A 57161-nucleotide genomic window follows, 5' to 3' on the forward strand; every position below is an offset into this window, starting at 1 on the left:
AGCCACCCGCGCCAGTATTGGAACACCGCGAATTCGATGCCATGCTGGAGGCCGCCTTCCGGCCCGCCGCACCGGGCGCGAGCCGGACTTTCATAGTGCACTTTACACTTCCCGGTGCAAATGCGGCGCGCAACGTGAACTGGACGTTGGCGCTGTACCGGCCCGGCGGCGGCCTGGTCCGGCAGTGGCGCGGACGCCACGTCTTGCGTGGAGATAGTGGCCGGGCCACGGTGAACTGGCGCGCGCCGGCCGCCCTCCCCGCCGGCATTTACACGCTGCGACTGCAGGCCGGCCCGATCCGCCAGCAGCGCCCGATCGCAATTGGCCGGCCGGCGCCGTTGCAGGCCGCCACGGCGGCGGCAATGGACAGCGCCGGGCCGCCGCATTTCGACGGCCTGGCCTTCGACATCGTCTATGGAAACCTGCACAGCCAGACCAACCATAGCGACGGCGGCGGCGATCCCGCCAGCTGCCGCGGCGCCCAGGCGCCCCGCACAGGCGCGTTCGGCCCCGAAGACGCCTACCACTTCGCCCGGCAGCACGGCCTGCAATTCCTGCTCACGTCGGAACACAATCATATGTACGATGGCAGCGAAGGCAGCGATCCCGATGCCGACCCGCTGGCCGCCCGCCAGCTGTACCGTATCGGCATCGCCAGCGCCGAACAGTACAGCGCCCGGCACCCGGGATTTGTCGCGATGTACGGCATGGAATGGGGCGTCATCAGCGGCGGCGGCCACCTCAATATCCTGAACAGTCCTGCACTGCTGGGCTGGGAGCGCAGCGCCAGCGGCCAACCCTTTGCCGACGTGGTCACGCCAAAGAACGATTACGCCGCCTTGTACACGCTGATGAAGCAGCAAGGCTGGCTCGGCCAGTTCAACCACCCGGGTGCCGGCCAGTTCCCGATCAAGGGCAAAGCGCTGGCCTTCAGCGAAGATGGCGGCGCCGTCATGGCCCTGTGCGAAGTCATGAACAGCAACGCTTTCTCGAAACGCCTCGACGAAGGAGAACCACGCCACAGCTTCTACGAAGAAGCCTGCGGCAAGTTGCTGGAAGCCGGCTACCGCCTTGCGTTCAGCAGCGACCAGGACAACCATTGCGCCAACTGGGGCGCCTCGTACAGCAATCGCACCGGCATCCTGCTTCCCGCCGGTACGATGCCGAGCGTCGACGCGCTGCTCGAGGCCATCCGCGCCCGCCGTGTGTTCGCGACGATGGACAAGCAGGCCGCCATCGCCCTGACTGCCAACGACAACATGATGGGCAGCCAGATGGACAACAGTGGCCCGCTCGCACTGCAAGTGCGTTACGCCAGCACGGCCGGACGCAGCGTCGCGGCGCTCGAGATCCTGGAGGGCGTGCCGGGCCGTCGTGGCGCGGTCCAGCCCCTGCCCGGCGTGAGCGCCATGCTGCACAACTTTACACCGCTACCCGGCCCACACTTCTACTACGCCCGCATCACGCAGGACGACGGCAAGCAGCTGTGGTCAGCTCCGGTCTGGGTCAATCAACGCTGATACGGACCGGATTGATCTCGCGCGCCAGCATCTGCCGCACCATCTCCGCCTCCTTGCGGGCGGCGGCCGGCACCTGCTGGCGGCGCTCGCACTCAGCCAGCAGGTGCTGCGCCCCCTGCGAATCCAGTGCTGCCCCATCGGGCGACAGGCGCAGCAAACCATAGCGCACCGCTACCTTGCACAAGCCAGCGCCGTCCTGCACCGCCAGCAATTGCGCCGGCTCGATGGCGCGCGCAGCCCCCACATCCGCCGGCGCGCACGCTCCACCGAGACGGAAGTTCAATGCTTCCAGCATCGGCGCCGCCGGCAGCAAAGCCTGCGCCTCCTCGACCGAGTACGGCCCCGCCGCACCGCATGCAGACAGCACCCGCCCGATTGCACGCGGCTCGCCCAGTTTCGCCGCCGCCCGCGTCCAGCGGATTGCTTCAGCCGGCTGGCGCTTGTCGAAATATTCCACCAGGGCCGCCATCGCGGCCCGGTCGCCCTGATCGGCTGCCGCCTGCGACTGCGCCAGGCAATAGTGGCTGAATTGGGACGGCGGCTGCTGCGCACACGGCACGCTGCCGCGCTCCTTTAACCGCAGGTAGTACCAGCCGCCGCCCGCCACAGTTGCCAAGACCATCACAGCGGCCAGCGCCAGGGCCATCGTTTTGCGTTCAATCTTCATTCCCGGCATTCTACGTGCGCCTGCCCCGCGCACCAATGCGTTACACTTAGCGAAAATAAACAAGGAGTTAAAAAATGCGTTGGGAAGGTAACCGGGAAAGCGATAACGTCGAAGATCACCGTGGCGATGGCGGCGGAGGCGGCGGCTTCGGTTTCGGCGGCCGATCGATCGGTATCGGCACAATCGTCGTTGCGCTGATAGGCGGCTGGGTGTTGGGCGTCAACCCCATGACCATCCTTGGCCTGTTGAGCGGCGGCGGTGGCCCGGCCCAGGTAAGCCAGCAGCAGCAACATCGCCCGCGTACCGAAGCCAACGACCGCGAATACAAATTGATGAAGGTCGTGCTGGCCGACACGGAAGACGTCTGGACGGACCTGTTCCGCCGCAACGGCGGCACCTACCAGATGCCCAAGATGAAGGTCTTCACCGGCGCGATCCAGACCGCCTGCGGCACCGGACGCTCGGCCACCGGGCCCTTCTACTGCCCGGGCGACCAGGACATCTACATCGACCTCGACTTCTTCCGCCTGCTGGAGCAGCGCTTCCGCGCCCCTGGCGAATTCGCGCAGGCCTACGTCGTGGCACACGAAGTCGGCCACCACGTACAGAACCTGATGGGCCTGAGCGACAAGGTGCATAACGCCCAGCGCAATGCCTCCGAACGCCAGGCCAATGCCCTGTCGGTGCGGCTGGAACTGCAGGCCGACTGCTTCGCCGGCGTCTGGGCCTACCACGCCAACCGCGCGCGCAGCATCATCGAAAAAGGCGACGTGGAAGCAGCGCTGAACGCCGCCACCGCCATCGGCGACGACGCGCTGCAAAAGCAGGCAGGCGGCGAAGTGATGCCTGACTCCTTCACCCACGGCAGCTCGGCACAGCGCGTGCGCTGGTTCAACCGCGGCATCGAATCGGGCGAAATCGCCCAGTGCAATACCTTTGAAGCCCGCCAGCTCTGATTATTGCGCCAGGTTGCCGACCAGGGGCGTCCGGTAATCCAGGTCTTTTTCTTCGAACCGCAGGACGCCCCTCGGCAAGTCGGCATGAATGAAGACTTCGCTGTACTGGGCTTCCGAACCATCGCCCTGGAAGAAGAACTTCATCCTGGTCGGGGCAGTGTGCATCAGCGCCGGGTCGCTGCCCAGGCCCACCACTTCAGCCTCGACGCTCGCTTTTGCCTGCCGGCCGGCTGCATCCAGTCCATACAGCCGCGCCAGCGCAGCAACAAACCGGTCGGTATCGCCGCCCGTGCTTACAAAGCGACCGCTCCCCCAATACACCCACTGCTCCGAGCCATCGAGCTGCCTGGCCTCCCAGTTCGGGTGGAACTCGACGGCAAAGCCGAGCGGCTGCCCATCCAGGCTGCCCAGCACCACTACGCAACGCGTTCCATCCTTGAGCTGTTCAACTTTTTGTACCGGAAACTCAAAGTCGACAAACCCTTCCTCCTGCACGACCTTGACCTCTGGCGCGGCGGCGTGTGACGCAACCGCGGGCACTCCCTGGGCAGCAGTGACAATGGACTTCTTCAATTCGGTCTCCAGAAAAAAACGATTAGTGTAGAGTAATCGGATTCCAAGAAACAGGAGCAGCAATGCCTTCGTATCGAAAAATGGCGTCTGGAGTAGTACTGGGGCTGGCGGCTGCCGGCGGCGCGCACGCGCAGAAAGCAGATCCCTACCTTTGGCTGGAAGACGTCGGCGGCGACAAGGCGCTGGCCTGGGTCAAGGAGCAAAATGCCGTCGCCCTGAACGAACTGCAGGCGCAGCCCGATTATCCCGGCATCCACGAACGCCTGAAGACCATCCTCAATTCCAAAGAGCGCATCCCCTACGTCACCAAACACGGCGGCTACTACTACAACTTCTGGCGCGACGCACAGCACACGCGCGGCATCTGGCGCCGCACCACGCTGGAGCAATATCAGAAGGCCGAGCCGCAATGGGAGACCGTGCTCGACATCGACAAGCTGGCCGCCGATGAAAACGAAAACTGGGTATGGCACGGCGTCTCCTGCCTGTACCCGAAAGGCGAACAATGCCTGGTGCAGCTATCGCGCGGCGGCGGCGATGCACACGTGGTGCGCGAATTCGACGTTGCCACGCGCCGCTTCGTGAGAGAAGGTTTCAACCTGCCCGAAGCGAAAAGCGATATCGGCTGGATCGACGCCGACACCATCTTCGTCTCGACCGACTTCGGCGAAGGCAGCATGACCACTTCCGGCTACCCGCGCATCGTCAAGGAATGGAAGCGCGGCACCCCGCTGGAAACCGCGCTCACGCTGTATGAAGCCAAGACGGAAGACCTTGGCGTTGGCGCCTACAAGGACTTCACCCCCGGCCATAGCTACCAGTTCATCAACCGCCAGATCGGCTTTTACGCCAGCGAACTATATGTGCGCGAGGGCGGCAAACTGGTCAAGATCGACAAGCCGGAAGACGCCAACGCCTACACTGTGCGCGACCAGTTGATCATCGACTTGCGCTCCGACTGGACCGTCAACGGCGCCACCTACAAGCAAGGCTCGCTGCTGGCGGCCGACTTCAAGCGCTTCATGGCCGGCGAACGGCGGTTTGAAGTCCTGTTCACGCCCACGCCAAGCAGCTCGCTCGACGGCGTTTCCGCCACCCGTTCGGCCATGCTGCTCAACGTGCTCGATAACGTAAAAAACCGCCTGATCGAAATGCGCCACGTGGACGGCAAATGGCAACGGCGCGAGGTCGACGCACCAGCTTTTGGCACGCTGGCGGTGCAGGCGCTCGACCCGATCGAATCGGACCAATACTTCCTGACGGTGACGGACTTCCTGACCCCGACCACGATGCACCTGGCCCACGCCGGCAACGACGAACGGACTTCGCTGAAGTCCCTGCCCGCCTACTTCGACGCCAAGCCCTACACAGTGCAGCAGCACATGGCCATATCGAAGGACGGCACCAAGGTGCCGTATTTCGTCCTGATGAACAAGAAGGCCAGGCTGAACGGAAAGAATCCCACGGTCATGTACGGCTACGGCGGCTTTGAAGTATCGATGAAGCCCTTCTACAGCGGCACCACCGGCGAAGCATGGCTCAAGCAAGGCGGTGCTTACGTGCTGGCCAACATCCGCGGCGGCGGTGAATTCGGCCCGCGCTGGCACCAGGCCGCGCTGAAGGAACACCGCCAGCGCGCCTTCGACGACTTCATCGCCGTCGCACAAGACGTCATCAAGCGCAAGATCAGCAGCCCGCGCCACCTCGGCATCATGGGCGGCAGCAATGGCGGCCTGCTGGTCGGCGCCGCGCTGACCCAGCGCCCCGACCTGTTCAACGCCGTCGTCTGCCAGGTGCCGCTGCTGGACATGCAGCGTTACAGCAAGCTGCTGGCCGGCGCCTCCTGGATGGGTGAATATGGCGACCCCGACGACCCGGCGCAGTGGGCCTATATCAGCCAATACTCCCCGTACCAGAACGTATTCAAGGACAAGCACTATCCGCGCGTCCTGTTCACCACCTCCACCCGCGACGACCGTGTCCATCCCGGCCACGCGCGCAAGATGGTGGCCAAGATGAAAGACCAGGGTCACGACGTGCTGTACTGGGAAAACACCGAAGGCGGCCACGCCGGCGCCGCCAACAACGACCAGCAAGCCCAGATGTGGGCATTGACCTATGCCTTCCTCCTCAAGCAGTTGAAATAAATTCGGGGTCAGGTCTGTCATTTGGACAGTCGCTACACACCTTTGATCAATATCAAAACACCCGCCTCGAAATGTCCGCTGGCGGGTGTTCTTCACTCTATTGCGCCATCGCAATTATGGGTAATGGAAAGCGGCATATGCTCTTTCCATGAACCGGCCACTCAGAATCGAACTCAGCGACGCGCTGTACCACGTCACGGCACGCGGAGACCGCAAAGACCGCATTTTTCGGTCTGATAGTGATCGGCTGACCTGGCTTACGCTATTAGGCGAGACCTGTGACCGCTTCAATTTTGGCGTGCTGGCTTACTGCCAAATGGGCAATCACTTTCATCTCCTGCTTGAGACCGTTGACGGGCATCTCTCGCGCGGCATGCGACACCTGAACGGAAGCTACTCGCAGTACTTCAACCGCGCTCACGGGCTTGTCGGGCACGTGTTTCAGGGACGCTTCAAGGCGATCCTCTGCCAACGCGAGCTGTACATGAAGGAAGTGGCGCGGTACATCGAACTCAACCCGGTGCGCGCGAACATGGTGCAATGCCCATCTTATTGGCTTTGGAGCAGCTATAACGCAACTATGGGTGTGGTTGACGGACCGGTTTGGCTGCGCTCCGAAGCTCTGCTCGCACATTTCAATAGCAATAAGCATGATGCGCGGCAAGCCTACAAGGAATTCGTTGCCGCTGGCATTGGGGGACCCAGTCCCCTTGCTACTGTCTCCAATCAGCTCATGCTTGGAGACGAAGAATTCTGCGCCCGCGTTGTGGGTAGTCGCGCGGAAGGCAACTTGATGGAGCTAAAGCGGACCCAACGGCGCGCACTTGCAGGGCCCTTGCAACAATACTTCGCTACATACCGGGATCCCAAGGAAGCGATGGCCCGCGCCTACCGCTCCCTCGCCTATTCAATGCCAGAGATTGCCCGGTATGCACGAGTTTCTGTCAAAACGGTCAGTCGCGCAATCAACGCGTTCGAACGGACGTATTGAGAAAAATCAAAGGTGCGTGCTGGCTGTCCAAATGACAGACCTGACCCCGAATTTTGCCCCCGAATTTCGCCGCCCAATCGTGCGCGTTGGAAAATTGCACGTGGTTATGCTTAGTAAAATGTTTCCCGGCGCGTTGCATAGTTGACAAAGTGAAGCTTTTTGTCACGTTTGTACTTGACTGTCGCCCCCTGCCGGAGTGACATTAAGCCTTCCCCCCGCATTCCACCTTCATACCTGAGGTAGCGTCGAATGAACGACATGACCGAACTGCCGGAAGAGTTGGACCTCAAGCTCATCCTGTCCACCCTGATGGCCCTGAAAAAAGGCGATTTTTCCGCGCGCTTACCCTCCGATTGGACCGGCGTCTCGGGCAAGATCGCCGATACCCTCAACGACATCATCGAAACCAATGAACGAATGGTGAAGTCGGTGACCGAGGTTAGCCGCGTGGTGGGCCGCGAAGGCCGCCTGACGCAGCGGGCAACCGTCCATGTCTCGGGCGGCTGGGCGACCATCATCAGCGCGGTCAATACGCTGATTGATGACCTGGTCCGCCCGACCACTGAAATGGCGCGCGTGATCGGCGCTGTGGCGAAGGGCGACCTGTCGCAAACCATGGCGCTGGAGGTGGACGGCCATCCGCTGAAGGGCCAGTACCTGCGCGCGGCCATGACCGCGAATACCATGGTGGAGCAGTTGACGTCCTTCTCTTCCGAGGTGACCCGCGTGGCGCGGGAGGTCGGTACCGAGGGCAAACTGGGCGGCCAGGCGCAGGTGAAAGGCGTGGCCGGCACCTGGAAGGACTTGACCGACTCCGTGAACTCGATGGCGGGCAACCTGACCTCCCAGGTGCGCAATATCGCGGAGGTGACGACCGCCGTGGCGAACGGCGACCTGTCCAAGAAGATTACGGTGGACGTGCGCGGCGAGATCCTGCAGCTGAAGGACACCATCAACGTGATGGTGGACCAGCTGCGTTCCTTCGCGTCCGAAGTGACCCGCGTGGCGCGTGAGGTGGGTACCGAGGGCAAGCTGGGCGGCCAGGCTTACGTGCCGGGCGTGGGCGGCACCTGGAAGGATTTGACAGATAACGTGAACTTCATGGCGTCCAACCTGACGGGCCAGGTGCGCAACATCGCGGCGGTGACGACCGCGGTGGCGAACGGCGACCTGTCCAAGAAGATTACCGTGGACGTGAAGGGCGAGATCCTGGAACTGAAAAACACCATCAACGTGATGGTGGACCAGCTTTCCTCCTTCGCTTCCGAGGTGACCCGCGTGGCGCGCGAAGTGGGTACCGAGGGCAAGCTGGGCGGCCAGGCGCAAGTGAAAGGCGTGGCCGGCACCTGGAAAGACTTGACCGACTCGGTGAACTCGATGGCGGGTAATCTGACTTCCCAGGTGCGTAATATCGCGGAGGTGACGACCGCCGTGGCGAACGGCGACTTGTCCAAGAAGATTACCGTGGACGTGAAGGGCGAGATCCTGGAACTGAAGAACACCATCAACGTGATGGTGGACCAGTTGAACTCCTTTGCATCGGAAGTGACCCGCGTGGCGCGTGAGGTGGGTACCGAGGGCAAGCTGGGCGGCCAGGCTAACGTGTCCGGTGTCGGCGGCACCTGGAAGGACTTGACCGACAACGTGAACTTCATGGCGTCCAACCTGACGGGCCAGGTGCGTAACATCGCGGAGGTGACGACCGCGGTGGCGAACGGCGACCTGTCCAAGAAGATTACCGTGGACGTGAAGGGAGAGATCCTGGAACTGAAAAACACCATCAACGTGATGGTGGACCAGCTTTCCTCCTTCGCATCCGAAGTGACCCGCGTGGCGCGCGAAGTCGGCACCGAGGGCAAGCTGGGCGGCCAGGCTTATGTGCCGGGCGTGGGCGGCACCTGGAAGGACTTGACCGACAACGTGAACTTCATGGCGTCGAACCTGACGGGCCAGGTGCGTAATATCGCGGCGGTGACCACCGCCGTGGCGCGCGGCGACCTGTCGAAGAAAATTACCGTGGACGTGAAGGGCGAGATCCTTGAGCTGAAAGACACCATCAACGTGATGGTGGACCAGCTGTCTTCCTTCGCGTCGGAAGTGACCCGCGTGGCGCGCGAGGTGGGCACCGAGGGCAAGCTGGGCGGCCAGGCCAACGTGTCCGGCGTGGCCGGTACGTGGAAGGACTTGACCGAGAACGTGAACCAGCTTGCGGCCAACCTGACCAACCAGGTGCGCGCCATTGCGGAAGTGGCAACCGCCGTGACGCGCGGCGACTTGTCCCGTTCCATCCAGGTGGAAGCGCGCGGCGAGGTGTCCTACCTGAAGGACAACATCAACGAGATGATCCGCAACCTGAAGGAAACCACGCAGAAGAATGCGCAGCAGGACTGGCTGAAAACCAACCTGGCGCGCTTCACCCGCCTGCTGCAGGGCCAGCGCGACCTGCAGGCGGTGACAAAGCTGATCCTGTCCGAGCTGGCGCCGCTGGTGTCGGCCCACCACGGCGTGTTCTACATGATGGACTCGCAACTGGCCGACGCCCGCCTGCGCATGATCGCCAGCTACGGCTACCGCTCTTCGCGCAAGCTGCCGACTTCCTTCCTGCCGGGCGAAGGCCTGGTGGGCCAGTGCGCGCTGGAGAAAGTGCGCATCTGGCTGACCGATGTGCCGCGCGATTACATCGTGGTGAGCTCGGGCCTGGGCGCGGCGCCGCCGACCAATATCGTGGTGCTGCCTATCCTGTTCGAGCAGCAGGTGAAGGCGGTGATCGAGATCGCTTCGCTGGACCGCTTCACCGAAACCCACCTGTCCTTCCTCGACCAGCTGATGGAATCGATCGGCGTGGTGCTGAATACCATCGAGGCAAACAGCCGGACCGAATCGCTGCTGACCCAGTCGCAGTCGCTGGCGCAGGAGCTGCAACAGACCAACCAGGAACTCGCGGAAAAGGCCCGCCTGCTGTCCGAACAGAACATCGAGGTGGAGCGCAAGAACCGCGAGGTGGAACAGGCGAAACTGGCGCTGGAGGAAAAGGCGACCCAGCTGGCCCTGTCGTCCAAGTACAAGTCCGAGTTCCTGGCGAATATGTCGCACGAGCTGCGCACGCCTTTGAATTCGCTGCTGATCCTGGCGCAGCAACTGGGCGACAACCCGGAAGGCAACCTGTCCGGCAAGCAGGTGGAGTTCGCAAAGACCATCCACGGCTCCGGCTCCGACTTGCTTACCTTGATTAACGACATCCTGGACCTGTCGAAGATCGAATCCGGTACCGTCACGCTGGACGTGTCGGAATACCGCTTCGCCAACCTGCGCAGCTATGTGGAGCGCACCTTCCGCCACATGGCGGAGGCCAAGCACCTGGGCTTCACCGTGGAACTGGGCGGCAACCTCCCGGCCTCCCTGATGACCGATACCACGCGCCTGCAGCAGGTGCTGAAAAACCTGCTGTCCAACGCCTTCAAGTTCACCAACCACGGCCAGGTATCGCTGGGCATCGCGCTGGTGCAAAGCGGCTGGAGCGCCGACCATCCGAACCTGGGCAATGCCGACGCCGTGCTGGCCTTCTCGGTCAGCGACACCGGCGTCGGCATCGCAGCCGACAAGCTGCAATTGATCTTCGAGGCCTTCCAGCAGGCTGACGGTTCCACCGCCCGCAAATACGGCGGCACGGGCCTGGGCCTGTCGATTTCGCGCGAACTGGCGCGCCTGCTGGGTGGCGAGATCCGGGTGGAATCCACCGTGGGCGCGGGTTCGACTTTCACGCTGTTCCTGCCGTATAACCGCTCCGGTTTCGTGTACTACGAAACGGCACGCCAGCCGGCCATGCCGCGCCTGCCCGCGCCGGCAGCAACCTCCACGCCGATCGTGGCAACGCCGGCCGTTGTGTACGCGCAGCCGCAGCAACAGCAGGAAGTCGAGCCGGACGAGCAAATCTACGGTTCGACCATTGACGACCGGGGCCTGACCACTCCGGGCGATCCATCAGTGCTGATCGTCGAGGATGACGAGCGCTTTGCCAAGGTGGTGCTGGACTTCGCGCGCGAAAAGAACTTCAAGGGCATCGTGACCCACCAGGGCGACTGGGCCCTGAGCCTGGCGCGCGACTACCTGCCTTCCGCCATCCTGCTTGACCTGGACCTGCCGGACATCGATGGCTTCACCGTGCTGGAGCGCCTGAAACGCGACCCGAGCACCCGCCATATCCCGGTGCATGTGATGTCCAGCCTGCGCGAACGCGAGCGTGCGCTGCGCTCCGGCGCCATCTCCTACCTGAACAAGCCGGTCAGCAAGGAGGACCTGAACGAGGAGTTCATGCGTATCCAGCGCTTCCTGATCGGCGGCAAGCGCAACCTGCTGGTGGTGGATGACGAGGAAAACCAGCGCGATGCCATCGTCAAGCTGATCGGCGACACCGACGTCGACATCACGGCCGTCGGCACCGGCCAGGACGCCCTGGCTGCGCTGCATGCCTCGCACTTCGACTGCATGGTGCTGGACCTGACGCTGCCCGACATCAGCGGTTTCGAGCTGCTGGACCTGATCGGCAAGGACCAGCGCCTGCGCGACCTGCCGATCGTGATCAACACCGCCAAGGAATTGAACCGCAAGGAAGTGGCAAAGCTGAAGCGCTACGCCAAGACCATCGTCATCAAGGACGCCCGTTCGCCGGAGCGACTGCTCGACGAAACCGCCCTGTTCCTGCACCGTTCGCAGGCCAACCTGCCGGAAGCCCAGCGCCGCATGCTGGAGGAAGTGCATGCTGCCGATGCCGGCCTGGCGGGGCGCAAGGTGCTGATCGTCGACGACGACCTGCGCAACATCTTTGCCCTGTCGTCGCTGCTGGAGCGCCAGCAGATGCTGGTTTCCTTCGCCGAGAATGGGCGCGACGGCATCGAAGTGCTGGAACGAGATCCAAGCATCGAGATCGTCCTGATGGACATCATGATGCCGGAAATGGACGGCTACGACACCATGCGCGCCATCCGCCGCATCCCCAAATTCCGCTCGCTGCCGATCATCACGCTGACGGCGAAGGCAATGAAGGGGGACCGCGACAAGTGCATTGCTGCCGGCGCTTCGGACTACATCACCAAGCCGGTCGATGTGGCGCAGCTGCTGTCGCTGATGCGGGTCTGGCTGCACTGATGGGCGCCAACGGAGAACTGCGCAGCAACACGGCGCCGGAGCTGGAAGAACTCGAACTGGAGCTGCTGCTGGAAGCGCTGGTGCGCCGCTTCGGTTTCGATTTCCGCTTGCACGAGCGCGCGCCGCTGAAGCAAAAGGTGCTCGCCTTCATGCAGCAGTGCGGCCTGGCTACGCTGTCGCAGGTGCAGGACCAGGTCCTGCACGATCCGGCAACGTCCAGCGCCCTGCTGCGCGCCCTGCACGTGCCGCCCGCGGCGCTGTTCGACAATCCTGCGGAAGCGCTCATGCTGCGCGAGGCCGCCGAGCATTCCCTGCGCGGCGCCGCCCTGCCCCGCGTCTGGCTGGCCGATTGCGCCGGCGCGGGCCAGGCCTGGACGCTGGCCATCATACTGGCCGAAATGGGCCTGCTGTCCCACGCCGAAATTTATGCCACCGTCGCCAGCGACGAGATGCTGGACGAAGCGGCATCGGCCTGGCTGCCGGAAGGTGAGCTCGAAGGGGCGCAGGAAAGCTACCAGCAGGCCGGCGGAAAGGGGCGGCTGGCCAATTACTTCAACGTGCAGGGAGGACGCGCGATGCTGGCGCCATCGCTGCGCAGCCACATCACCTGGGCCCAGTACAACCTTGTCACGGACGCCTCGTTCAACGAATTCAACCTGATCGCCTGCCAGCGCGCCCTGCCCGACTTCGGCCCCCTGCTGCGCCAGCGCGTGCTGCAGCTATTCCACGACAGCCTGGTTCCCTTCGGCACCCTTGGCCTCGACCGGGAGATTGCCCCGGACGAGCCGCTTGCTGGCGCCTACCAGGCCCTGGAACCGGGCCAGCCCTGGTATAAGCGCGTCATGTGGCAAGCGCCAATATCGCCAGCAGGCTGATTGCGGACAACAGGGTTTGCAGCGAGATGATGCCGGCCATGAGATGGCCGTCTCCGCCCATTTGCCGCGTCAGTACATAGGAAGTTGGCGCCGTTGGCAAGGCAAAGAACAGCACCATGATTGCCGTCTCGGTGCCGGTCAGCTTGAGCAAGCGCGCGCTCAGCCAGGCCACCAGCGGAACCAGCAACAGCCGCGCCGCGCTGTTTGAAACCATTGCGGCGAGCTGGCCGCGCAGCTCGCTGGGCTTCAAAGCGGCTCCCACGCACAAGAGGCCGAGGGGCAGGCTGGAACCGGACAGCAATGCCAGCAGGCGATCCGCGCCCCAATCCAGGTGCAATCCGGTGAGATTCAGGCACACTCCGGCCAAGCAGGACAGGATCAATGGATTCTTTGCAAGGGCAACGGCGAGCGACTTGAGGTTCACGCCACTGTCGGCCGACAGGGCCAGGACGGACAACACATTCACGGTAGGCACCAGCAAGGCAAGCAGGACACTCGCCAGCAGCATGCCTTGCTTGCCATACAAGCTGCCGACGGTTGCCAGGCCAAGGTAGGTGTTGAACCTCAGGATACCTTGCAACATGACGCCAAAACGCGCGGCAGGCCAGCCTTTCAGCGCTCGGAAAAACAGCAATCCCGCGCCGCATGCCAACAAGGCCAGCATCGTCGCCGCGAGCAGCCGGGGCAAGGCCGGGTTGTCCAATGGCGCAGCCGCCAGGCTGCCAAACAGCAGGGCGGGAAACAGGATGAAATAGTTGAAGCGTTCTGCGCCCGGCCAGAAGCCCTCACCGGGAAAACCTGCTTGCTTCAAATAGTAGCCAGCCACGATCAGTAAAAACAGCGGCCAAAGCGATACCAGGATAGTGCTCATTGCGAAAACAAGTGTTGTTGCGAACAGTGGCTTATCGTATTCTTCATCAAATTCATCCACAATTGAATTTGATTTCAATACCGGCCAATGCCCTCTCCTACACTTCGTCAACTCGAATTGCTTCTGGCGCTCGTGTCCTCGGACGGCATCGCCGGCGCCGGCGCCAAGCTTGGCATGTCGCCCTCGGCCACCAGCCATGCACTGCGCGCGCTGGAAACTGCGCTCGGCACCGAGCTGGTCGACCGTAATGCGCCTGGCATGGCACTTACCTATACCGGCGAACAAGTCTTGCCCCACGTACGCGACGTCTTCGCTTCACTCCAGCTGGCGCAGGCAACGGCGCTGGCTGGGGCGGAGCTCAGGACAGGGCTGCTGCGCCTGGGTTCCTTCGGGGCCAGCGCAACGATCAGGGTCCTGCCGCCGCTACTGGAGCGCTTCAAGGCGCGCTATCCCGGCGTGGAGGTCGTTGTCACGGAAAAGCCTGACGAGCAAACCTCGCAGGACCTGGTCGAACGTCGCCTGGAGCTGGCCGCGCTCACGCTTCCCAAACGGGACTTCGATACGCAAACCCTGGCCGTCGACGAACTGGTAGCAGTCCTGCCTTCCAGGCATCCCCTGGCGCGGCTGGAAACCGTGCCGCTCAAGGCGATGACGAGCGAGCCATTCATCCTGACGCGCGCAGGTTCGCAAGCCCTGGTCACGAGACTGTTTGAAAAGAACGGCTTGCGCCCGCAAACCAGTTACGAACTGGTTCAGCTCATGTCCATCCTTGAACTGGTCGCAAGCGGGAAAGGCATCTCGATACTGGCAAGGCTGGCGCTTCCGCAATACTATGAAGGCGTGGTCCTGCGCCCCATCGTTCCTGGCGCATCCAGGCGCATTGGGCTGGCCTGCCTCGATGAGAGCCGGCTTTCGCCGGTCGCAAGGGCTTTCTGGCAAGAGGCTCGCCGTTACCAGGCGAGCCTCAAGCGCAGCCCCGCTTAGGACACGGCCTCCAGCACGAACGCAGCAGCCTGGAAATCGCCCTCAAGCGCTACCTTCAATCCATGTCCCATCCAGTAGGCGCCGCTTGCCTTGGCAACGGTTCCTGCCGCCGCGGAGCCGGCGATCGGGCGCAGCGAGTAGACGGCGCTGGCGTCCAGTCCGCGCAGCTGGATCGTCTTTTGCGCAGAACGCAACATGCTGGAGTGCAGGAAGGCGAACAGCACGGCCTGTTTGCGGTCATGCGACACGGAGAGCGTGGCCGAGCGCGGCGAGCCGTTCCCCGGCGATACCAGGCGATAGAGGTTCCCAAGCTGGATCGTCGCGCGAACCTGCTTGTATGCTTCGACCAGGCGCCGGGCCTTGGCGAAATCCTCGTCCTGCCAGTGATTGAGGTTGGCGCCGATACCAAGCCCGCCCTGCATGGCCGACAGGAAGCGGTACTCCAGCGAAGTCACGCGCTTGTTCACGAAGTTCGGCGAATCCGTCACCCATGCCATCATCGCGGCAGGAGCATAGGCATGGCTGTATCCGTCCTGGATGACGAGGCGGTCGTACGGATCGGTATTGTCCGAGGTCCAGACCTGTTCGGTGAGCTTCATGATGCCCAGGTCGACCCGGCCGCCGCCGCTGGCGCAGGATTCGATCTCAAGCTTCGGATGCCGGCGGCGCAGCCCGGCCAGCAGCTTGTACAGGTTGTCGACGTAGGCCACGTAAAGCCGCTGCTGGTCGTCCGGCGCCACTTCCGGCCAGCCGGGTTCCGACCAGGCGCGGTTATGGTCCCATTTCAGGTATTCGATATTGTGGCTGGAGAGCAGTGCATCCAGCACCTTCAGCAAGTGTTCGCAGACGTCCTTCCTCGCCAGGTTAAGCACCAGCTGGTTACGGGCCTCGGAGCGCTGCCGGCCGGGGAAATTGATGACCCAGTCGGGATGGGCGCGATACAGATCGCTGTCCGGATTCACCATTTCCGGCTCGACCCAGAGCCCGAACTGCATGCCCAGGCCATTCACGCGCTTGATCAGCGGCCCCAGGCCACTGGGAAACTTCTTCAGGTTGACCACCCAATCCCCAAGCCCGGCCTTGTCGCTGTCGCGCGCACCAAACCAGCCATCGTCTACCACAAAACGCTCGACGCCGATGCTGGCCGCTTTTTCGGCCAGCGCCACCTGCCCTGCTTCATTCACGTCAAAGAAGGTCGCTTCCCACGAGTTGTAAAGGACTGGCCGCAGGCGTGGCCTTGGCGCGTGCGGCAAGACCTTTTCTCGCTGGTAGCGATGGAATACGCGCGAAGCCCCGCCAAATCCCTCGTTGGAAAAGCCGGCATGGAAGACCGGCGACGCCAAGCTCTCCCCCTGCTTAAGGCGGTAGCTGAAGTCGAACGGGTTGTAGCCGGCAGTGGCATGCACCCCGCCCATGGCATCCATCTCGACGTTGATGCGCCAGTTGCCGCTCCAGCCCAGTGCTCCGAACCACACCGGGCCGGACTCTTCGCCGGTTGCGGCGCGGCTCACCGCAATCCATGGATTGATTTGGTGCGAGGTGACGCCCTTGCGGCTTTCCAGCACGAACGCGCCCGGCGTGATCGCGCGGGTCTGCAGCATGAATTCCCCGGCCCACCGGCCGGACAGGAAGTACAACCGGTAATCGTCGCTGTAAGGCAGGTTCAGGCAGGCAGCCGCCATTTGATCCACCTGGATCCAGTTGCCCGTCCGGTTTTCCACCACGGCGGAGCGCGCGAGGATCCCGGTCGCTTCGTCCATCGCGTAAGTCAAGGCGACGCGGACGGCCCGCTTCGCGTCCTGCAACTGCAGCACAAGGCTGTCTCCTTTGTCCTGATGGCCGGCATAGCGCAGGTCGAGGTCGCGCACGCCGTCGGGGAAGCGGACCTTCAATGCCGGCTCCGTTGTCAAGCCGCCACCAAATCCCGCAAACTCGTATGGCGTCAGGCCAGGCGCCATCTCGTTCGACGAATTGGCTTCGACCGGAACTGCCGCAGGAAGACTGTCGCTGGCAGCAAGCGCAGCGCCCCAATACAGCGATTGCACCTGCCCGCCGGCATTGATGCCAAACGCATAGGTGACGCCGCCGCCATCAAGGCGGAATACCCTGGTGGCCTGGTCGACCATCGCGCGGGCCCCGGCGCCACCGCCGAGTGCCATGCCCGCGGCACTGCCCAACAAGCCAAGGAACACCTTGCGCCGGGTTTCATTTGTTGCCGCCATCGTCCCTCCAGGATGCGTTTTTCGGCAGAGGATAGCAAGCAGCCAGGCCGCCGCGACGCAGCTATATCAGGACGGATTAGTTCTTTTTGAATTTGAAATATCACAACTGGCGATTCTGTGCAAAATTGCACAACGTGAGTGCAACCCTGTCAGTTTCGCACAGTTGGCAAAACATGCACACTCCTCGCATAACAAAACCTGAGGAGACTTTGATGCGCGTGTCGAAACACAATTTCATGCTGCGACGCTCGGCAGCAGCCGTGATGATGACGCTTCCCGCCATTTATTCCCACCCGGCCTTGGCGCAAAGCGCCGGCGGTGAGAAGGCCGAAGGCGGGATGGACCGGGTGATCGTTACCGCCCGCAAGCGCGAAGAGCTGATCCAGGACGTGCCGGGAGCCGTGACCGCGCTGTCCGGCGCCCAACTCGACAAGAAAGCGCTGCCCGACATCACCGCCCTGACCGACATCGTGCCCAATACCACGCTCAAGGCTTCGCGCGGCACAAACACCACCCTCACCGCCTTCATTCGCGGCATCGGCCAGCAAGATCCTGTTGCCGGTTACGAGCAAGGCGTCGGCATCTACCTGGACGACGTCTACCTGGCCCGCCCGCAAGGCGCCCTGACCGACATCTACGACCTGGAACGCATCGAAGTGCTGCGCGGCCCGCAAGGCACGCTGTACGGCCGCAACACCATCGGCGGCGCAGTCAAGTATGTGACCCGCAAGCTGTCCCCTAACCCGACTTTCGAAATCAAGGGGGCGCTTGGCAACTACAGCCAGCGCGACCTGGTCCTGAAAGGCAGCACCCCGGTCAGCGACATCCTGCGCATTGGCGGCACGGTTGGCACCTTCAATCGCGATGGCTTCGGCAAGAATGTGATCAACGGCCGCGAGAACTATAACAAGGACGTTAATGCCGCCCGCATCAGCGCGGAACTAGTGCCGAACAGCGACCTGTTCATCCGTCTCGCGGCGGATTACACCAAAGACGATTCCGAGCCAAAGCAAGGCTACCGCCTGCTGAATGGCCCGCCGCCGGGCAACGAACCGCCGCTGGAAGGCGCCTATGACACGCGCGCCAACCTGTACAAGGTGAATGGCCATGAGCAGCAGGTGACCACCAAGGGCGCCTCGCTGACCATCGACTACAACATCAATGCGGAAACCATGTTCAAGTCGGTCACCGCGCACCGTTCGTCCAGGTCCTACGCCCCGATCGACTTCGATTCCCTGAACGCGCCGCTGTGGGAAGCGCCCGCCATCTACAGCGACAAGCAGGACAGCCAGGAATTCCAGCTCACCTACACCGGCGCCAAATGGCAGGGCGTGGCCGGCCTGTTCTACATGAAGACCAATGCCTTCAACGAATTCGACGTGCTGTACAACGCGGCCGGCGGCCTGTCGCTGCTGACCCGCGACGATATCGATTCCAGGACCTGGGCCGTCTACGCGGACGCCAGCTATAGCGTATCCGACAACTTCAACGTCAGCATCGGCGGCCGCTGGACCGATGACGAGCGCGAAGCCGCCATCTACAAGCGCACCTACCTCGGCCTGGCCGGTTCGCCCAACCTGGGCAATCCCGCCGCCGTGGGGCTGGCGCCGAATACGGACCTCGGCAAGGGTGACTTGCACCGCAAGGACAGGAAGTTCACCCCGAAACTGGGCTTTGGCTGGAAGCTGTCGCCGGAACACAACGTGTACGGCAGCTACCAGAGCGGCTTCAAGGGCGGCATGTTCGATCCGCGGATGGACCTGACGGCAACCGGCGGCCCGAACACCCCGGCCTCGCTGGAGAAGCGCAAGGGCGTGAATCCGGAAGAAGTCGATACCGTTGAACTGGGCTTGAAATCGTCGCTGAACAGCGGCCGCCTGCAGACCAATGCGGCGGTGTTCTACACCGACTACAAGAACGTCCAGATCCCGGGCTCGATCCCGACTTTCAATGCACAAGGCCAGGTGAACGGTTTCGCCGGCACGCTGACCAACGCCGGCAAGGCCAAGATCAAGGGCCTGGAACTGGAAGCGATTGCCCGCGTGACCGATGGACTGTCGCTGAACGGCATGCTGAGCTACATCGATGCCGAGTACAAGGAATGGATGGTGGCCAGCGGCGCCACCCTGGTCAATGTGGCGCAAAGCGCGGAATTCCAGAACACGCCGAAAAAGTCGGCCAACCTGGGCGCGACCTATGAATGGCCGGTCAGCCTGTTCGGCCGTGGCGGCAACATGAGCTTCAACAACAGCCTGTCCTACAAGGACAAGGTGTACCATGCCGAGATCGTGCGCCTGACCGGCATCGCCTCGATGGATGCACTGGTGCCGCAGAACCAGATGCTGGCCCAGGGCGGCTTCACGCTGTGGGATGCCGGCCTGGTATGGACCAGCGTCGACCGCCGCCTGCAAATCGGCCTGCACGGCCGCAACCTGACGGACAAGCGCTACAAGGTGGCCGGCTATGCCTTCGGCGGCTTCTTCAACACCGTCACCACCTACTACGGCGATCCGCGCACCTACAAGCTGACCGCTTCATACAAGTTCTGACGCACGTTACGATTGGTGAGAATCTCTTTGCGCTGACAGGAATATGATGGCAGTGAGGAGAGCCAGATGCTGCTCGAGCGCGAAAGGCAATTGCAGGATTTGCAGCGGCTTGCCAGCCGCGTTAGCTCAGGTGCGGGCGGGATGGCGCTGGTGCTGGGTGAAGCCGGCATCGGCAAGTCATCCCTGCTGCAAGCCTTTGCTGCCCCCTTGAAGGACGAGTTCTTCGTCTTGCAGGGCGCTTGCGAAGACCTGTCCACGCCGCGCGTGCTGGGCCCCTTGCGCGATTTTGCGCCCGCCCTGGGCCAGGACGTGGTGTCGGCCATCGACAACGCCGCCAGTCCCGACGTCCTGATGCCGATGCTGCTGGGCCACCTTGCCGCCCAACCGCGGCCGGTGCTGGTCATGTGCGAGGACCTGCACTGGGCCGACCAGGCCACGCTGGACCTGCTGAAATACCTGGCGCGCCGCATCGGCGGCCAGCACACCATGCTGCTGGCCAGCGCCCGCAACGACGAGCTGCCGCCCGACCATGCCTTCTGGCGCTGGGCGGGCGACTTGCCTCCCGCCAGCACCCAGCGCATCGACCTCCCGCCCCTGTCGCCGCAAGCGGTCGCCACTCTCGCACGCGATGCCGGCTGCGATCCCTCCGAGCTATACCGCGTCACTTGCGGCAATCCCTTCTTCCTTTCCGAACTGCTGAGCGACTGCAACCGTTCGCCCGGCCATTTGCCGGCCTCGGTGCGCGACGCGGTCTGGGCCCGCACATCGCGCCTGGACGCACAGGTGCGCACCGTGCTGGAACTGGTCAGCGTCAGCCCCGTCGCACTGGAAGAGTGGCTGCTCGAAGCCCTGCTCGGCGAGGACGGGCACGATGCGATCGACTGCAGCGTGGACAGCGGCCTGCTGCAGCGCGCCAGCCCCGGCCTGTTGTCGTTCCGCCACGAGCTGGCGCGCCAGGCCTTGTTGAGCGGACTGCGCCCCGGCGCCACCCGCGCCCTGCACAAACGCCTGTGCAAAGCCCTGACCGAGCAGGCGCCGCCCCATGCGCGGGTCGAACTGGCGCGGCTCGTGCATCACGCAACCGGAGCGCAGGATGCGCACATGGTGCTGCAACTGGCGCCGCGCGCGGCACGCCAGGCGGCGCGCCTGGGCGCCCACAGGCAGGCGGCGGCCCACCTGGCCAGCGCACTGCAGTTCGTCGACGCGGTCGGCTGGACCGGCGAAGCTGCCCAGCTTTACGAGGACTGGGCTTACGAGGCGGGCCTGCTGCGCATCGACGAGCGCCTGATCGAGGCGCGGCAAAAGGCTATCGCCCTGTGGCAAAGCGTGGAGCGGCCGGACAAGGTCGGCCTGAACCTGCGCTGGCTGGCACGCACCCATTGGTACCGCGGCGAGGCAAAGGAAGCGGAACGCTACGGGCTGGAAGCGATCCGCACGCTCGAGCAACTGCCGAACAGCAAAGAGCTGGCCATGGCCTACAGCATGCGTTCGCAGCACCAGCTATTGCAGAACCATCCGGCGTCCGCCATCGAATGGGGCCGCCTGGCGCTGGAACTGGCTACCGCGCTGCACGACCATGACACGCGCGTCCATGCGCTGACCAATATCGGCAGCGCAAAGCTGTTCCTGGGCGACGACGGCGGCCAGCAAGACCTGGCCGACGGCTTGCAATGCGCCCTGGAACAGCACCTGCACGAACACGCGGCGCGCATCTATAGCAACTGGGTGGAATACGCTGTCGTGTTCAAGCAGTTTGCCCTGGCCGAACGCCTGCTGGCCGAGGGCCTCGCCTACCATCGCGAACATGAACTGGACGCCTGGGTGCACTACCTGACCGGCTGGCAGGCGCAGCTCCATCTCGACAAGGGTGAGTTCGCCCAGGCCGCCGCGCTGGCGCGGCAGGTGCTCGCCCTGCCCGACCTGAGCCTGGTGATGCGGCTGCCTGCCTTGACGGTACTCGGGCGGACCCTGTCGCGCCAGGGCGAACAGGATGCCGCACGCTGCCTGCAGGAAGCGCTGCAATGGGCGCGTGCCACCGGCGAATCGCAGCGCTTGCTGCCGGTGCTGCTGGCCCTTGCGGAAGCGGCCTGGCAAGTGCAGGACCTGGACAGTTGCCGGCGCTGGCTGGACGAGATCGGCCAGTTCGACCTGTCCGGCGTCAACGCCTGGGACCTGGCGGCAGTCGGCGCCTGGCGGCGCCGGGCGGCAATCGCCGTGGAAGGCGGGCCGGCAGGCTGGACACCGCCGCCGCGCGCCGCGGAAGCGGCCGGCAATGGGCAGGCTGCCTGCGACGCCTGGCTGGCATTGGGCCTGCCATTCGAAGCAGCGCTGGCCTTGCTCGACCTGCCCGGCGACGCGGCTGCGCAAGCCATGCCCAAGGCAGTCGCCCTGCTGGAACAGATCGGCGCCGCACCGGCGGCTGCGCTGGCGCGGCAGCGCGCCCGCGCCTGCGGCGCCCAGGCCCAGCTGCCGAAGCCGCGGCGCGGTCCCTACGCAGCAGCGCGCCAGCACCCGAGCGGCCTGACCCGCCGTGAAGCCCAGGTGCTGGAACTGTTGCTCGATGGCCTCAGCAACCTTGAAATCGCCCAGCGCCTGTGCCGTTCCGAACGCACCATCGAACACCACGTTTCAACCCTGCTCGGCAAGCTGGGCGCCACCACGCGCCTCGACTTGCTGCGCCGGCCGCCCACCTCGCTGCACAAAAACTAGGTGCTGGCGATCCGGAATCTGGGTGCCAGTACCAATTCGCCGCGCCTGTCCTCAGCCTAAAGTGACTCCCATGGAAAGCACGGGGCGCGGTCCATAGCCTGGTCCGAAGGGCCCGCCCCTCTTCAATACCGGACCGCCTGGAGATCGTCATGGAAGAACTGCGCCACACCAATTCCAAGAAAAACCATATCAAAATCGTCGTCAGCGAAGGCAAGGTCACCCTGGAAGAATTGCACAAGGCGCTCGATATCGCCGTGTCCCAGATGGTGCCGAAAGGCGGCTGCAACTGCGGCCTGACCGGCTTCGACCTGACTTTCCTGCGCGGCGACCCGTCGATCGGCCGCGTGCTGCGCGAGGTGCCGCACATCGAAGGCGCGGTGCTGGAACATGAACTCCGCGGCTGAATTGCCTGCGCACGACCCGCGCCCTGCCCTGGGCGTGGGCGTCAGCTATGAGGGGCGCGATCCGGCGTTGCTGGAGATGATGCTGCCGCACGTGGACATCATCGAAGTCACGCCGGAAACCATGTCGGTGGCCGATGGCGAGCGGATCTCGCTGGACAAGGGCATCCTGGCCGAACTGAAAAACATCGACCGCGAAAAAACCATCGTGGTGCATGGCGTCAGCCTGTCCATCGGCTCGCACGATGGCTGGTCGCCGACCTACCTGCACCTGCTCGACGAACTGATGGACCAGGTGCGGGTGCGCTGGCACAGCGAGCACCTTGGCTTTACGCGGGTCGACGGCGAACATCTCGGCATCATGCTGGCCATGCCGCGCACTGAGCAGGCAGCGGAGCTGGTGGCGCAGCGGGCCTGGTGCCTGCAGCAGCGCTACGGCTTGCCCTTCCTGCTGGAGAACATCGTGCACGTGGTGCCGGACTGCCCGGCCGACTACAGCGACGCCGGTTTCCTGAACGCGGTGGCGCGCGACAGCGGCTGCGGCCTGGTGCTGGACGTGTACAACCTGGAATGCGATGAACATAACCATGCGCTCGACATACAGGCCTTCCTCGCCGAACTCGATGGCCGCCACGTGAAGGAAGTGCACGTGGCCTGCGGCGTCAAGCACAACGGCCTGATGCTGGACGTGCATTCGCGCCTGCCGCGCCCCTGCACCATGGACCTGGCGCAGCAAGTGCTGCAGCAGGTCGCGACCGAGGCGGAAGTGATCGTGTACGAATTCATGCCGGAGGCGGTGCCCGGCCTGGGCAACGCAGCCATCGCCAACACCCTGCAGCAAATGCGGCAACGAAAATGGAGGTAGACATGGACCTGGCCAGCCACCAGCGCATCCTGCTTGGCCTGATGCGCGCCACTTACCAGCCCGGGCCCGGCGACGCGCCCTATTTCCGCCGGGTTGCCGATTCCCCCGACCTGCAGGAAGCGCGCGGCAATGTGCTGCTGTGGCGCATCTACGTGCTCGAACGCAGCTGCGTGCTGACCGTCGAATTGCTGCGCCAGGCCGGCTTGCTGGAGGAAGCGCTGCAAGCCTTCATCCGGCAGGAGAACATCTCGCCGTTCCGCGAGTACCAGCCGCTGGCCTTCCTTGGCTTCCTGGCCGGGCATGAAGACCCGCTGGTGGTCTCGGTGTCCCAGTTCGAACTGGCGCTGATGAAGGTGCGCGAAGGCGACCCTTGCCGCTACATGGTGGACTGGAGCTACGACCCGGCGCCCATTCTGCAGGCGCTGGCGCAACGGGCGCCGCTGCCGGACCGGGCCGATCCAGACTTGCACCGGATCGAGATTTCGGGTGAGCTGCCCTATTTGTTCGAGATGAAAAGGCTGGCGCGCGATTCGGCAAACGAGCGGAGCAAGTTCCAGACCGCCCTGACGCGCGGCAGCCGGTACAAGTCGACGGGCGCCACCAGCCAGTAGGCGCGCTCGACGAATACCTCGTCCTGCAACACCGGCACCAGGCGGCCGTCCGTTGCCATGTAAGGCGGCGCCATCATCAGGCCCAGGCCGGCGGCGGCAGCTTCGGCCTGGGCCAGCATGCCCGTGCAGCACAGGCGGCGGCGCGGGTTGACGCCCAGTTCATCAAGGAAGTTCAGCTCGTTGCTGGCCAGGCGGTCCTGCACGTAGTCGACAAAGTCATGGCCGGCCAGGTCGCTGCGTTTCTGGATCGGCGGGTGGCGGGCCAGGTAGTCAGGCGAACCGTGCACGTACAGCCGGAAGGACGCCAGGCGCGTCACCATGTAGCGGCCGGTGTTGGGCGCGTCGAGCGTCACGCCCAGGTCGGCTTCGCGGCTGGCCAGGTTGGCAAAGCGCGGCTGGACCAGCAGATCGACCGACAGCTCGGGATAATCCTGCAGGAATTGCGCCAGCAGCGGCGTGATGAAGCGCACCCCGAGCGCTTCGGGCACCCCAAGGCGCACCACGCCGCGAATCGCGACTTCGGTGCCGGACAACTGGCCTTGCGCGGCCAGCACTGCGCTTTCCATCGCTTCCGCATGGGGCAGCACCGCGTGGCCCATTTCGGTCAGTTCATAGCCCTCGCGCGAGCGATCGAACAGGGTGGCGCCCAGTTGCTGCTCCAGGCGGTCGATGCGGCGCGAGACGGTGGTGTGCTCCACTTCCAGCCGGCGCGAGGCGCCGGACAAGGTGCCGGAGCGCGCCAGCTCAAGGAAGAAGCGCAGGTCAGTCCATTCGGGCAGGGTTTTCATGCGGCCCATTGTGCATCATTTTCCCTCGCTGTAGTGTTGCTGTGCAAAATTGCACACACAGTGGGCGCGGCCTCCGGTTCCCGCGCCGATGCATTTCTTGCACACTGCACGCTCCTGCAACGCTGCCCACGAGGACCATGTATTCCGAGATCAGCTACACCAGCGACGATGGCCTGCGCCTGTATGCGCGCGACTACCCTGCCGCCAGCGGCCCCGCGCGCCTGCCCGTGATCTGCATCCACGGCCTGACGCGCAATTCGGCCGACTTTGAAGACGTCGCGCCATGGATTGCGGCCCAGGGCCGGCGCGTGATCGCCGTCGATGTGCGCGGCCGCGGCAATTCCGAATACGACTCCCAGCCCGACCGTTACACGCCCATGGTGTACGCCAACGACGTCGTCAAGCTGGCGCACGACCTGGGCATCGAGCGCGCCGTCTTCATCGGCACATCGATGGGGGGGCTGATCACCATGACCCTGGCCTTGCGCAAGTCGGCGCTGATCGCGGCGGCGGTCCTGAACGACGTCGGCCCGACCCTGTCGGAACGCGGCCTGTCGCGCATCCGCGGCTATACCGGCAAGGGCGAACAGTTCACGAGCTGGCAGCAGGCGGCGGACTACATCGGCGGCATCAACGCGGTCGCCTTCCCCGGCAACACGGCGCAGGAGTGGGAGCGCTGGGCGCGCCGGGCCTTCCGTGAAGAAGGCAACGGCACCCTGGCCATGCGCTACGACCCGAACATCGCCGTGCCGATCCGCGCCAACAAGCTGCGCTCGACCTCGATGGCCGCGCACTTTGCCTTCCGCCGGCTGGCCCGGCGCCGTCCCACCATGCTGATACGCGGCGCCCTTTCCGACCTGATCGAGCCGGCCCAGGCCAACGCCATGCGTGCTGCAGCACCGCGCATGATGTATGCTGAGGTGCCCGACGTCGGCCACGCGCCGATGCTGTCCGAGCCCGCCGCGCAAGAGGCGCTGCGCAACTTCCTCGCCAGTGTGGACTGATCGATGACAAAGCTGATTGCCCTGTTGCTTGCATTGGCGCCGCTCCTGGCCGGCGCCCAGGAACTGAAGGTCGCCCTCATCGCCGGCAAAACCGGCATCCTGGAGCCCTACGCCAGGGAGACCGAGACCGGCTTCATGATGGGACTTGAATACCTGACCGGCGGCAGGATGGAAATCAACGGCCGCAAGCTGAAGGTCTTTGTCAAGGACGACCAGAGCAAGCCGGACCTGGGTCGCACCCTGCTGGCCGAGGCCTATGGCGACGACAAGGTCGACATCGCGGTAGGCACCAGTTCCTCCGGGTCCGCCATCGCCATGCTGCCCATCGCGGCGGAATACAAGAAGGTCCTGGTCGTGGAGCCGGCCGTGGCCGACGCGATCACCGGCGCCAAATGGAACAAGTACATCTTCCGCACTGCGCGCAATTCCATGCAGGACGGCCTGGCTGCCGCCACCACCTTCAAGCAAGGCAGCGTGGCTTTCCTGGCCCAGGACTATGCCTTCGGAAAGGACGCCGTGGCGGCCGCGCGCGAGGCCCTCAGGCTGACCGGCTCCAAAGCCCACATCGTGCACGAGGAATTCGCGGCGCAGAACGCGACCGACTTCACCGCCCCGGCCCAGCGCCTGTTCGACAAGCTGAAGGATGCGCCGCAGCCGCGGGTATTGCAGATCATCTGGGCCGGCCCGAATCCGATGAACAAGATCGCCGACATGAAGCCGGAACGCTACGGTATCACGCTGGCTCCCGGCGGCAACATCCTGCCGGTGCTGAAGACGTGGAAATCGTTCGCCGGCACCGAAGGCACGATTTATTACTACTACGCCTTCCCGAAGAACAGGATGAACGACTGGTTCGTGGCCGAGCACCGGAAGCGGCACGGGAAACCGCCGGACATGTTCACGGCGGGCGGCTTCACGGCAGCCAGCGCCGTCTACACCGCCCTGGCCAAAACGGGCGGCGGCGACACGCAGAAGATGATTGCCGCCATGGAAGGCATGGAGTTCGATACGCCGAAGGGAAAAATGAGTTTCCGCAAGGACGACCACCAAGCCATGCAAGCGATGTACCACTTCCGCATCAAGAAAGACCAGAAGGACGAATGGGATTTGCTGGAACTGGTGCGTGAGATTCCGGCTTCCGAATTGCCGGTCCCGATCAAGAACAAGCGGCGCTGAAACGATGACTCCACTGCTGTCAACACGCGGCCTGACGATCCGCTTCGGCGGCCACACGGCCGTCGACAACGTCAGTGCCGACTTCCATGCGGGCCAGCTGACCGTGATCGTCGGCCCGAATGGCGCCGGCAAGACCACCTATTTCAACCTCATGTCGGGCCAGTTGCCGGCAACCGGCGGCCAGGTGCTGCTACGGGGCGAAGACATCACGCGCAGCGGTCCGGCCGCACGCACCCGCAAGGGCATCGGCCGCGCCTTCCAGCTCACCAACCTGTTCCCTCACCTGCCGGTGCACGAGAACGTGAGGCTGGCGGTGCAGTCGCGCGCCAATGCCGGCATGAAGCTGTGGTCGATCTGGTCCAGCCACAAGGAACTGATCGATCGCGCCGACCATTACCTGGGTCGCGTGGCGCTGGCGGCGCGGCGCGATACGCCGGTAGCCGCGCTGTCGCACGGCGACAAGCGCAAGCTGGAAGTGGCCATCATGCTCGCGCTGGAGCCGGAAGTGATGATGTTCGACGAACCGACCGCCGGCATGAGCGTGGACGAAGTGCCGGTGGTGCTGGACCTGATCCACCAGGTCAAGGCGCAGCGCAACAAGGCCGTGCTGCTGGTGGAACACAAGATGGACGTGGTGCGCGCCCTGGCCGATCGCATCATCGTGTTGCACAACGGCGCCCTGGTGGCGGACGGCGAGCCCGCTGCCGTCATGTCGTCCGCCATCGTGCAGGAAGCTTACCTGGGGACCGCAAGCCATGAATGAGGCCTTGCTCAAACTGTCCGGCGTGCACACGCACATCGGCGAATACCACATCCTGCAAGGCGTCGACCTGGCCGTGCCGCGCGGCGGCCTGGCGGTCCTGCTGGGTCGCAACGGCGCCGGCAAGACCACCACGCTGCGCACCATCATGGGACTGTGGCAGGCCAGCGCCGGCCAGATCGAATTCAACGGCCGCGACATCGGCAAGCTGCGCACGCCCGATATCGCACAGGCGGGCATCGCCTACGTGCCGGAGTCGATGGCTGTGTTCAGCGACCTGACCGTGCGCGAAAACCTCTACCTTGCGGCGCGTAGCGGCCCGATGGATACGGCGCGGCTGCAGTGGATCTTCTCCTTCTTCCCGGCGCTGGAAAAATTCTGGCATTACCCGGCTGGTAAGCTGTCCGGCGGCCAGAAGCAGATGGTTGCCATTGCACGCGCCATCATCGAGCCGCGCGAGCTGCTGCTGATCGATGAGCCGACCAAGGGCCTGGCGCCGGCCATCATCAAGAACCTGGCCGACGCGATCCGCCAGCTCAAGGGCCAGTCCACGGTGCTGCTGGTGGAGCAGAACTTCAACTTCGTGCGCCAGCTCGGCGACACCGTGGCCGTGATGGACGACGGCCGCATCGTGCACAGCGGCGCCATGGCCGAACTGGCCGCCGACCGCGCCTTGCAAGAGCGCCTGCTCGGCCTGGCCCTCGATTCACACCAATAAGGAGCCGCACGCCAATGCCATCCGTTCCGCGCGACTATATACCAATGCTGCTGGTGCCGGCCCTGATGCTGGCCATGCTGCCGCTGGTGGGCAGCATGCCGACCTGGCTCACGCTGACCGTGGCCGGTCTGGCAATGGGGATGATGCTCTTCATCATGTCCAGCGGCCTGACTCTGGTGTTCGGCCTGATGGACGTGCTCAATTTCGGCCACGGCGCCTTCGTCTCCGTCGGCGCCTTCGCCGCCACGCTGGTGCTGGTGCCGATGCAGGGCTGGATGGAGGCCGATTCGCTGGGCATGAACCTGGCCGCGCTCGGCCTGGCGATCGTCATGGCGATGGCCGTGACGGCAGCACTGGGCTGGGCCTTCGAACGTCTCATCATCATGCCGGTCTACGGCCAGCACCTGAAGCAGATCCTGATCACGATGGGCGGCATGATCGTGGTCGAGCAGCTGATCCACGTGCTCTGGGGCGCCGACCACAAGCCGATGCCGCTGCCAACCGCCCTGCGCAGCGCCCTCGTGCTGGGCGACGCCGCCATCGAAAAATACCGCTTGCTGGCCGTGGCGGTGGGCGTGCTGGTGTTCATCGCGCTCACCCTGGTGCTGAACCGCACAAAGCTCGGCTTGCTGATCCGTGCCGGCGTGGAAAATGGCGAGATGGTCGAAGCACTTGGCTACCGCATCCGGCGCCTGTTCGTGGCGGTATTCGCGGCCGGCTCCGCGCTGGCGGGCCTGGGCGGCGTGATGTGGGGCCTGTACAAGGAAACACTGACCGCTTCCATGGGCGGCGAGGTGATGGTCATGGTCTTCATCACGATCATCATCGGCGGCCTCGGCTCGGTGAGCGGCTGCTTCATCGGCGCGCTGCTGATGGCACTGACGGCCAATTACGCCGGCTTCCTGGCGCCGAAGCTGGCGCTCGTGTCCCATATCGTGCTGATGATCGCCATCCTGCTCTGGCGGCCAGCCGGCCTGTCGAGGAAATGACATGCTGAACACCCTTCTTTCCGGCGACCTGCCGCGCAGCCGCGCCCTGTCCGTCCTGCTGCTTGTGGTCGTGCTGGGACTCGCGCTGGCGCCCTTCATCACCAGCGGGGCCCGGCCGCTCAACACCGCCGCCACCATCTGCATCTACATCGTCCTGGTCGCCTCGTATGACCTGTTGATCGGCTACACGGGCATCGTGTCCTTCGCCCATACGATGTTCTTCGGCATCGGCGCCTACGGTGTCGGCCTCGGCTTCGACAGTCCCACACCCGCCTGGGGCGACATGGCACTGGGCCTGGCGGCGGCGCTGGCGTTGACGCTGGTCCTGGCCTTCGTCATCGGGCTTTTTGCGCTGCGCGTGCGCGCCATCTTCTATGCCATGATTACGCTGGCGGTCGCGTCTTCGTTCGCGGTGCTGGCATCGCAAATGTCGGCCTGGACCGGCGGCGAGGACGGCAAGACTTTCGACGTGCCAGACCTGCTGTCTCCCGCCAACGAATTCGGCGAATTCATGGGCCGCATCGTGGACGGCAAGGTGCTCACCTACTACATCGTGTTTTCCTGCACGGTGCTGATCTTCCTGGCGCTGCTGCGCATTGTGAACTCGCCTTTCGGGCGCGTGCTGCAGGCGATCCGCGAAAACGAGTTCCGCGCCGAGGCCCTGGGCTACCGCACCGTGGTCTATCGCATCGCAGCCAATTGCATCGGCGCCGTTGCCGCCGCGCTGGCCGGCGCCCTGATGGCGTTGTGGGCGCGCTATGTCGGCCCCAAGACCACGCTGGGCTTTGAGGTCATGACCGACATCCTGCTGATTGTCGTCATCGGTGGCATGGGCACCATGTACGGTTCCGTGATCGGGGCCGTCCTGTTCATCCTGGCGAACAATTACCTGAAGTCCCTGATGGCGCAAGCGGCAGGCGCGATGGCCGGCGTGCCGGTGCTGGCGGCCGCCCTGCACCCGGACCGCTGGCTGCTCTGGCTCGGCATCCTGTTCATCCTCGCCATCTACTTCTTCCCCAGCGGGATCATAGGGAAATTCAGGCAGGCGGCAGTCCGGCCAGGTACCTAGCCAGCAGCCCATCAGCCTTGCCGCTGCTGCGCAATGCATGCACGGCGCGGCGCAGTTCCGTCGCCAGGTCCTCGTCGGCGTTATGGCGGCTCAGGTGCAGGTGGATCTCGCGCGACTGCACCGCCAGCACCCCGCCCAGGCGCGCGCGCGGCACGCCCAGCAAGCGCATGGCGTGGAATACCGCCAGGCGCGTGCCGACCGAGGCATCGAGCCGCCCCTCCTGCAGCATGCGTATGCCTTGCAACTGGTCGGTGATTTCATGCTTGCGGTATTCCCGGTCGTCCAGGAAGGCAGCACCATAATCCGAGCCGCGTAACATGCCCACCGTGCGGCCCCGCAGGTCTTGCAGGCCGTCGAGCTTGAGGCCCGCCCGCCCGATGGCGATGACTTCCGTCGTCCACAACATGCCCATGGGTTCGGCCGCTTCCGCGATTGCCGAGTTGGAGGTGGCGATCATCAGGTCCGCCTCGCCCGAGCGCAGCATGGCGATGGCGCGCGCGTAGGGGGCAAGGGTGATCTCGACCTGGCGCTGCGACTCGCGGGCGATCAGCTCAAGTGCTTCCACGAACAGGCCGCTCTTGCGGCCGCTTGCGTCGAGTACGGCGAAGGGAGGAATGGCCAGGGCCACCGCGCGCAACGGGCGCGGCCTGGCGAATGCGCGCCCGGGCCAGGAGCCCCCTGCCGTTGCAGCGCAGGCAGCAGCCGCGCCCGACCAGCGCAGCATGCAGCCCAGCCAGCGCCGGCGCTGCGCCGTTTTCATCGTTCAGGCCCCTGCTGTGGCGCTTGGACGGTCGGCAATGCGGTCGCGCCATGCCTGCAAGTGCTGCAGCCCGTGGTCGGAGGGACGAAATTTCATCAGCCCGCGCGCAAACTCGATGGCGCAAAAGCCGGTAATGTCGGCAATGGTGAAGCGCGGCCCCGCCACGAAAGGCTGCGCGGCCAGCACGCCATCCAGCCATTTCGCGTTCTCGCGGAACTTCTCGCCTTGCGAAGCGCCGAAGTCGGCGAACTGCGGATTCTCGATCGGCGCAAAGCCGGGATGGGAGTGGCGGATGCTGTTGGCCGCAATGGCAAACAGGTGCAGCTCCATGCGGCGATCGGCCATTTCGATGAAGGCACGCTCCTCGGCGCCCTCGCCCATCAGGTTCGGCGCCGGGTGCAGGCCTTCCAGATAGGTGCAGATGGCGCGCGTTTCGCACAGGATGCGGCCATCGTCCAGTTCGAGCGCCGGCACGCGGCCGAACGGATTCACCGCCAGGTAAGCTTCGCTGCGATGTTCGCCCCTGCCCAGGTCGACCGCCTGCAATTCAAGCGCGATGCCCTTCTCGGCCATGAACATGGCGACGCGGCGCGGATTCGGGGCGCGCGGGGCGGTGTACAGCTTCATTGGGTCTCCTTGGTGTTGTGATCAGCGCGACTGGCCGGTTTCCAGCATTTTGCGCGCCTCGGCCGCAAATTGCTCTACTTTCTCCTGACTGTCGGCGCGATCCAACACATTGCTCGGCGGCCGCTCGATGCCGCGCAATACGGCAGGACGGGCGCGGACCTGGCGAATCCAGCGCTGCAGGTGCGGCAGGCCTTCGGTCTCCACCCCGGACCAGCGATGGGTGCGCACCCAGGCCCAGTTGGCGATATCGGCGATCGAATAGTCGCCGGCCAGGAATTCATGCTGCGCCAGTTGGCCGTCCAGCACGCGGAACAGGCGCCGGCACTCGCCCTGGTAACGGTCGATGGCAGGCTGGATCTTGTCGGGGAAGTAGCGGTAGAAGACATTGGCCTGGCCCATCATCGGGCCGATGCCGCCCATCTGGAACATCAGCCATTGCAGCACCAGGGAGCGGCCCTTGGCGTCCTGCGGCATCAGGCGGCCGGTCTTCTCGGCCAGGTAGACCAGGATCGCGCCCGATTCGAACACCGCGAAGCCATCGTTGCCGCGGTCGACGATCGCGGGAATGCGCCCGTTCGGATTGATGGCCGTAAACCACGGCTCCTTCTGCTCGTTCTTGCCCAGGTCGAGCACATGCATTTCGTAAGGCAGCGCCAGCTCTTCCAGCGCAATGGAAATCTTGTGGCCATTCGGCGTGGCGGCGGTGTACAGGTCGATCATCGCGGCTCCTTTCACGGAATCGCTGCATCATAGCTGCTTTTCCGCCCCCACGCCGGGGCCAGCCGCGTCAGGCGCGGCGGCGGGTGAATGCCAGCAGGGGCAGGCCTGCCAGCAATAGCAGCCAGGCGGTGCCAGGTTCCGCAACCACCTGCACGTCAACCAGCGGACTGGCGCTGGCCAGGACGAACTGCGGGTTGCCGCCCAGGACAGGCTGCACCGAGACCGTACCGAGGTCGCCGTCGGCGCCCAGATAGCTGGTGTCGTTGAACAGCGCCCAGCCGAAGGTCGAACCGGCATCGCCCTGGCCCACCAGCAGGTTGACGTCGAAGGAGAACACGCCGCCCAGCGTCACCGCCTGCACCCAGTCGCTGCCGCCATCGGCATTGCTGAATGCAAGCGGGCCAGGCGCGGCGCCGGACACAGTCCCGCTCACGTCCGGCGTGCCAAGCAGCTCGCCTGCCAGGTTGGTGACAAGCGCGGTGGCCGGCGTCGCATCGGCCAGGCCGATGAAATACAGGCCGAGGAATGCCGGGCCGGTGCCCAGCGAGGCGGTGTCGACGCTTACCTTGTACAAGGGCCCGGCGGCAGCCTGCCCCGCACCACAGGCCAGCATTGCGGCCAACAGCAGCCGCGCCAGCATAGTTTGCAGTTTACTCATGATGGTGTCCTCAATACTTGACGCTGAAAAGTTGACGGGTATAGCCGATGGCAGCCTTGGCCGGATTGCTGAAGGTCGTCGTCACGGTCACGCTCTGGCCCGGCGCCAGGTCAAGGGTCGGCAGCGTGATGTAGGGCACGCCATCCTTGATGCCGGTCGCGTTATCCAGCGTCACGCCCGGCGTCAGCCCGTACAGCCGGAATTGCAGCGGCCCGCTGACGGTATGGTCCGTAGCGTTGACGATGGTCACGTTGCCGGTGTACTTCTGCGTGAAGCGGTTCATGTTCAGGCCCGATTGCTGGATCTTGACGATCGGCGTGACGTCCACTGGCGTCAGCAGGTCGTAGCGGTCGCCATGGAAGCGCAATTCGCTATAGGAGGAAATGCCCGGATAGGCAGGATCGGTCGGCGGGCCCGGATGGTCGACCCGCACCATGAAGTAGCGATAGCGTTGTTCCGACAGGCCTGGCAGCACAGGAATCGTCTCCAGCTCGAAGTTGCGGTTGCTGGTATCGGTGGTTTCGCGGCTGGTCAGCAAGGTCCAGTTCGAATTGTCGTTCGAGCCGTAGATATTGATGCCCTGTGAACGGTTGGCGAACATGAAGCGGGCCTGGATGCCGAAGGCGTCGACGGACACGCGATAGTCGGCGCCGAAGTCGATGGTCACGACATTGCGCAAGTCGCCCGACGTGCTGTTGTAGTCGCCGTCCACCAGCAGGCCGACACGGTTTACGTCGAGCGTGGTGGTGGTCACCATGTGCTTGCTCCAATCGAGGCTGCCGTCCAGCGCAACGCGCGGGTTCAGCAGCTCGAGCTTGGCCACCACCGCCTGCACGGATTTCAGCAGGGCCGGAAAATCGGCATCGGACACCGTCATCATCTGCTCGCGCAGCGGGGCAATCTCCTGCTGGAAGGTCGCCAGCGACGGCGTGGTGTAAACGCTGGCAGGGTCATAGCCGCCCTGCGCCGCCGCAAAGGCACTGGCGCGGTCCGGCTGCACGCTCAGGCGCGCGGTCATGGTGCTGATGGAAATGCCGTCGGTGGCGCTGATCACGATGTCATGCAATCCGCTTTGCGCCGCAGCCGGCGTCCAATTGAAGGCACCGGTCGGGGTATCGAGCGTGGCGCCATCCGGGATGCTGATCGCCTTGTACACCACTGTATCGCCGGCCTGGGCATCGGTGGCCGTGTAGGTCGCCTGGTAAGGCACGCCCTGCACCACCAGCTCCGTGGCCGGGAACACCGGCATGGCAAAGCGCGGCGGGGTCAGTTGGGTCGGCGCGGCCATGTTCACGAAGTCCACGTCCACCGTTGCCCCTTCGGCGCCGGTGAATTGGAAGTACATGATATTGTCGCCCTGGCGCTTGCCCGGCGTGGCCGCCCACGACGTGTCAGGCACGATATAGCGCCACTGGCCTTGCGTGTCGGGCACCGTCATTTCGCACCATGGGCTGGCGCTTTCGGTGGCGCTAGCGGCAAGCTTGGTCACCGCATTGGTGCGGATCATGATGCCGGCCGGCGCGTACTTGGCGCGGTCGGCGTACTGCACGTCGGTGAACACCACGGTGGCGCCGGCCGGAGTGACGTTGGCATGGCCGAAGGTGCGGTCGCCCTCCGTCACCTTGCTCCAGTCGCCCTTCAGGTAGATTGATTTGCGTTCGGTCTCCAGCATGCCTGTGTTAGGCGGCAGGGCCGCCCCGGTCAATGCCTTGGGCAGCGACAGGAAGGCTTCCGCACCCATGTCCTTGTTGGCCGGCGCGCCGGGGCCCCAGCGGGTCACGAACTCGTTCGAATGCGCGTTGGCGGCTGCCAGGAAAGGCGCTTCGACATCGACGTCCACGCCCTCTTCGTACTTGTACACGTTATACAGCTCGGGGATGCCGCCCACTTCGTACAGGCGGCCGCGATAGGCTTCCGATTGGGAAGAGGTGCCGCCCGAGGTATCGGCCCACGGCGCGGCATAGCCAAGCATGAACTGGGCGTAGGCATTGGCGCCCATCAGCACGCGGTTGCCGCCGAACTTGTAGACGCTCACCGCGTCGCCCGAGGTGGAAGGCTTGCCGGTGAACGGGTCCACTTTGGTGCCCTGGGCCGTGACCAGGCGCAGCAGGCCGGTCAGGTTGTCGACATTGTCCCCGCCGTGGGCCTGGTCGCGCTGCATTTCCTGGATCTGGTAGAAGGGATAGCCGTACTTGTTGTAAGGGCTGTCCGCCTCGATCAGGGGGATCAGGGGCAGGATGGCGCCATTGATGTCCTGCCGCGTCGAGGTGGAGTTGACCGTCATCCATTCCACGGTTTCGTCATAGCGCGCGCGGTTGTCGGTAAAGATCGCCCCCGACATGCGCCCCACGATCGAATACACATGCTGGTTCATGAAGCGCTCGTTGCTGGCGAAGAAGGTGCGCTCCATCGGGTCGACCAGGTTGTCCTTCAGCTTCTGGGTGTCGGTGTCGGTCCAGACCAGCGGGTAGGCGGTGTAGCTCGGATCGCCCGGCGTGTAGCGCATGATCTCGGCGGCAGCCAGCATGCGGAACAGCGGCACGCCGGTGTGGATATGCGCATCCGGATAGTAGGCATAGCCATCCTTGTTCATATTGCTCCAGGTGCGCAGAATGCGCATGGCATTGCGGCGGTACTCGTTGCGGCCAGTGATGTAATACAGGATGGCCTGCGTCAGCGCGCCCTGCGAATCGTTGATCAGCCGCACCTGGGCCGTATTGCCGTTGAAGTTGGGCGTGTTGGGCGTATCGATCTTGGTCGAATCGCGATTGGTCGGCAGCAGGTTGATGTTCGCGTAATTGCAGCAGACCGTAGCCAGGGTGTTGTAGTAAGTCTTGTACGGCTCGACGTCGGCGCGCACCTGGGCGCGTGTGTACTCGAGCTGCTCCAGCGTGATGCCGAGCGCCGGATGCTTGATCCCGGTAGCGCTAACAACGGGTTGCAAGACAGGTGTTGCTACATAGTCGACTGCGTAAGCGGGCTGAAATGAAGCGGCGATCGCTGCCGCCACGGCCAATACCCTGAACCCGGCCATGACCCCGCCCTTTAGTGAATGGTTATGCATGATTATCCTTATTAACCAATGTCGAAGGGACATACCGAAACCCGAGCGTCTCCTCTCGTGTTATCGATATCAGGCCAATATAGCACGCACCCCTGCAGCTTGCCTTAAAATTATGTTATCGATATCTAGGCAAGCGATACCGTTTACAGATGGGCAAAAAAAAACCGGCCATTTGGAGGGGGCCGGTGAAAAACGCTTTTTAGGGCGCGGGGATAGAAGAAACCGTGCCGGATTGAGGAATCCGGCAACCCGGCGTACAGGGATGCTGTACGCTATGGACGTACTTTGCCAGCTTTCCGCCGCCTAAGGCTTAGGAGTTCATTAAGGTAGCCAATAATCCCGGGCAAAAAAATACCCGCGTCATTTGCGCGGGTAAAGGGATTCAAATCGGGAGAGATTTGAAAGTGCAAGGGGATATTCTCGAAAACGAAAACATCACGACTTCGTTTAAGATAGTACACTTTTTATAATAGAAACTCTCCAATAGTCACAATGCGAAAAAAAATTTGCAAATGGACTTTTCGAAGCGCGCTTTTAGCGGCGCTTTTGGCCATTTCCGCCTGTGGCACCCAGCCTCCAGCGCCCCCTGCCGCCGCACCGGCAAGCGCGGCCCCGGCGCTCCAGGCCAGCCGCTCGGCGCACCGGATCATGGCGGGCGAATCGCTGATCGCCATGACGGTTCGCCGTGGCGGACCGCTGGCTCGCATGGGCCACGACCACGTCGTTGCCACGCGCCAGATTGAAGGTTTCGTGGACGTCGAACAGGGCCGCACTGAATTACGCTTCCGCCTGGACCAGTTGACGGTCGACGAGGCAGCGCTACGCAAGGAAGCCGGGCTCGAGACCCAGCCTTCGGCCGACGCAATTGACGGCACGCGGAGGAATATGTTCAGCAAGGTCTTGCAAGCAGAAGCCTATCCATGGGTGCTGGTGCGGGCCGCCTTCGAACCGGGAACGAAAGACAAGCTGCGCGCGGAAATCACGCTGCATGGCGTGACGCGCGCATACCAGGTGCCGCTGCAGTTGCGCGAGGATGGTGCAGTCCTGCAGGCCAGCGGCGCCTTCACCGTCAAGCAGACCGATTTCGGCATTACGCCATTTGCCGTTTTCGGCGGCGCACTATCGGTGAAAGACGAACTGGAACTGAGGTTCGCGATCAGCGCGCGACGATAAGGCGCAAGCCCAGGCCGACGAAGATCGCACCGGCCCCGCGGTCCAGCCACAGGCCGGCGCGCGGATTGCGGTTGATCCATTTGCCCACGGCGCCCGAGAAGTAGCCCAGCGCCCCAAACAGCAGGCAGGCTTGCAGCGTGAAGACCAGGCCCAGTTGCGCGGTCTGCCAGCTGGCATCGCCGCGCCCTGCCACCACGAACTGCGGCAGGAAGGACAGGAAGAACAGCACCACCTTCGGATTGATCGCATTTGCGAACAAGCCTTTGGCAAACAGCTTGCCCAAGGACTCCTCCGGCAGGGCCGCCTGGCCCACTTGCGCGCCGCCCTTGCTGCGCAGTGCGCCATATCCCATCCAGATCAGGTAGAGTCCCCCCGCAACCTTGAGCGCGGTGAATGCTGCAGGCGATGCGGCAATCAGCGCACCCACGCCCAGTGCGGCCAGCAGCGTATGACTGAGGCAGCCCAGGGCGCAACCGAGGCCGAATACCACGCCCTGCTTGCGTCCACGGGACATGCCCATACTTAATACCATCAGGTTGTCCGGACCTGGCGATACGGTAATGAGCATGGCGGCGGCCAGGAAGGCCAGCCCTTGTTCAGGAGAAATTAACATAGCCGGGATCATACACGAGTGCAGCGGGGCATAACAATTCAGTATCGCGCCATGATTATTTGTCCATTACAATAATTGCTATTGAGGAGATCATTAATATTTTGTTTTCTTCGTTTGCATCGTTTATTGAACTGCTTGCGCCCCTCTTATTAATCCTGGGGTTGGCGGCGTTTATCCTGCTGATATGGGAGAACCGCAGCCTAAAGAAGCAATTACAGGCGCGGGAGGCCGCGCTGAGGCAAACGCAGATTCAAAATGAAAAGCTGGGCCGCCACCGCATCGACTTCCTGGCGGCCATGAGCCACGACATCCGCACCCCGCTGGCCGGCGTGATCGGCATGCTGAAATTTGCCCTGCGCGACCGCACCATCGCCGACCGTACCGGGGAATACCTGCGCATCGGCCTGAAAAACAGCGAAGCCCTGCTGGCGATCCTGAACGACCTGCTCGATTTCTCCCGCATCGACGCCGGCCGCCTGTCGATCAACACCCAGGACCTGGACCTGATCGACATCATTGACGAAGCCATCACCATCCTGCGCCCGCAGGCCGACGCCAAGGCCCTGCTGCTGCGCTGCGAACTGGCGCCGGGCCTGCCGCGCCATGTGCAGGGCGACCCCAACCGCATCCGCCAGATCCTGCTCAACCTGCTGGGCAATGCCATCAAGTTCACCGAACGCGGCGAAGTGCGGCTGCGCGCTTCCGGCGAAACGGCTGACGGGCTGGCCCGTGTCAGCTTCAGCATCAGCGACACGGGCCCGGGCATTCCACTGGAAATGCTGCCGCGCCTGTTCCGCAAATTCGAGCCCGCCGACCTCTCTTCCACCCGCCAGGCCGACGGTCCCGGCCTTGGCCTGGCCATCTGCAAGGAGCTGGTCGGCCTGATGGGCGGCCAGATCGAAGCCGATACCCGCCTCGGCAAGGGCACCACGCTGCGCTTCTCGCTGCCGCTGGCACTGGGCGGGCCGCTGGAGCAGGACCCGGTCAAGATCCCGGCCAACCTGCGCCACGCCTACCGCTTGCGCGTGCTGTGCGCCGAAGACGTGCGCACCAACCAGATCATCATCAGCACCCTGCTGGAAGGCATGGGCCATGAAGCGACCGTCGTGGAAAACGGCCTGGAAGCGCTGCGCGCGCTGCACGAACGCGATTTCGACGTGGTGCTGATGGATGGCCGCATGCCGCAAATGGATGGCGAGCAGGCGGCCCGCCTGGTGCGCCGGGGCGGCAGCCAGGATTACCCGTCGCGCGATCCGCTGATACCGATCATCGCCCTTACCGCCAACGCCAACGAACTCGATCGTGCACGCTACCTGTCGGCCGGCATGGACGCTTTCCTCAGCAAGCCGGTGGATGAACGCCTGCTGTTCGACCAGCTTGAAAAGACCATCACGCAATTGCTCAATCGCGGCCGCAGCCTGCCGCGCACCGCGCCCACGCTGGCGGAACTGGACGACATGTTCGGCGTGGAGCCGGCCAGCCCGGCGATCCATATCCTGCCCCTCAGCGGCATGACAACACGCCACCAGCAGCGCATCGCCCAGGCCTTCCTTGAGGAAGCGCCACGCCGCATGGACGAAGGCCGCCTGGCCCTGCAGAACGGCGATGGCGAAGGCGCCACCAGCGCCTTCCACGCTCTGAAAGGCAGCTGCGGCTACCTGAGCGCCCCCGAACTGCATACCCTGTGCCATCAAATGGAAAAGGCCAGCGCCGCCGGCGACCTGCAGTCGGCCGCCGCACTGTTGCCCGAACTTGAAACACTTATCCTGCAAGCTTGCACCGACCTGCGTCGCGACGATACGATAGCGGCATGACGACTCAACGCGCCTGGGTGCGCATGCCATCCGGCCGCCGGCTGGACTTGCTGGACCCCACGCCCTTCGATTGGGATGACGCCGACCTCGCACTGGGCCTGGCACGCACCTATCGCTGGGGCGGCCACTCGGCCTGGCCCTTGCCCCTCTCCGTCGCCCAGCATTCGATCACGGTGCTGCAATTGCGCCGCCTGTGGTCGCCCGCCCCGCTCGACCCGCTGCGCTCGCTACGCGAGCTGCTGCACGACGCCGAAGAAGGCTTGCTGGGGTTCGATTGCATCTCCGTGCTCAAACCCTTCCTCGGCGACAGCTTCCGCGAATTGAGCCAGCGGCTGGAACAAGCGGTATTCCTGCGCTATGGCTTGCCTGCCTGGACGCCGAAGGAATACCAGGTCCACAAGCGCGCCGACCGGCTGGCAGCGGCCAGCGAAGCGGTGCACGTGGTGGGCTGGAGCAATGAAGAGGTGCGCCGCACTTTGAAGATCCACGCCGTGCCCCTGCATGAAGATCCATTGCAGGCCTTGTATGGCGAACCGGCCTGGGAACCCTGGCCGCCCGGGCTGGCCTGCGAGCGATTTCTCGACGAATTGAACCGTCTCAAGGCAGCGGCTTCATAGTCCGGATGATAAAATTGCCGTAATGCGAAGTTTTTAAAGACGAAATTCCAGTTATCCACTTCTGCTGTGGATAAACGTGTGGAGAAGCGGGTCTTGACAGCCCGTTCCGCCTTTAACGGCGCGGCTTTCAACAAATTGCCCAATTCTTTGGCAATCGATTAGTCTGAATAGAATCAATGACTTAGCACGGTAGAGTGCGTGCCATTTTGCAACTCACTGAGCCTTCGGAAAATATTTTGACAAAAGTTCTGGCGCGGAATAGTGTGTCCACAACCGACAAAGGAAAATGCATGGACGTGAAAGTTCCTGACGACGATTCAAGCGAAGGATGGATGATCGACGACGAGGCGCAAGCCAGTTCCGCCGAGCAGGCTCCAGGCGCCAATCCCGCTCCATGGCGGGTACTGATCGTCGACGACGACGTCGACGTCCACGTCGTCACCAAGTTTTCACTCAGCAATGCATGCTTCATGGGACGCCGCCTCAGCTTCCTGCACGCCTATTCCGGCGAAGAAGCCCTGACCACCCTGCGCAACAACCCCGACGTGGCGCTGGTGCTGCTGGACGTGATCATGGAAACCAGCGATGCCGGCCTGCGCGTGGCCAACCAGATCCGCTCCGAGCTTAAGAATGAACTGGTGCGCATTGTGCTGCGCACCGGCCAGCCCGGCCAGGCGCTCGAACACAGCATCATCCTCGATTACGACATCAACGATTTCTGGTGCAAGACCGACCTCACGACGCGCAAGCTGTTCACCACCGTGATTTCCTCGCTGCGCAACTATGCGGACCTGCAAGTCCTGCAGTCGCAACTAGCAAAATACAACCAGCACCGCGAGCAATTTGCGGCGATCTTGCAGGGCCTGCAGAACGGCGAAGCATGGTCGGGGCACCTGGTCATCGGCCAGCCGGCCTCCACTGTGGATATCCAGGTCCAGCCGGGCGCCGAGCCGGGCAGTTTCAAGGCTTCGGGACGCATCCTGAATTAAGCACTGTATGCACGTACAGTAGTTATTTTAGCGCCATCTACCGCCGAATTCCCGGTAAAACGCGGTAAGTCGCGGATTGAAAAGGGCTTTTCCAATTATCCACATTGTTTGTGGATATCTTTGTTGATAAAGGGGTCTTGACAAGGCAAACAGCCCTCAACGACGCCATTTTCAACAAACTGCCTGTTCAATGTGCAGAAAAAAGCACCTTAAAAATCAAGGACTTAAAATCTCACCAATTCTCACATGCGTTCTTTAACTAATTAAAGTCGCGCGTTACTTTTCGTTAATTCTTGTGCATAACCCGGGCTGCCGAGCGCCGCTGGGCCGGTTGCAGCAAGACACGGCGGATGATGTGGGGAGCGATGTTATGGGATTTCATATACTCCACTGCGCACACGGTGCTGAAGCTCGCTTGCACCTCGATGCCACGGTCGACGATTTCACTGCGCGCCAGATCGACGCGTGGCAGGTATTGCAGCAGATCCATAGGAACACCTTCGGGCGGGGTGGGCGGTCAAGGAAGTATTGACCATGCCGCCAATAAGTCAATGGCCCACCCGCAACACCTACAGCTGAGCCCGTGTCACACCCTGGGGCCAGACCCCAGGGTGTGACACGGGCTGGTCAGTACTAGTGGTTCTGGTAGCCGCCGTAGTATTTGACTGGACTCCATTCGGGCTGCACGGGCGGCAACTCGGGGGCGTATTGGCCGAAGTCGGCGCCGGCGTGGACGATGCGGCCGTTCACCACGGTCAGCGCGCTTTCCAGCGTCTTGATCTCGGCTTCAGGGATGCTGAAATAGTCCTTCGGCAGGATCACCAGGTCGGCGTACTGGCCTTTGGCGATCTGGCCCTTCAGCTTTTCTTCCCCGCTGAACCAGGCGCTGCCCTGGGTCATCAGCTTCAGTGCTTCGTAGCGGCTCAGGCGGTCCCTGGCCTGCCACATCGGCATGCCGCCCGCGGTCTTGCCGGTCACCGCCCAGTAAATCGACGGCCACGGGCCATAGCTCGATACGCGGGTACCGTCCGTGCCTAGGCCGACCGGGATCTTCATCTCCAGCATCTTGCGGATCGGCGGCATCTGGCGCTCCTGCGCGCCATAGCGCTTGGCGTAATGCTCGCCCTGGAAGTACATGCGGTCTTGCACAGCCACGCCGCCGCCAAGCTTCTTCACACGCGCCAGTTGATCATCGGTGATGGTCTCGGCGTGGTCGAAGAACCAGCGCAAGCCGTTGAACGGCATTTCGCGGTTGACCTTTTCGATCACCGCCAGGTCGCGCTCGATCGATTCGCCGTATGTGGCGTGGATGCGGAACGGCCAGCGGTTTTTCACCAGTAGGCGCAGCACCGGTTCCAGTTCGCTTTCCATATGGCCCGGCATTTCCGGGCGCGGCTCGAGGAAGTTTTCGAAATCGGCTGCGCTCCACACCAGGTTCTCCCCTGCCCCTTCGGTGTTGTAGCCGTTGGCGTAGAACATATGGTCGTTGCGGTCAGGCTTGGTCATCGTGAGCCAGCGCTGGTAGTCTTCCAGTTCCTTGCCCGGCTTTTGCGCGAACAGATAGTAGGAAGTGCGCACGGCCAGCTTGCCGCCCTTGGCCAGTTCCAGGCTGACCGCGTAGTCGTCTGGATAAGCCTGCCCGCCGCCGCCAGCGTCGATCGCGCTGGTCACGCCGAGGCGGTTCATTTCGCGGTAGTACTGGATGGTGGAATTCAGCTGCTGATCGCGCGGCAGCGCGCCGGTCTTACCCAGCGTGGAGTACAGCACCATCGCGTTCGGCTTGGCGACCAGCAGGCCCGTCGGCTTGCCGTCTGTGCCCAGCTCCACCACGCCGTCCTTGTATTTGGTGTCCTTGTCGTAGCCCAGGACTTCAATGCCCTTCTTGTTCACGAAGCCAAGGCCGTACAGGTAGAGGATGAATACCGGCTTGTCCGGCACCGCCTCATTCAGTTCTTCCAGCGTCGGCAGGCGCTTTTCTTCAAACTGGAACTCGTTGAAACCGCCCACCACCTTGATCCATGCTCCGTCCGGCGTGCGGGCGGCCTGCTCGCGCAGCATCTGCATGGCGCGCTTCAGCGAAGTCACGCCGTCCCAGCGCAGCTCGGCGTTGTAGTTCAGGCCTTGGCGGATGATGTGCAGGTGGGAGTCGTTCAAACCGGGAATGACCGTGCGGCCGCCGGCATCGATTACTTGCGTGCCAGGCTTCTTCAGCTTGAGCACCTGGGCATTGCTGCCCACCGCAGTAATCACGCCGCCCTTGATGGCTACTGCCTGCGCGAAGCTGCCTTCACGCGCCATCGTGGCGACTTTGCCGTTCGTGATGATCATGTCTGTCGCATAGGCCTGCGACAGACCGGCAGCCAGCAAGGCTGCGGCCAGCAACGGTCTGTTCATGGACTTATTCCTTGATCGATTCGATCGAGAAGCCGAGGGTCAGCTCGTCGCTGACGTGCGGGGCGTATTTGCCGGCGCCGAAATCGGAACGCTTGATCTTGGCGATCGCATTGGCGCCGCAAGCGTCTTTCTTCAGCATCGGGTGCGGCATGCACTGGAAGGAGGTCACTTCCAGGTTCACCGGCTTGGTCACGCCCTTGATGGTCAGGTTGCCTTCCACGCCCACCACCTTGTCGCCGTTGAACAGGAACTTGGTCGACTTGTAGGTGATGGCCGGGTACTTGGCGGAATCGAGGAAGTCGGGGCCTTGCAGGTGTCCGTTAAACAGGTCGGAGCCGGTATTGACCGACTTCGGGTCGATGGTCACTTCCACCGAGCCGGTCCTGGCGGCGCGGTCGATCTGGATCTTGCCGGTCGTGCTATTGAATTTGTTCACCTGGGTCGAATAGCCGAAGTGGCTGTACTCGAAGCGGGAGAAGGAATGCATTGGATCGATGCTGTAGGTTTCAGGTGCGGCGGATGCGGCGAAGGAGAAGCCGGCGGCGAGGGCGAAGGCGATCAGTTTTTTCATTGTAAGAACTCCAGGTTGGGAATGACGGCCCATTATGCGACGACAACCGATCAGTGTAAAACGCATAATGTGCGCGCTACTGATCGACTTTTTCGATAGTAGGCACCAGTCTGGAGCGAAGAACAATCACCCTTTCGAGGTATCCCCCTCACAATCGCTGCGCATCTGCGCCTGCGACACATTGCTGTTCGGCGGCACGCTCTGGGTCAGCCAGACATTGCCGCCCACAGTGGAGCCGGCACCGATGGTGATCCGTCCCAGCACGGTGGCGCCGGCATAGATCACCACATCATCTTCCACGATTGGATGGCGCGGCGTCCCTTTGATCAACTGCCCGGATTCGTCGGCCGGGAAGCGCTTGGCGCCCAGCGTGACGTGCTGGTACAAGCGCACGCGCTCGCCAATGATGGTGGTTTCGCCGATCACCACACCCGTGCCGTGGTCGATGAAGAAGCTGGCGCCGATCCGTGCCGCCGGGTGGATATCGATTCCGGTGCGCGAATGGGCGATGTCGCTGACGATGCGCGCGATGAAAGGCGCGCCGAGCTTGTGCAGGCTATGCGCCAGCCGATAGTGCAGGATGGCCACCATGCCTGGATAGCACAGGAGGATTTCCGCAATCGAGGTCGCGGCCGGGTCCCCGGCATAGGCAGCCTGCACATCAGAGACGACCAGGGCGCGGATCTGCGGCAGCGAGGCGGCGAAGGCGCGCGTGATGCCAAGGGCTGCGCGCGCCTGGTCTTCCTCGGTCTCCGCCACTTCTGCGCCGAATTGAAGCCCGCGCCGCACCTGTTCGTGCAAGCGGTCCAGCGTCGTGTTCAGGGTATCGCCGACGAAGTAGTCGATGCTTTCGTCGGTCAGGTTCGGGCGTCCGTAATGTGTCGGGAACAAGGCCGCCGACAAGCCCTCGAGGATTTGCACTAGCTCCGCGCGCGAAGGCAGTTCGCGCACGCGGCGCTGGTGGCGGATATTGTGGGTCGCTTCGCGCGATACGCGCAACTGGTGTACCACCTCGTCGAGGTCCCAACGCGCTGCGCCGCTTGAAGCGCCATAAGAGTCGATAGCCATAAGGCACAAGAATATCGAATTTACATTAAAAAGCGAAAGAAGCTGTTCGCACAAGCTTATGCTTTCCAGTCATAAGCACAGACTCCGGGATTCCCTTAAAATAGCGCGCTCACTCTCGGGCATCACATGAAGAATATCCTGCTTACCCTGCTGCTGGCCGGCCTGACCATGGTCGGCCCGCTGGCGATCGACACCTATTTACCCTCGTTCCCGGCCATCGCTGAGACCTTCAACGCCAGCCCGATGGCGATCCAGCAGACCCTGAGCCTGTTCCTGTTCACCTTCGCCTTCATGATGCTGTTCTACGGCACCCTGTCGGACAGCTTCGGCCGCCGCCCGGTCATCCTGTGGTCGCTGGTCCTGTACGTCCTGGCCTCGCTGGGCGGCGCCCTGGCCGGCTCCTTCGGCTTCCTGCTTGGCGCCCGCATCCTGCAAGGGCTGGCCTCGGGCGCCGGCTCCGTGATCGGCCGCGCCATCGTGCAAGACCGTTTCGAGGGCATGGAAGCTCAGAAAATCCTCGGCAACATCATGATGGTGTTCGGCCTGGCGCCAGCAATCGCTCCCGTGCTGGGCGGCTGGCTCCAGGTTTCCTTCGGCTGGCGTTCGATCTTCTGGTTCCTTGCCGCCTTCGGCGTCTTGATGTGGGTTGCCGTCTGGCGCTGGCTGCCGGAGAGCCTGCCGCAGGAAAAGCGCCACCCGCTGCACCTGGGCGCCATCGCACGCAATTACTGGATGGTGCTGAAGCACCGCCAGTTCCTCCTGCTGTCGGTGTCGCTCGGCGCGGCCTTTGGCGGTTTTGCCCTGTATATCGGCTCCGCCGCCTATTTCATCATGCATATCCTGAAGCTGCCGGAAACTGCATTTGCCTGGCTGTTCATCCCCCTGATCAGTGGCCATGTGCTGGGGGCAACGATGAGCGGCAAGCTGGCGCACCGCATGCCTCCGGCGAAGCTGATTCGCCTGAGCTTTGTGCTGATGGCCATTGCCGCTGCGCTCAACGTGGGCTACAACTGGTTCTTTGCCGCGACCGTGCCGTGGGCCGTACTACCGCTGTTCCTGTTCTCGTTCTCGCTCGCGCTGGCGATGCCGCCGCTGACGCTGGCCGGCATGAACCTGTTCCCGCAAAACAGCGGGCTCGCAGCGTCAATGCAGTCTTTCCTGCAGATGATGCTGTTCGCGCTGGTGTCCGGATTGGTGGCGCCGCTGCTGTTCGACAGTGCGCTGCACTTGGCGCTCGGCCTGGTGGCCTGCCTGGTGGTGAGCTACGCCACCTACCTCGGCGCCACGCATGGGCAGCATCAGGGCCAGGGCGCCGGCGTCACTTCCTGATATTGCGGGCCGCCTTGCTCAGGCTCGGGAGCGGCCTGCGGTTTCTCGTGTCCCGGCCTGAGGTTGGGCGGCAAGCCAAGGCCGAGGATTTCCTTGCGGCCCTCGACAAAATCGGAAGTGCTGAGCGGATGCTCGCTGTCGGGCCAGTTGGCAATGGCCCAATTCTGCACCTCGACAAATCGCTTCCACACCTCTGAGACAAACTGCCGCCTGATCGCGTCATCCATGGGCGCCTCCGTTGGGTTTACCCCTACTCTACACCAGCGCCGAAAATGCTGTCACACTGGCTTGATGCGGTAGGCGCAACGGCGCTCCCCCGCCAGGATGTGCTCTTCGCGCTGCACCTTGCAGCCCGGGCCCAGCACGCGCTGGAAAACGTCGAGTTCCGAGCGGCAGAAGTTCTGGCATTCGCGGGCGGCGGCGCAAATCGGGCAATGGTTTTCAACCAGCAGTAGCGATCCGTCGCCTTGCTGCTCGACTTCGGCCATATAGCCCTCCACGTCGCGCGCCAGCGCCAGGGCTTGCACGCGTTCCGGCAATGCCGTGCCGTCGCCGATCGCTTCGCGGTAGAAAGCCTCGCTGGCCTGTTCGCGGGCGGTGATCAGCTTATCCATGCCATCTTCCCCGAACAGGGCTCGCACTTGCGTGATCAGCTGCAGCGTCAGGTCGGCGTGACGGTCGGGAAAGCGCGCGTGGCCGGCGTCGGTCAACAGCCAGCGGCGCGACGGGCGGCCGACTTTTTCCGCCACATCTTCAAACGTCACGAAACCACGTACCTCCGCCGCCTCCAGGTGGCGGCGCGTGCCCATCGAAGTCAGGTCGAGCAACTCGGCCAGTTGCTGCGCCGTGCGCGGGCCGCGCGTCTTCAGCAGGAAAAGGATCTGGTCGGCGGTATTCATGCGCCGGCTCCTTCAGTGCCAGCCAGCCCGCGCTGCACAGGCGCCGCCGCCAACTCTCCACGCCAACCGCGCAGGCGCCAGCCTGCCCACGCCGCCAGCACGGCGCCGAGCAACAGGATCAGGCGGGTATCGACCAGCGTCAGCACGGAGCCGATCGCCGCCATCAAGATATTCGCGAAGCAGAACGTCATCGAAAGCAGGCCCATGACGGAGCCCTGTCCGTGTGCCGCGAAGCGGTCCGCCGCCCAGGATTGCACTGTCGCGTTATAGAAAGCGTTGGGCAGCCCGAACAGGCAGATCGCCACCATGCCGATCCACAGGTTGCCAAGCGCAACACCAGCCACTGAAGCAGCGAGGCCGAAAGCCAGCCAGCTCGCCCGGTGCAGCGGTGCCATGCTGCTCGGCCGGCCAGCGATGATAGCGGCCAGCGTCATGATCGCGCACATCGCCATATTGATGGTCGCAATGCCGCGTGCATCGTAGCCGCCTTGCTCCACCAGCCACAGTGGGTAGTATTCATAGAATCCGGTGATGCCGCAGGTCAGCGCCAACTGCACGATGAACAGCGTGCGCAGTTCAGGGACGCGCAACAGGTGCATGGCGTGATGCGAGCGCGCCACCTGCCACCAGGAGACGCCATCGGAAGGCGCTTTGGCGGCGCGCGGCACCGTCATCGCCACGAGCGCCGCAGCCAGCATCAGCGCTGCCACGGCAACCCAGAACGGCACCGTAATGCCGAAACCCAGCGTGAAACCGGCCAGCACCGGGCCTACCAGCCAGCCCAGGTGCAGCGAACCATTCACCAGCGACAACGCGCGCATGCGCTGCGGGCCCTCCAGCTTTTCCGCCACCAGGGCGCGCGCCACCGCGCCGTTCCCTTCCAGCAGGCCGGTGCCGAAGCGCGCCAGGATGAACAGCGGGAAGGACTGCGTCACCAGCGCGAGACCGGTCAGCGCGTGGCCCGCCGCTGCGCCGAGGGCAGTGGCCAGCAGGATCGGGCGGCGCCCATAACGGTCGGACAAAGGCCCGAGCAGCGCCGAGCCGATCACCAGGCCGATCGGGTTCACCGTCAGCGCGATGCCGAACAGCAGCTTGGGCGGCAGGCCGAGGAAGTTGTTCAGGCTATTGTGGGCTTCTGCCGCGAACAGCGGCGGCAGGATAGGATATGGCAGTGATGCGCCCGTAGTGGACAGCAAGCCAAGCAGGCAGGTCGCCGCGATGAGGAGGATATTGTTCATGCCTCCAATATACGCGGCGCTCGACAATAAGTAAACGAAATTCTTTATTTATTATCAGGCCGCGGATTTGGTCAGTTGCGGCAGCGATGCCATCAGGTCGGAAAAGCGCTGGCCCTGGATCATCACGTGCCCGCGCAGCAGCTCGGCCGCCTTGTCGCCGTCGCCCGCAAGGATGGCCTGCACCACGCCTTCGTGCTCGGAATACGAATGGCCGATGCGGTTGCGCACGCGGAGCTGCAGGCGGCGGTATGGCCGCAGGCGCCGGTACAGGCTGCGCGTCTGCTCGAACAGGAAGCTGTTGTGGGCGCCGGCATAGATCGCCTCGTGGAAGGCCTCGTTGCGGTAGTAGTACTCGTCCGGCTCCTGCGCTTCCACCGCGGCCTTGCATGCCTCGTGGGCCGCGAGCAGGACCTGCTGCTCTTCCGGCGTCATGCGGCGCGCAGCCAGGCGGCCGCAGGTCGCTTCAAGCTCGGACATCACTTCGAACATTTCAACCAGTTGCTGCGGCCCCAGTTCGGCCACGATTGCACCGCGCCGTGGCCGGATCACCACAAGGCCCATCGATTCGAGTTGGATCAGCGTTTCGCGGATTGGCGTGCGCGACACGCCGAAGCGGGTCGCCAGTTCCGTTTCGTCCAGGTGCTGCCCTGGCTGCAGCTCGCCCATCGCAATCATTTCCTCGATGGTTTCCCGCAGGGTGGAAGAATGTTTCGTCATGGAACTAAAAGTTCAGTATGTATATGAGACTCCATTATAAGACGCATATTTCACTTGACAATGTATTCGGCGAAGATATTCTTGTATACATAAAAAACAAAGCTGCATACCTAACCCCTTGGAGGATGACATGTCCCAGATGACCCGCAGGTCCGTTCTTGCCGCACTCGCCACCAGCCCGCTGTGGCTGCAAACCGCCGGGGCCCAGACAGGCTCGCTGAAGATTTCGCACCAGTTCCCCGGCGGCACCCTGGCCGAAGGCGACTTCCGCGACCGCCTGACCCGCATGTTCGCGGCGGAAGTCGAAAAGCGCACCAAGGGAGCCCTGAAGTTCGCGATCTATCCAGGGTCTTCGCTGATGAAGACCAACGCCCAGTTCTCCGCCATGCGCAAGGGCGCGCTGGACCTGTCGCTGGTGCCATTGTCCTACGCAGGCGGCGAAGTCCCGGAAGTGAATATCGGCCTGATGCCCGGCCTGGTCACGTCGTATGAACAAGGCTACGGCTGGAAAAACCAGGCGATCGGCAAGGCGCTGACCCAGCTGCTGTGGGAAAAAGGCGTGGTGCTGGTGAGCTGGATCTGGCAGGCAGGCGGCGTCGCTTCGCGCGTCAAGCCGGTGATCGATCCCGAAGATGCCAAGGGCATGAAGATCCGCGGCGGCTCGCGCGAAATGGACCTGATCCTGAAAGCCGCCGGCGCCGCCGTGGTGTCGCTGCCATCCAACGAAATCTACGCCGCCATGCAGACCGGCGCGATGGATGCGGCCTTGACCTCCTCCACTTCCCTGATTTCCTTCCGCCTCGAAGAAGTATCGAAAGCGCTGACCACCGGGCGCGGCACCGCTTACTGGTTCATGTTCGAGCCCTTGATGATGTCGCGCGCCGCCTATGAACGCCTGCCGAAAGACCAGCAAGCCGCCATCATGGCCGTTGGCGCCGAACTGGAAGCCTTCGCCAAGACCGCGGCCCAGGCCGACGACACGCAAGTGGCAGCCGTCTACCAGAAGGCCGGCGCCAAGGTGGTCGACCTGAACGCAGCCTCCGTCAAGAAATGGCAAGCCATCGCCCGCACCACGGCGTGGAAGGACTACGGCGAACGCAACGACAACTGCGCGAAACTGCTGGCCCTCGCGGAGAAAACGCTGTGAGCCACGGATTCGAACTCAACCCGCCCAAGGAGGCGGCCTTGCCGCAAACGCCCGGTCTTTCGACGGTCGGCATGCTGCTGGCGAAAGTGAACCAGGGCCTCCTCGTGTTGTCCATGGTGGCCATGGTGACCACCGCCCTGATCCTCACCTATTCCGTGGTGTCGCGCTACTTCTTCCACGCGCCGACCGACTGGCAGGACGAAGCGTCGATCTTCATGCTGGTTGGCGTCACCTTCTTCTGCTGCGCATATGTGCAAAGCTTCCGCGGCCATATTGGCATCGAGGCGCTGGCTGCGATCCTGCCGCCCAAGGCCAATGCGGTGCGCCTGTTCGTCGTCGACCTGCTTTCCTTCGTATTCTGCGCCTTCTTCTCCTGGAAATCGTGGACGCTGTGGCACGAGGCCTGGGTCGACGGCCAGACCACCACTTCCACCTTTGCGCCGCCGCTCTGGATTCCCTATTCCATGATGGCGGCCGGCATGACCTTGCTGACCCTGCAGATCCTGCTGCAAGTGCTGGCTCGTATCACTGAAAAAGGAGCCGCAAAATGAGCGAGCTGACTTTGGGCGCCCTGTACGGCATCGTCACCCTGGTGGTCATGTTCTCCGGCATGCCGATCGCGTACGCGCTGGGCATCGTGGCGACCACCTTCATGTATTTCTTCATGCCCGCCAGTTCGCTCGACACGGTGACCCAGAACGTGTACGAGGAAATGGCTTCCATTACCCTGTTGTCGATCCCGCTGTTCATCCTGAAGGGCGCAGCGATCGGCAAGTCGCCGGCCGGCAAGGACCTGTATTCAGCCATTCACACCTGGCTGCACAAGGTGCCTGGAGGCCTGGGTATCGCCAACGTGTTTGCCTGCGCACTGTTTGCCGCCATGGCCGGCTCCTCGCCGGCCACCTGCTCGGCGATCGGCTCGGCCGGCATTCCTGAAATGCGCAAGCGCGGCTACTCGCCCGGTTTCGCTGCCGGCATCATCGCGGCCGGCGGTACGCTCGGCATCCTGCTCCCGCCATCGATCACCATGATCCTGTACGCCGTGGCGGCGGAGCAGTCGCTGGGCCGCCTGTTCCTCGCTGGCATCGGTCCCGGCGTGCTCCTGGTGCTGCTGTTTGCCGGTTATGCCGTCTACCGTGCCCGCACCGAATACAAACTGGCGCTGGCGGCTTACCAGAAAGGCGGCGTCAAGTCGGCCTACCTGGAAGACGAACATTTCACGCTGCGCGAAAAAGTGGAAATGCTGCCGCGCGTGCTGCCCTTTATCATCCTGTTGATCGGCGTGATGGTTGCGCTGTACGGCGGCTTTGCCACGCCTTCCGAAACGGCGGGCCTGGGCGCCCTGCTCGCGCTGGTGCTGATCGCCGTGGTGTATGGCGCATGGCGCCCCAAGGACATGTCGCCGATCCTGTCCTCCACCATCAAGGAATCGACCATGCTGCTGCTGATCATCGGCATGTCGCTGCTGTATTCCTACGTCATGAGCTACCTGCATATCAGCCAGGCGGCTGCGAGCTGGGTGGTCGGCATGCACCTGTCCAAATGGGTGCTGCTGGCAACCATCCTGGTGCTGGTGGTGGTACTGGGCTTCTTCCTGCCGCCGGTCTCGATCATCCTGATGACGGCGCCGATCATCCTGCCGCCGCTGCGCGAAGCAGGCTTCGACCTGGTGTGGTTCGGCATCGTGATGACGGTAGTGATGGAAATGGGCCTGATCCACCCGCCGGTAGGCCTGAACATCTTCGTCATCAAGAACATCGCACCTGATATTCCACTGCGCGACGTGATCTGGGGTGTGACGCCTTTCCTGCTGCTGATGGTGGCCGCGGTGATCCTGCTGTGTATCTTCCCCGGCATCGCTACCGGCCTGCCGGACATGATCATGGGAGCCAGGTAAATGAATGCACCAATCCGCGTGTGGGACAGCCTTCAACGCAATCGCAACGAGCGCCTGGCGCGCGCCCGCAACGTGCTCGGCGGCGAACTGGCAGGCAAGGCGCTGCCGGCAGCCCGCATCAGCGACCTGCTGCATGCGGTACTGGAGAACGGCGACCGCGTCTGCATCGAAGGCAATAACCAGAAGCAGGCCGATTTCCTGGCGCAGGCGTTGGCCGGTCTCGATCCGCAGCGCGTGCGCGGCCTGCACATGCTGCAATCGGTGCTGGCCCTGCCTGAACACCTGGACGTGTTCGAGCGCGGCGTTGCCTCGAAGCTAGACTTCTCCTTCTCCGGCCCCCAGGCCGCCCGCGTGGCAAAGCTGGCGGCGGCCGGCAAGCTGAATATCGGCGCCATCCACACCTACCTGGAGCTGTTCAGCCGCTACTTCATCGACCTGCCGCCGCGCGTGGCCCTGGTCGCTGCTGAAGCGGCTGACCGCCACGGCAACCTCTACACAGGGCCGAATACGGAAGACACGCCGCCCATCGTCGAGGCCACCGCCTTCAAGAACGGCATCGTGATCGTGCAGGTGAACCGCATCGTGGACGACCTGCCGCGCATCGACGTGCCAGGCGACTGGGTCGACTTCGTCGTGCAGTCGCCGACGCCCTACTACATCGAGCCGCTGTTCACGCGCGACCCGGCCCAGATCTCGGAAATCCAGGTCCTGATGGCCATGATGGCGATCAAGGGCATCTACGCCGAATACCAGGTACAGCGCCTGAACCACGGCATCGGCTTCGATACCGCGGCCATCGAACTGCTGCTGCCGACCTACGGCGCCTCGCTCGGCTTGCGCGGCAAGATCGCCACCAACTGGGCGCTCAACCCGCATCCCGCCCTCATTCCAGCAATCGAAGCGGGCTTCGTGGAGTCGATCCATTCCTTCGGCTCCGAACTGGGCATGGAAAACTATATCCGCGCCCGGCCGGACGTCTTCGCGGTCGGTTCGGACGGCTCGATGCGCAGCAACCGCGCCTACTGCCAGGCCGCCGGCCACTACGCCTGCGACATGTTCATCGGTTCGACCCTGCAGATCGACCTGGCCGGCAATTCCTCCACCGCGACGCTGGGCCGAATCTCCGGCTTTGGCGGCGCGCCCAATATGGGCGCGGATGCGCGGGGCCGGCGCCACGCCAGTCCGGCATGGCTCAAGGCCGGCGAACAGGCGCGCCAGGGCAGCGGCGCCATCCCGCGCGGCCAGAAACTGGTGGTGCAGATGGTCGAGACCTTCCGCGAACACATGCAGCCGGCCTTTGTCGAACGGTTGGACGCATTGGAACTCGGCGAACAGGCCAAGATGGCGATTCCGCCGGTGATGATCTACGGCGACGACGTGACCCACATCCTGACCGAGGAGGGCATTGCCAACCTGCTATTGTGCCGCAATGCGGAAGAGCGCGAGCAGGCAATCCGCGGCGTCGCTGGCTACACACCGGTCGGGCTGCAACGCGACAAGCGCATGGTGGAAAACTTGCGCGAGCGCGGCATCATCACGCGTGCCGAAGACCTGGGCATCGACAAGCGCCATGCCACGCGCGACCTGCTGGCGGCAAAGAACATGAAAGACCTCGTGCGAGCGTCGGGCGGCCTGTATGACCCGCCCAAGCGCTTCCGCAACTGGTAGGAGCCAAGATGGAAACACTCAATTACCGATTCGAACAAGGCCGCCGCTCGCTGTCGGCCGAACCGCGCATTGTCGGCGTGGTCAGCTCCGGCAACCTGGAAGTGCTGATCGAGAGCACGCCGCTGGGCGGTGCCTGCGAAGTAGGCATCCAGACCGCCGCCGTCGGCTTCGGCCCGATCTGGCAAGCCGTGATCACCGACTTCCAGGAACGCTGGCAGCTGGCCGACACGCGCATTGCCATCAACGATATGGGCGCGACACCGGCCGTGGTCAGCCTGCGGCTGGACCAGGCAGTGGAATCCATGCTGGGAGAAGGCCAATGAGCAGCTACCTGGAGGCCAATGCGCGCGAGCGCCTGGCGCTGTTCGACAGCTTTGAGGAATTCATCGGTCCTGCGCAGCGCGTCGTCAGCCCGCACCTGGCGCAACTGAATGCACCGGTGGCGTTCGACGACGGCGTGGTTGTCGGCCGCGCCACCCTCGACGGACTGACCGTCTTTGCCGCCGCGCAGGAGGGAGGCTTCATGGGCGGCGCGGTGGGCGAAGTCCATGGCGCCAAGCTGGTTGGTCTGCTGCGGCGCGCCGCGCTTGACCGTCCTGCCGCCGTGCTGCTGTTGCTGGAAACTGGCGGGGTGCGCCTGCACGAAGCCAACGCCGGCCTGATTGCAGTGTCGGAGGTGATGCGCGCCGTGCTGGATGTACGTGCAGCCGGCGTTCCGGTGGTGGTGCTGATCGGCGGCTCCAACGGCGCCTTCGGCGGCATGGGCATCGTGGCGCGATGCGCCAACTCGCTGGTGATATCCGAGGAGGGCCGGCTGGCCATGTCGGGCCCGGAGGTGATTGAAACCGCCAGCGGCGTCGAGGAATTCGATTCGCGCGACCGCGCCCTCGTGTGGCGCACCACGGGCGGCAAACACCGCTACCTGATGGGTGATGTGCAACGCATCGTGAAAGACAGCATTTCCGCATTCCGCCAAGCTGCGCTGGACGCCATCGAGGAAGCGAGCAGCGGCACGGTCGAACTGACATTGGCCGCCCTGGAAGCGGAACAGGCCATGCTGGAGCAGCGCATCGAGCGCTTTGGCGGCCTGCGCGACCCGGCTGAAGTCTGGGCCGCGCTGGGCGTCGCCGCGCCCCACGACATTCCGATGCTCGATATCGATTCCTTCACCGCCGCCGCGGGGCCTTGCCGACTGGGAGCATGACCATGGACTGGAAAATATTGGCCGACGCCCTGTTCCCCGGCGGGCATGACATCGTCGAACATGAGCAATTCCTGAACGGCAGCGCACGCGTGGAGGGCCAGGACGTCAGCGTAATCGGCACCACCGGACATGCGCCGATCGGCGTGGAAATCGCCCTGGCACAGGCCAAAGCCGTGCTGGCGACGGTGCGCAGCCACCCCGGCCGCCCTATCGTGCTGCTGGTCGACACGCAGGGACAGCGCCTGCGCCATCGCGACGAGATGCTGGGCATTAACAGCTACATGGCCCACCTGGGAAAGTGCATCGACCTCGCACGCCACATGGGACACCGCATCGTCGGACTGGTGTACGACCAGGCATTGTCCGGCGGCTTCATCACCAGCGGCTTGATGGCAGATGCCTGCTACGCCCTGCCCGATGCCACGATCCGCGTCATGGGCTTGCCTGCAATGGCGCGCATCACCAAGGTACCGGAAGAAAAACTGGTGGAGCTGGCGCGCAGCAATCCCGTGTTCGCGCCGGGGCCGGAGAACTACTTGCGCATGGGTGGCTTGCAGGCAATCTGGGAGGGCGACCTTGCCGCCCACCTCGCGCACGCCATCGACAATGCGCCGCGCGAAGACCAGCGCAGCGCCCTCGGCCTGCTGCGGGGCGGCCGCAAGGCAGCGCAACCGGTCATCGAAGCCATCATCGGCGGCAGCAATGCACGCGCGGCATGACCTGGCGTGGCTGACGCGCGACGGCTGGCAGGATGTGCTGGCCACGGCAACACAGGGCACGCCCGCCCACGCAGCGATTGCCCGCTGGGCCGCTTGCGACTGGCCGCTGGTCGTGCGCCGCCGGGACGACGCAGCGCAAGCGCCAGCAAGCGCCAGCGGGCACGCGGGCGAGCCTGCCGGCGAGATCTGCCTTGGCCTGGCGGCCCCGCCCGACCCGGTCAGCGCAGCAAAACTGCGCTTGCCATTACGCGTCCCGGCCCGGCACATCGCCCGCCACAGCGCACCAATGGCGCTGGACGCCGTGGTCCATGCCCTGCCCGCAGGCTGGCGAGCGCCGTTCGCCCGCCTGGCCACGGCCAGTGCAGGCCTTGACGTCCGGGTATTCGGCTCGCTCGCCCTGCAAGCGCTCACGGGCCAGGCCTACCTGCGTGACGCCTCCGACATCGACCTGCTGTTCCGCCCCCGGGACAGCCTCGAACTGGACGCAGGCACCCTGCTGCTTGCCGGCTTCCTCGATGAACTGCCGCTGGACGGCGAAATCATCTTCCCCAGCGGCCAGGCCGTGGCCTGGAAAGAATGGCTCAACGCCCACGCCCACACCGAACGCGTGCTGGTCAAGTCGCATGTCAGCGTCAAGCTCGGCACGCGGACCGAGCTGCGCGCAGAACTGGAGCCTGCATGACCA

The 57161-nt window shown here is 63.7% G+C and carries 51 protein-coding genes (1 of these 51 running past the window's edge); 32 read left to right on the forward strand and 19 right to left on the reverse strand.

Annotated elements, in window-relative coordinates; genetic code table 11:
• The first annotated feature begins 17 nt into the window (after positions 1–17).
• Positions 18–1520: a CehA/McbA family metallohydrolase gene (locus tag ACN9MU_RS19750; RefSeq protein ID WP_426162110.1), complete on the forward strand. Its 1503-nt coding sequence runs from the start codon at positions 18–20 to the stop codon at positions 1518–1520.
• On the opposite strand, the gene ACN9MU_RS19755 is transcribed toward ACN9MU_RS19750, so the two are convergent.
• A complete protein-coding gene (locus ACN9MU_RS19755) occupies positions 1507–2187 on the reverse strand; it encodes a hypothetical protein (RefSeq protein ID WP_426162111.1) in 681 nt (226 codons plus the stop codon). The two genes, ACN9MU_RS19750 and ACN9MU_RS19755, sit on opposite strands and share 14 nt — an antisense overlap.
• 74 nt (positions 2188–2261) lie before the next feature.
• Between ACN9MU_RS19755 and ypfJ the strand changes: the two genes are divergently transcribed.
• Positions 2262–3143 (forward strand): KPN_02809 family neutral zinc metallopeptidase, encoded by an 882-nt coding sequence (gene ypfJ / locus ACN9MU_RS19760; RefSeq protein ID WP_426162112.1) that lies wholly within the window; start codon positions 2262–2264, stop codon positions 3141–3143.
• On the opposite strand, the gene ACN9MU_RS19765 is transcribed toward ypfJ, so the two are convergent.
• Positions 3144–3716, reverse strand: a complete 573-nt coding sequence (locus ACN9MU_RS19765; RefSeq protein WP_426162113.1) for a hypothetical protein — start codon at positions 3714–3716, stop codon at positions 3144–3146.
• 62 nt (positions 3717–3778) lie between these two features.
• Here ACN9MU_RS19765 and ACN9MU_RS19770 point away from each other — a divergent pair, with 62 nt between their 5' ends.
• From ACN9MU_RS19770 to ACN9MU_RS19785, 4 genes are all read left to right on the forward strand, one after another.
• Entirely contained in the window at positions 3779–5863 is a 2085-nt protein-coding gene (locus ACN9MU_RS19770; protein ID WP_426318329.1) for a prolyl oligopeptidase family serine peptidase, read from the forward strand.
• 148 nt (positions 5864–6011) lie between these two features.
• Entirely contained in the window at positions 6012–6854 is an 843-nt protein-coding gene (locus ACN9MU_RS19775; RefSeq protein ID WP_426318330.1) for a transposase, read from the forward strand.
• A gap of 249 nt (positions 6855–7103) precedes the next feature.
• Positions 7104–11999 carry a HAMP domain-containing protein gene (locus tag ACN9MU_RS19780; RefSeq protein WP_426162117.1) on the forward strand — a complete coding sequence of 1632 codons (4896 nt, stop codon included), beginning with the start codon at positions 7104–7106 and terminating at the stop codon, positions 11997–11999.
• Positions 11999–12874 (forward strand): CheR family methyltransferase, encoded by an 876-nt coding sequence (locus ACN9MU_RS19785; protein ID WP_426318331.1) that lies wholly within the window; start codon positions 11999–12001, stop codon positions 12872–12874. Before ACN9MU_RS19780 ends, ACN9MU_RS19785 begins: the two co-directional genes overlap by 1 nt.
• Here ACN9MU_RS19785 and ACN9MU_RS19790 read toward each other — a convergent pair.
• Entirely contained in the window at positions 12840–13943 is a 1104-nt protein-coding gene (locus ACN9MU_RS19790) for an AEC family transporter (protein ID WP_426343330.1), read from the reverse strand. The two genes, ACN9MU_RS19785 and ACN9MU_RS19790, sit on opposite strands and share 35 nt — an antisense overlap.
• Here ACN9MU_RS19790 and ACN9MU_RS19795 point away from each other — a divergent pair.
• On the forward strand, positions 13833–14729 hold the full coding sequence (locus ACN9MU_RS19795) for a LysR substrate-binding domain-containing protein (RefSeq protein ID WP_426318333.1): 897 nt from the start codon (positions 13833–13835) through the stop codon (positions 14727–14729). The two genes, ACN9MU_RS19790 and ACN9MU_RS19795, sit on opposite strands and share 111 nt — an antisense overlap.
• Here the strand turns inward: ACN9MU_RS19795 and ACN9MU_RS19800 are convergent.
• On the reverse strand, positions 14726–16951 hold the full coding sequence (locus ACN9MU_RS19800; RefSeq protein ID WP_426318334.1) for an alpha-galactosidase: 2226 nt from the start codon (positions 16949–16951) through the stop codon (positions 14726–14728). The two genes, ACN9MU_RS19795 and ACN9MU_RS19800, sit on opposite strands and share 4 nt — an antisense overlap.
• A gap of 212 nt (positions 16952–17163) precedes the next feature.
• Here ACN9MU_RS19800 and ACN9MU_RS19805 point away from each other — a divergent pair, with 212 nt between their 5' ends.
• The 5 genes from ACN9MU_RS19805 to ACN9MU_RS19825 all read left to right on the forward strand — a co-directional run bounded on the left by ACN9MU_RS19805 (position 17164) and on the right by ACN9MU_RS19825 (position 24086).
• The gene (locus ACN9MU_RS19805; protein WP_426343331.1) at positions 17164–19500 is read left to right on the forward strand and encodes a TonB-dependent receptor; all 2337 of its coding nucleotides are present in this window, start codon (positions 17164–17166) and stop codon (positions 19498–19500) included.
• Positions 19501–19566: 66 nt separating this feature from the next.
• Positions 19567–22209 (forward strand): ATP-binding protein, encoded by a 2643-nt coding sequence (locus ACN9MU_RS19810; RefSeq protein WP_426162123.1) that lies wholly within the window; start codon positions 19567–19569, stop codon positions 22207–22209.
• A 149-nt stretch (positions 22210–22358) separates the two neighbouring features.
• On the forward strand, positions 22359–22613 hold the full coding sequence (locus ACN9MU_RS19815) for a hypothetical protein (RefSeq protein ID WP_426162125.1): 255 nt from the start codon (positions 22359–22361) through the stop codon (positions 22611–22613).
• The gene (locus ACN9MU_RS19820; protein ID WP_426162126.1) at positions 22597–23475 is read left to right on the forward strand and encodes a DUF692 domain-containing protein; all 879 of its coding nucleotides are present in this window, start codon (positions 22597–22599) and stop codon (positions 23473–23475) included. Before ACN9MU_RS19815 ends, ACN9MU_RS19820 begins: the two co-directional genes overlap by 17 nt.
• Positions 23476–23477: 2 nt before the next feature.
• A complete protein-coding gene (locus ACN9MU_RS19825; RefSeq protein WP_426343332.1) occupies positions 23478–24086 on the forward strand; it encodes a hypothetical protein in 609 nt (202 codons plus the stop codon).
• Here ACN9MU_RS19825 and ACN9MU_RS19830 read toward each other — a convergent pair.
• A complete protein-coding gene (locus tag ACN9MU_RS19830; RefSeq protein ID WP_426162129.1) occupies positions 23972–24883 on the reverse strand; it encodes a LysR family transcriptional regulator in 912 nt (303 codons plus the stop codon). The two genes, ACN9MU_RS19825 and ACN9MU_RS19830, sit on opposite strands and share 115 nt — an antisense overlap.
• Positions 24884–25011: 128 nt before the next feature.
• On the opposite strand from ACN9MU_RS19830, the gene ACN9MU_RS19835 reads away from it, so the two are divergent.
• The 6 genes from ACN9MU_RS19835 to ACN9MU_RS19860 are packed head-to-tail and all read left to right on the forward strand — an operon-like array spanning position 25012 to position 30590.
• Positions 25012–25878: an alpha/beta fold hydrolase gene (locus ACN9MU_RS19835; protein WP_426162130.1), complete on the forward strand. Its 867-nt coding sequence runs from the start codon at positions 25012–25014 to the stop codon at positions 25876–25878.
• Positions 25879–25881: 3 nt separating this feature from the next.
• Entirely contained in the window at positions 25882–27054 is a 1173-nt protein-coding gene (locus tag ACN9MU_RS19840) for a substrate-binding domain-containing protein (RefSeq protein ID WP_426162131.1), read from the forward strand.
• Positions 27055–27067: 13 nt separating this feature from the next.
• A complete protein-coding gene (locus tag ACN9MU_RS19845; protein WP_426323797.1) occupies positions 27068–27817 on the forward strand; it encodes an ABC transporter ATP-binding protein in 750 nt (249 codons plus the stop codon).
• A complete protein-coding gene (locus ACN9MU_RS19850) occupies positions 27810–28532 on the forward strand; it encodes an ABC transporter ATP-binding protein (protein WP_426162132.1) in 723 nt (240 codons plus the stop codon). Before ACN9MU_RS19845 ends, ACN9MU_RS19850 begins: the two co-directional genes overlap by 8 nt.
• A 14-nt stretch (positions 28533–28546) precedes the next feature.
• A complete protein-coding gene (locus tag ACN9MU_RS19855) occupies positions 28547–29521 on the forward strand; it encodes a branched-chain amino acid ABC transporter permease (protein WP_426343333.1) in 975 nt (324 codons plus the stop codon).
• Between the two features lies 1 nt (position 29522).
• Positions 29523–30590, forward strand: a complete 1068-nt coding sequence (locus ACN9MU_RS19860) for a branched-chain amino acid ABC transporter permease (protein WP_426162135.1) — start codon at positions 29523–29525, stop codon at positions 30588–30590.
• Here ACN9MU_RS19860 and ACN9MU_RS19865 read toward each other — a convergent pair.
• The 5 genes from ACN9MU_RS19865 to ACN9MU_RS19885 form a co-directional block, all read right to left on the reverse strand.
• Positions 30559–31350: a substrate-binding periplasmic protein gene (locus tag ACN9MU_RS19865; protein ID WP_426343334.1), complete on the reverse strand. Its 792-nt coding sequence runs from the start codon at positions 31348–31350 to the stop codon at positions 30559–30561. The two genes, ACN9MU_RS19860 and ACN9MU_RS19865, sit on opposite strands and share 32 nt — an antisense overlap.
• Positions 31351–31353: 3 nt before the next feature.
• Positions 31354–31977: a glutathione S-transferase family protein gene (locus ACN9MU_RS19870; RefSeq protein WP_426162138.1), complete on the reverse strand. Its 624-nt coding sequence runs from the start codon at positions 31975–31977 to the stop codon at positions 31354–31356.
• Positions 31978–31998: 21 nt separating this feature from the next.
• A complete protein-coding gene (locus ACN9MU_RS19875) occupies positions 31999–32697 on the reverse strand; it encodes a glutathione S-transferase family protein (protein WP_426162139.1) in 699 nt (232 codons plus the stop codon).
• A 67-nt stretch (positions 32698–32764) separates the two neighbouring features.
• Entirely contained in the window at positions 32765–33355 is a 591-nt protein-coding gene (locus ACN9MU_RS19880) for an NF038129 family PEP-CTERM protein (protein ID WP_426162140.1), read from the reverse strand.
• Positions 33356–33365: 10 nt separating this feature from the next.
• Positions 33366–36419: a putative Ig domain-containing protein gene (locus tag ACN9MU_RS19885; protein WP_426343335.1), complete on the reverse strand. Its 3054-nt coding sequence runs from the start codon at positions 36417–36419 to the stop codon at positions 33366–33368.
• A 546-nt stretch (positions 36420–36965) separates the two neighbouring features.
• On the opposite strand from ACN9MU_RS19885, the gene ACN9MU_RS19890 reads away from it, so the two are divergent.
• Positions 36966–37592 (forward strand): YceI family protein, encoded by a 627-nt coding sequence (locus ACN9MU_RS19890; protein ID WP_426318342.1) that lies wholly within the window; start codon positions 36966–36968, stop codon positions 37590–37592.
• Here the strand turns inward: ACN9MU_RS19890 and ACN9MU_RS19895 are convergent.
• Positions 37576–38205: a LysE family translocator gene (locus ACN9MU_RS19895; RefSeq protein WP_426162143.1), complete on the reverse strand. Its 630-nt coding sequence runs from the start codon at positions 38203–38205 to the stop codon at positions 37576–37578. The genes ACN9MU_RS19890 and ACN9MU_RS19895 overlap by 17 nt on opposite strands.
• A gap of 101 nt (positions 38206–38306) precedes the next feature.
• Between ACN9MU_RS19895 and ACN9MU_RS19900 the strand changes: the two genes are divergently transcribed.
• The 3 genes from ACN9MU_RS19900 (at position 38307) to ACN9MU_RS19910 (ending at position 41625) form a co-directional block, all read left to right on the forward strand.
• Positions 38307–40019 carry an ATP-binding protein gene (locus ACN9MU_RS19900; protein WP_426162144.1) on the forward strand — a complete coding sequence of 571 codons (1713 nt, stop codon included), beginning with the start codon at positions 38307–38309 and terminating at the stop codon, positions 40017–40019.
• A complete protein-coding gene (locus ACN9MU_RS19905; protein ID WP_426343336.1) occupies positions 40016–40636 on the forward strand; it encodes a phosphohydrolase in 621 nt (206 codons plus the stop codon). Before ACN9MU_RS19900 ends, ACN9MU_RS19905 begins: the two co-directional genes overlap by 4 nt.
• Before the next feature lie 290 nt (positions 40637–40926).
• Positions 40927–41625 carry a hypothetical protein gene (locus ACN9MU_RS19910; protein WP_426162147.1) on the forward strand — a complete coding sequence of 233 codons (699 nt, stop codon included), beginning with the start codon at positions 40927–40929 and terminating at the stop codon, positions 41623–41625.
• A gap of 286 nt (positions 41626–41911) precedes the next feature.
• Here the strand turns inward: ACN9MU_RS19910 and ACN9MU_RS19915 are convergent, their stop codons facing one another.
• From ACN9MU_RS19915 to epsC, 4 genes are all read right to left on the reverse strand, one after another.
• On the reverse strand, positions 41912–42115 hold the full coding sequence (locus tag ACN9MU_RS19915) for a hypothetical protein (RefSeq protein WP_426318344.1): 204 nt from the start codon (positions 42113–42115) through the stop codon (positions 41912–41914).
• A 143-nt stretch (positions 42116–42258) separates the two neighbouring features.
• Entirely contained in the window at positions 42259–44019 is a 1761-nt protein-coding gene (locus ACN9MU_RS19920; RefSeq protein ID WP_426335991.1) for an amidohydrolase, read from the reverse strand.
• Positions 44020–44023: 4 nt separating this feature from the next.
• Positions 44024–44590 carry a YceI family protein gene (locus ACN9MU_RS19925; protein WP_426335992.1) on the reverse strand — a complete coding sequence of 189 codons (567 nt, stop codon included), beginning with the start codon at positions 44588–44590 and terminating at the stop codon, positions 44024–44026.
• Positions 44591–44716: 126 nt separating this feature from the next.
• Positions 44717–45658 carry a serine O-acetyltransferase EpsC gene (gene epsC / locus ACN9MU_RS19930; protein ID WP_426335993.1) on the reverse strand — a complete coding sequence of 314 codons (942 nt, stop codon included), beginning with the start codon at positions 45656–45658 and terminating at the stop codon, positions 44717–44719.
• A 126-nt stretch (positions 45659–45784) separates the two neighbouring features.
• Between epsC and ACN9MU_RS19935 the strand changes: the two genes are divergently transcribed.
• Positions 45785–46987: a multidrug effflux MFS transporter gene (locus tag ACN9MU_RS19935; protein ID WP_426343337.1), complete on the forward strand. Its 1203-nt coding sequence runs from the start codon at positions 45785–45787 to the stop codon at positions 46985–46987.
• Here ACN9MU_RS19935 and ACN9MU_RS19940 read toward each other — a convergent pair.
• From ACN9MU_RS19940 to ACN9MU_RS19955, 4 genes are read right to left on the reverse strand one after another with little or no spacing between them, the layout of a single operon-like run.
• Positions 46957–47214: a hypothetical protein gene (locus tag ACN9MU_RS19940; protein ID WP_426162155.1), complete on the reverse strand. Its 258-nt coding sequence runs from the start codon at positions 47212–47214 to the stop codon at positions 46957–46959. The two genes, ACN9MU_RS19935 and ACN9MU_RS19940, sit on opposite strands and share 31 nt — an antisense overlap.
• Positions 47215–47265: 51 nt before the next feature.
• The gene (locus tag ACN9MU_RS19945) at positions 47266–47886 is read right to left on the reverse strand and encodes a helix-turn-helix transcriptional regulator (RefSeq protein WP_426343338.1); all 621 of its coding nucleotides are present in this window, start codon (positions 47884–47886) and stop codon (positions 47266–47268) included.
• On the reverse strand, positions 47883–49124 hold the full coding sequence (locus tag ACN9MU_RS19950) for an MFS transporter (RefSeq protein WP_426343339.1): 1242 nt from the start codon (positions 49122–49124) through the stop codon (positions 47883–47885). Before ACN9MU_RS19950 ends, ACN9MU_RS19945 begins: the two co-directional genes overlap by 4 nt.
• A 54-nt stretch (positions 49125–49178) precedes the next feature.
• Entirely contained in the window at positions 49179–49841 is a 663-nt protein-coding gene (locus ACN9MU_RS19955) for a GntR family transcriptional regulator (RefSeq protein WP_426162158.1), read from the reverse strand.
• Between the two features lie 130 nt (positions 49842–49971).
• On the opposite strand from ACN9MU_RS19955, the gene dctP reads away from it, so the two are divergent.
• The 9 genes in view from dctP to mdcB are tightly spaced (at most 8 nt apart) and all read left to right on the forward strand, a layout consistent with a single transcriptional unit that may run on beyond the window.
• Positions 49972–50988: a TRAP transporter substrate-binding protein DctP gene (dctP, locus tag ACN9MU_RS19960; RefSeq protein WP_426343340.1), complete on the forward strand. Its 1017-nt coding sequence runs from the start codon at positions 49972–49974 to the stop codon at positions 50986–50988.
• Positions 50985–51539, forward strand: a complete 555-nt coding sequence (locus ACN9MU_RS19965) for a TRAP transporter small permease (RefSeq protein WP_426318350.1) — start codon at positions 50985–50987, stop codon at positions 51537–51539. Before dctP ends, ACN9MU_RS19965 begins: the two co-directional genes overlap by 4 nt.
• Positions 51536–52885, forward strand: a complete 1350-nt coding sequence (locus ACN9MU_RS19970; RefSeq protein WP_426162161.1) for a TRAP transporter large permease — start codon at positions 51536–51538, stop codon at positions 52883–52885. Before ACN9MU_RS19965 ends, ACN9MU_RS19970 begins: the two co-directional genes overlap by 4 nt.
• A complete protein-coding gene (mdcA, locus tag ACN9MU_RS19975) occupies positions 52886–54553 on the forward strand; it encodes a malonate decarboxylase subunit alpha (RefSeq protein WP_426318351.1) in 1668 nt (555 codons plus the stop codon). It begins immediately after the preceding gene.
• 8 nt (positions 54554–54561) lie between these two features.
• Positions 54562–54876, forward strand: a complete 315-nt coding sequence (gene mdcC, locus ACN9MU_RS19980; protein ID WP_426162163.1) for a malonate decarboxylase acyl carrier protein — start codon at positions 54562–54564, stop codon at positions 54874–54876.
• Positions 54873–55757, forward strand: coding sequence for a biotin-independent malonate decarboxylase subunit beta (locus ACN9MU_RS19985; RefSeq protein WP_426343341.1), 885 nt, complete (start codon positions 54873–54875; stop codon positions 55755–55757). The genes mdcC and ACN9MU_RS19985 overlap by 4 nt, the downstream gene beginning before the upstream one ends.
• A gap of 2 nt (positions 55758–55759) precedes the next feature.
• Positions 55760–56476 carry a biotin-independent malonate decarboxylase subunit gamma gene (gene mdcE / locus ACN9MU_RS19990; RefSeq protein WP_426343342.1) on the forward strand — a complete coding sequence of 239 codons (717 nt, stop codon included), beginning with the start codon at positions 55760–55762 and terminating at the stop codon, positions 56474–56476.
• Positions 56460–57158 carry a malonate decarboxylase holo-[acyl-carrier-protein] synthase gene (gene mdcG, locus ACN9MU_RS19995; RefSeq protein WP_426343343.1) on the forward strand — a complete coding sequence of 233 codons (699 nt, stop codon included), beginning with the start codon at positions 56460–56462 and terminating at the stop codon, positions 57156–57158. Before mdcE ends, mdcG begins: the two co-directional genes overlap by 17 nt.
• On the forward strand, positions 57155–57161 hold the 5' end (the start) of the coding sequence (gene mdcB, locus ACN9MU_RS20000) for a triphosphoribosyl-dephospho-CoA synthase MdcB (RefSeq protein WP_426162167.1). It continues 920 nt past the right edge of the window; only the first 7 of its 927 coding nucleotides appear in the window; the start codon lies at positions 57155–57157; its stop codon lies beyond the right edge, outside the window. The genes mdcG and mdcB overlap by 4 nt, the downstream gene beginning before the upstream one ends.

Source organism: Pseudoduganella sp. R-32 (genome assembly GCF_049913245.1).
Lineage (GTDB): Bacteria > Pseudomonadota > Gammaproteobacteria > Burkholderiales > Burkholderiaceae_D > Rugamonas.

Coding starts and splice junctions, on each gene's coding strand:
- ACN9MU_RS19755 (WP_426162111.1), bottom strand. CDS start 2,187: ATGAAGATTGAACGCAAAACGATGGCCCTGGCGCTGGCCGCTGTGATG.
- ypfJ (WP_426162112.1), top strand. CDS start 2,262: ATGCGTTGGGAAGGTAACCGGGAAAGCGATAACGTCGAAGATCACCGT.
- ACN9MU_RS19770 (WP_426318329.1), top strand. CDS start 3,779: ATGCCTTCGTATCGAAAAATGGCGTCTGGAGTAGTACTGGGGCTGGCG.
- ACN9MU_RS19775 (WP_426318330.1), top strand. CDS start 6,012: ATGAACCGGCCACTCAGAATCGAACTCAGCGACGCGCTGTACCACGTC.
- ACN9MU_RS19780 (WP_426162117.1), top strand. CDS start 7,104: ATGAACGACATGACCGAACTGCCGGAAGAGTTGGACCTCAAGCTCATC.
- ACN9MU_RS19785 (WP_426318331.1), top strand. CDS start 11,999: ATGGGCGCCAACGGAGAACTGCGCAGCAACACGGCGCCGGAGCTGGAA.
- ACN9MU_RS19795 (WP_426318333.1), top strand. CDS start 13,833: ATGCCCTCTCCTACACTTCGTCAACTCGAATTGCTTCTGGCGCTCGTG.
- ACN9MU_RS19790 (WP_426343330.1), bottom strand. CDS start 13,943: ATGGCTGGTGGCCGAGGGCGACATGCCAAGCTTGGCGCCGGCGCCGGC.
- ACN9MU_RS19800 (WP_426318334.1), bottom strand. CDS start 16,951: ATGGCGGCAACAAATGAAACCCGGCGCAAGGTGTTCCTTGGCTTGTTG.
- ACN9MU_RS19805 (WP_426343331.1), top strand. CDS start 17,164: ATGCGCGTGTCGAAACACAATTTCATGCTGCGACGCTCGGCAGCAGCC.
- ACN9MU_RS19810 (WP_426162123.1), top strand. CDS start 19,567: ATGCTGCTCGAGCGCGAAAGGCAATTGCAGGATTTGCAGCGGCTTGCC.
- ACN9MU_RS19815 (WP_426162125.1), top strand. CDS start 22,359: ATGGAAGAACTGCGCCACACCAATTCCAAGAAAAACCATATCAAAATC.
- ACN9MU_RS19820 (WP_426162126.1), top strand. CDS start 22,597: ATGAACTCCGCGGCTGAATTGCCTGCGCACGACCCGCGCCCTGCCCTG.
- ACN9MU_RS19825 (WP_426343332.1), top strand. CDS start 23,478: ATGGACCTGGCCAGCCACCAGCGCATCCTGCTTGGCCTGATGCGCGCC.
- ACN9MU_RS19830 (WP_426162129.1), bottom strand. CDS start 24,883: ATGGGCCGCATGAAAACCCTGCCCGAATGGACTGACCTGCGCTTCTTC.
- ACN9MU_RS19835 (WP_426162130.1), top strand. CDS start 25,012: ATGTATTCCGAGATCAGCTACACCAGCGACGATGGCCTGCGCCTGTAT.
- ACN9MU_RS19840 (WP_426162131.1), top strand. CDS start 25,882: ATGACAAAGCTGATTGCCCTGTTGCTTGCATTGGCGCCGCTCCTGGCC.
- ACN9MU_RS19850 (WP_426162132.1), top strand. CDS start 27,810: ATGAATGAGGCCTTGCTCAAACTGTCCGGCGTGCACACGCACATCGGC.
- ACN9MU_RS19855 (WP_426343333.1), top strand. CDS start 28,547: ATGCCATCCGTTCCGCGCGACTATATACCAATGCTGCTGGTGCCGGCC.
- ACN9MU_RS19860 (WP_426162135.1), top strand. CDS start 29,523: ATGCTGAACACCCTTCTTTCCGGCGACCTGCCGCGCAGCCGCGCCCTG.
- ACN9MU_RS19865 (WP_426343334.1), bottom strand. CDS start 31,350: ATGAAAACGGCGCAGCGCCGGCGCTGGCTGGGCTGCATGCTGCGCTGG.
- ACN9MU_RS19870 (WP_426162138.1), bottom strand. CDS start 31,977: ATGAAGCTGTACACCGCCCCGCGCGCCCCGAATCCGCGCCGCGTCGCC.
- ACN9MU_RS19875 (WP_426162139.1), bottom strand. CDS start 32,697: ATGATCGACCTGTACACCGCCGCCACGCCGAATGGCCACAAGATTTCC.
- ACN9MU_RS19880 (WP_426162140.1), bottom strand. CDS start 33,355: ATGAGTAAACTGCAAACTATGCTGGCGCGGCTGCTGTTGGCCGCAATG.
- ACN9MU_RS19885 (WP_426343335.1), bottom strand. CDS start 36,419: ATGCATAACCATTCACTAAAGGGCGGGGTCATGGCCGGGTTCAGGGTA.
- ACN9MU_RS19895 (WP_426162143.1), bottom strand. CDS start 38,205: ATGTTAATTTCTCCTGAACAAGGGCTGGCCTTCCTGGCCGCCGCCATG.
- ACN9MU_RS19905 (WP_426343336.1), top strand. CDS start 40,016: ATGACGACTCAACGCGCCTGGGTGCGCATGCCATCCGGCCGCCGGCTG.
- ACN9MU_RS19910 (WP_426162147.1), top strand. CDS start 40,927: ATGGACGTGAAAGTTCCTGACGACGATTCAAGCGAAGGATGGATGATC.
- ACN9MU_RS19915 (WP_426318344.1), bottom strand. CDS start 42,115: ATGGATCTGCTGCAATACCTGCCACGCGTCGATCTGGCGCGCAGTGAA.
- ACN9MU_RS19920 (WP_426335991.1), bottom strand. CDS start 44,019: ATGAACAGACCGTTGCTGGCCGCAGCCTTGCTGGCTGCCGGTCTGTCG.
- ACN9MU_RS19925 (WP_426335992.1), bottom strand. CDS start 44,590: ATGAAAAAACTGATCGCCTTCGCCCTCGCCGCCGGCTTCTCCTTCGCC.
- epsC (WP_426335993.1), bottom strand. CDS start 45,658: ATGGCTATCGACTCTTATGGCGCTTCAAGCGGCGCAGCGCGTTGGGAC.
- ACN9MU_RS19935 (WP_426343337.1), top strand. CDS start 45,785: ATGAAGAATATCCTGCTTACCCTGCTGCTGGCCGGCCTGACCATGGTC.
- ACN9MU_RS19940 (WP_426162155.1), bottom strand. CDS start 47,214: ATGGATGACGCGATCAGGCGGCAGTTTGTCTCAGAGGTGTGGAAGCGA.
- ACN9MU_RS19945 (WP_426343338.1), bottom strand. CDS start 47,886: ATGAATACCGCCGACCAGATCCTTTTCCTGCTGAAGACGCGCGGCCCG.
- ACN9MU_RS19950 (WP_426343339.1), bottom strand. CDS start 49,124: ATGAACAATATCCTCCTCATCGCGGCGACCTGCCTGCTTGGCTTGCTG.
- ACN9MU_RS19955 (WP_426162158.1), bottom strand. CDS start 49,841: ATGACGAAACATTCTTCCACCCTGCGGGAAACCATCGAGGAAATGATT.
- dctP (WP_426343340.1), top strand. CDS start 49,972: ATGTCCCAGATGACCCGCAGGTCCGTTCTTGCCGCACTCGCCACCAGC.
- ACN9MU_RS19970 (WP_426162161.1), top strand. CDS start 51,536: ATGAGCGAGCTGACTTTGGGCGCCCTGTACGGCATCGTCACCCTGGTG.
- mdcA (WP_426318351.1), top strand. CDS start 52,886: ATGAATGCACCAATCCGCGTGTGGGACAGCCTTCAACGCAATCGCAAC.
- mdcC (WP_426162163.1), top strand. CDS start 54,562: ATGGAAACACTCAATTACCGATTCGAACAAGGCCGCCGCTCGCTGTCG.
- ACN9MU_RS19985 (WP_426343341.1), top strand. CDS start 54,873: ATGAGCAGCTACCTGGAGGCCAATGCGCGCGAGCGCCTGGCGCTGTTC.
- mdcE (WP_426343342.1), top strand. CDS start 55,760: ATGGACTGGAAAATATTGGCCGACGCCCTGTTCCCCGGCGGGCATGAC.
- mdcG (WP_426343343.1), top strand. CDS start 56,460: ATGCACGCGCGGCATGACCTGGCGTGGCTGACGCGCGACGGCTGGCAG.